At 67.7% G+C, this 50,230-nt stretch carries 46 protein-coding genes and 2 pseudogenes; 26 read left to right on the forward strand and 22 right to left on the reverse strand.

Going from position 1 to position 50,230, the window contains the following annotated elements:
* Positions 1 to 223 (reverse strand): annotated as a pseudogene (locus NN4_RS45860) (hypothetical protein); the annotation flags it as partial.
* A gap of 567 nt (positions 224 to 790) precedes the next feature.
* Between NN4_RS45860 and NN4_RS47025 the strand changes: the two are divergent.
* Positions 791 to 880 (forward strand): hypothetical protein, encoded by a 90-nt coding sequence (locus tag NN4_RS47025; protein WP_371865793.1) that lies wholly within the window; start codon positions 791 to 793, stop codon positions 878 to 880.
* 4 nt (positions 881 to 884) lie between these two features.
* On the opposite strand, the gene NN4_RS34475 is transcribed toward NN4_RS47025, so the two are convergent.
* Entirely contained in the window at positions 885 to 1,805 is a 921-nt protein-coding gene (locus tag NN4_RS34475; RefSeq protein WP_246181236.1) for an aldose 1-epimerase family protein, read from the reverse strand.
* 154 nt (positions 1,806 to 1,959) lie between these two features.
* Here NN4_RS34475 and NN4_RS34480 point away from each other — a divergent pair, with 154 nt between their 5' ends.
* From NN4_RS34480 to NN4_RS34500, 5 genes are all read left to right on the forward strand, one after another.
* On the forward strand, positions 1,960 to 2,268 hold the full coding sequence (locus NN4_RS34480; RefSeq protein ID WP_147140054.1) for a hypothetical protein: 309 nt from the start codon (positions 1,960 to 1,962) through the stop codon (positions 2,266 to 2,268).
* Entirely contained in the window at positions 2,265 to 3,626 is a 1,362-nt protein-coding gene (locus tag NN4_RS34485) for a hypothetical protein (RefSeq protein ID WP_147140056.1), read from the forward strand. The genes NN4_RS34480 and NN4_RS34485 overlap by 4 nt, the downstream gene beginning before the upstream one ends.
* Before the next feature lie 2 nt (positions 3,627 to 3,628).
* Positions 3,629 to 4,117, forward strand: coding sequence for a hypothetical protein (locus NN4_RS34490; protein ID WP_147140058.1), 489 nt, complete (start codon positions 3,629 to 3,631; stop codon positions 4,115 to 4,117).
* 61 nt (positions 4,118 to 4,178) lie between these two features.
* Entirely contained in the window at positions 4,179 to 4,496 is a 318-nt protein-coding gene (locus NN4_RS34495) for a YbaB/EbfC family nucleoid-associated protein (protein ID WP_147140060.1), read from the forward strand.
* A 92-nt stretch (positions 4,497 to 4,588) separates the two neighbouring features.
* Positions 4,589 to 5,320: a TetR/AcrR family transcriptional regulator C-terminal domain-containing protein gene (locus NN4_RS34500; protein ID WP_147140062.1), complete on the forward strand. Its 732-nt coding sequence runs from the start codon at positions 4,589 to 4,591 to the stop codon at positions 5,318 to 5,320.
* A 16-nt stretch (positions 5,321 to 5,336) separates the two neighbouring features.
* Here the strand turns inward: NN4_RS34500 and NN4_RS34505 are convergent, their stop codons facing one another.
* Positions 5,337 to 6,131: a TetR/AcrR family transcriptional regulator C-terminal domain-containing protein gene (locus NN4_RS34505; RefSeq protein ID WP_147140064.1), complete on the reverse strand. Its 795-nt coding sequence runs from the start codon at positions 6,129 to 6,131 to the stop codon at positions 5,337 to 5,339.
* A gap of 91 nt (positions 6,132 to 6,222) precedes the next feature.
* On the opposite strand from NN4_RS34505, the gene NN4_RS34510 reads away from it, so the two are divergent.
* Both NN4_RS34510 and NN4_RS34515 read left to right on the forward strand, forming a co-directional pair.
* On the forward strand, positions 6,223 to 7,515 hold the full coding sequence (locus NN4_RS34510) for a fatty acid desaturase family protein (RefSeq protein ID WP_147140066.1): 1,293 nt from the start codon (positions 6,223 to 6,225) through the stop codon (positions 7,513 to 7,515).
* A gap of 64 nt (positions 7,516 to 7,579) precedes the next feature.
* Entirely contained in the window at positions 7,580 to 8,080 is a 501-nt protein-coding gene (locus NN4_RS34515) for a DUF5994 family protein (protein WP_147140068.1), read from the forward strand.
* On the opposite strand, the gene NN4_RS34520 is transcribed toward NN4_RS34515, so the two are convergent.
* Positions 8,081 to 8,890 (reverse strand): SAM-dependent methyltransferase, encoded by an 810-nt coding sequence (locus NN4_RS34520; RefSeq protein WP_147140070.1) that lies wholly within the window; start codon positions 8,888 to 8,890, stop codon positions 8,081 to 8,083.
* Positions 8,891 to 8,984: 94 nt separating this feature from the next.
* On the opposite strand from NN4_RS34520, the gene NN4_RS34525 reads away from it, so the two are divergent.
* The 4 genes from NN4_RS34525 (at position 8,985) to NN4_RS34540 (ending at position 12,830) form a co-directional block, all read left to right on the forward strand.
* Positions 8,985 to 10,166 carry a cytochrome P450 gene (locus NN4_RS34525; protein ID WP_147140072.1) on the forward strand — a complete coding sequence of 394 codons (1,182 nt, stop codon included), beginning with the start codon at positions 8,985 to 8,987 and terminating at the stop codon, positions 10,164 to 10,166.
* 63 nt (positions 10,167 to 10,229) lie between these two features.
* The gene (locus tag NN4_RS34530) at positions 10,230 to 10,835 is read left to right on the forward strand and encodes a M23 family metallopeptidase (protein WP_246181237.1); all 606 of its coding nucleotides are present in this window, start codon (positions 10,230 to 10,232) and stop codon (positions 10,833 to 10,835) included.
* A 31-nt stretch (positions 10,836 to 10,866) separates the two neighbouring features.
* Entirely contained in the window at positions 10,867 to 11,835 is a 969-nt protein-coding gene (ligD, locus tag NN4_RS34535) for a non-homologous end-joining DNA ligase (protein WP_147140074.1), read from the forward strand.
* A gap of 119 nt (positions 11,836 to 11,954) precedes the next feature.
* Positions 11,955 to 12,830, forward strand: a complete 876-nt coding sequence (locus NN4_RS34540) for an alpha/beta fold hydrolase (protein ID WP_147140076.1) — start codon at positions 11,955 to 11,957, stop codon at positions 12,828 to 12,830.
* 22 nt (positions 12,831 to 12,852) lie between these two features.
* Here the strand turns inward: NN4_RS34540 and NN4_RS34545 are convergent, their stop codons facing one another.
* The 7 genes from NN4_RS34545 to NN4_RS34575 all read right to left on the reverse strand — a co-directional run bounded on the left by NN4_RS34545 (position 12,853) and on the right by NN4_RS34575 (position 20,691).
* Positions 12,853 to 14,364, reverse strand: coding sequence for an alpha/beta hydrolase (locus NN4_RS34545; protein WP_147140079.1), 1,512 nt, complete (start codon positions 14,362 to 14,364; stop codon positions 12,853 to 12,855).
* 17 nt (positions 14,365 to 14,381) lie between these two features.
* The gene (gene murQ, locus NN4_RS34550) at positions 14,382 to 15,284 is read right to left on the reverse strand and encodes an N-acetylmuramic acid 6-phosphate etherase (RefSeq protein WP_147140081.1); all 903 of its coding nucleotides are present in this window, start codon (positions 15,282 to 15,284) and stop codon (positions 14,382 to 14,384) included.
* 111 nt (positions 15,285 to 15,395) lie between these two features.
* Positions 15,396 to 16,271: a MurR/RpiR family transcriptional regulator gene (locus tag NN4_RS34555; RefSeq protein WP_147140083.1), complete on the reverse strand. Its 876-nt coding sequence runs from the start codon at positions 16,269 to 16,271 to the stop codon at positions 15,396 to 15,398.
* A complete protein-coding gene (locus NN4_RS34560; RefSeq protein ID WP_147140085.1) occupies positions 16,258 to 17,430 on the reverse strand; it encodes an anhydro-N-acetylmuramic acid kinase in 1,173 nt (390 codons plus the stop codon). Before NN4_RS34560 ends, NN4_RS34555 begins: the two co-directional genes overlap by 14 nt.
* Positions 17,430 to 18,959, reverse strand: coding sequence for a sodium:solute symporter (locus tag NN4_RS34565; protein ID WP_147140087.1), 1,530 nt, complete (start codon positions 18,957 to 18,959; stop codon positions 17,430 to 17,432). Before NN4_RS34565 ends, NN4_RS34560 begins: the two co-directional genes overlap by 1 nt.
* 73 nt (positions 18,960 to 19,032) lie before the next feature.
* On the reverse strand, positions 19,033 to 19,959 hold the full coding sequence (locus tag NN4_RS34570) for an N-acetylglucosamine kinase (protein WP_147140089.1): 927 nt from the start codon (positions 19,957 to 19,959) through the stop codon (positions 19,033 to 19,035).
* Positions 19,960 to 20,136: 177 nt separating this feature from the next.
* A complete protein-coding gene (locus NN4_RS34575) occupies positions 20,137 to 20,691 on the reverse strand; it encodes a DUF8020 domain-containing protein (RefSeq protein ID WP_246181238.1) in 555 nt (184 codons plus the stop codon).
* 497 nt (positions 20,692 to 21,188) lie between these two features.
* On the opposite strand from NN4_RS34575, the gene NN4_RS34580 reads away from it, so the two are divergent.
* The 6 genes from NN4_RS34580 to NN4_RS34600 all read left to right on the forward strand — a co-directional run bounded on the left by NN4_RS34580 (position 21,189) and on the right by NN4_RS34600 (position 25,923).
* A complete protein-coding gene (locus NN4_RS34580; RefSeq protein WP_246181239.1) occupies positions 21,189 to 22,796 on the forward strand; it encodes a peptide ABC transporter substrate-binding protein in 1,608 nt (535 codons plus the stop codon).
* Positions 22,797 to 22,924: 128 nt separating this feature from the next.
* Positions 22,925 to 23,356 (forward strand): ATP-binding protein, encoded by a 432-nt coding sequence (locus NN4_RS34585; RefSeq protein ID WP_135232694.1) that lies wholly within the window; start codon positions 22,925 to 22,927, stop codon positions 23,354 to 23,356.
* Complete coding sequence (locus NN4_RS34590) at positions 23,346 to 24,161, forward strand: RNA polymerase sigma factor SigF (protein WP_147140094.1); 816 nt, start codon at positions 23,346 to 23,348, stop codon at positions 24,159 to 24,161. The genes NN4_RS34585 and NN4_RS34590 overlap by 11 nt, the downstream gene beginning before the upstream one ends.
* A gap of 142 nt (positions 24,162 to 24,303) precedes the next feature.
* Positions 24,304 to 24,852, forward strand: a complete 549-nt coding sequence (locus tag NN4_RS47030; RefSeq protein WP_246181240.1) for a hypothetical protein — start codon at positions 24,304 to 24,306, stop codon at positions 24,850 to 24,852.
* Positions 24,853 to 24,911: 59 nt separating this feature from the next.
* The gene (locus NN4_RS45365; protein ID WP_186818775.1) at positions 24,912 to 25,067 is read left to right on the forward strand and encodes a DUF6131 family protein; all 156 of its coding nucleotides are present in this window, start codon (positions 24,912 to 24,914) and stop codon (positions 25,065 to 25,067) included.
* Positions 25,068 to 25,167: 100 nt separating this feature from the next.
* Entirely contained in the window at positions 25,168 to 25,923 is a 756-nt protein-coding gene (locus NN4_RS34600; RefSeq protein ID WP_147140096.1) for an NYN domain-containing protein, read from the forward strand.
* A 30-nt stretch (positions 25,924 to 25,953) separates the two neighbouring features.
* Here NN4_RS34600 and NN4_RS34605 read toward each other — a convergent pair whose 3' ends face one another.
* Positions 25,954 to 27,597: a BCCT family transporter gene (locus tag NN4_RS34605; protein WP_147140097.1), complete on the reverse strand. Its 1,644-nt coding sequence runs from the start codon at positions 27,595 to 27,597 to the stop codon at positions 25,954 to 25,956.
* Between the two features lie 138 nt (positions 27,598 to 27,735).
* On the opposite strand from NN4_RS34605, the gene NN4_RS34610 reads away from it, so the two are divergent.
* On the forward strand, positions 27,736 to 29,520 hold the full coding sequence (locus NN4_RS34610) for a gamma-glutamyltransferase family protein (protein ID WP_425574274.1): 1,785 nt from the start codon (positions 27,736 to 27,738) through the stop codon (positions 29,518 to 29,520).
* A gap of 19 nt (positions 29,521 to 29,539) precedes the next feature.
* On the opposite strand, the gene NN4_RS34615 is transcribed toward NN4_RS34610, so the two are convergent.
* Positions 29,540 to 32,233, reverse strand: coding sequence for a discoidin domain-containing protein (locus tag NN4_RS34615; RefSeq protein WP_147140099.1), 2,694 nt, complete (start codon positions 32,231 to 32,233; stop codon positions 29,540 to 29,542).
* A 190-nt stretch (positions 32,234 to 32,423) separates the two neighbouring features.
* Positions 32,424 to 33,371, reverse strand: coding sequence for an SMP-30/gluconolactonase/LRE family protein (locus tag NN4_RS34620; RefSeq protein ID WP_246181241.1), 948 nt, complete (start codon positions 33,369 to 33,371; stop codon positions 32,424 to 32,426).
* Between the two features lie 260 nt (positions 33,372 to 33,631).
* On the opposite strand from NN4_RS34620, the gene NN4_RS34625 reads away from it, so the two are divergent.
* The 3 genes and pseudogenes from NN4_RS34625 to NN4_RS34635 all read left to right on the forward strand — a co-directional run bounded on the left by NN4_RS34625 (position 33,632) and on the right by NN4_RS34635 (position 37,115).
* A complete protein-coding gene (locus NN4_RS34625) occupies positions 33,632 to 34,099 on the forward strand; it encodes a PaaI family thioesterase (protein ID WP_147140101.1) in 468 nt (155 codons plus the stop codon).
* Between the two features lie 425 nt (positions 34,100 to 34,524).
* Positions 34,525 to 34,851: pseudogene (locus NN4_RS34630) on the forward strand (transglycosylase family protein); the annotation flags it as partial.
* 317 nt (positions 34,852 to 35,168) lie between these two features.
* On the forward strand, positions 35,169 to 37,115 hold the full coding sequence (locus NN4_RS34635) for an MFS transporter (RefSeq protein WP_147140103.1): 1,947 nt from the start codon (positions 35,169 to 35,171) through the stop codon (positions 37,113 to 37,115).
* 78 nt (positions 37,116 to 37,193) lie between these two features.
* Here NN4_RS34635 and NN4_RS34640 read toward each other — a convergent pair whose 3' ends face one another.
* The 8 genes from NN4_RS34640 to NN4_RS34675 form a co-directional block, all read right to left on the reverse strand.
* Positions 37,194 to 37,772, reverse strand: a complete 579-nt coding sequence (locus tag NN4_RS34640; RefSeq protein ID WP_147140105.1) for a pyridoxamine 5'-phosphate oxidase family protein — start codon at positions 37,770 to 37,772, stop codon at positions 37,194 to 37,196.
* A gap of 122 nt (positions 37,773 to 37,894) precedes the next feature.
* Positions 37,895 to 38,914: a phosphotransferase family protein gene (locus NN4_RS34645; protein ID WP_147140107.1), complete on the reverse strand. Its 1,020-nt coding sequence runs from the start codon at positions 38,912 to 38,914 to the stop codon at positions 37,895 to 37,897.
* A 37-nt stretch (positions 38,915 to 38,951) separates the two neighbouring features.
* Entirely contained in the window at positions 38,952 to 40,121 is a 1,170-nt protein-coding gene (locus NN4_RS34650; protein WP_147140109.1) for a thiolase family protein, read from the reverse strand.
* A 103-nt stretch (positions 40,122 to 40,224) separates the two neighbouring features.
* Positions 40,225 to 41,091, reverse strand: coding sequence for a hypothetical protein (locus NN4_RS34655; protein WP_147140111.1), 867 nt, complete (start codon positions 41,089 to 41,091; stop codon positions 40,225 to 40,227).
* Positions 41,092 to 41,229: 138 nt separating this feature from the next.
* Positions 41,230 to 42,279 (reverse strand): ABC transporter ATP-binding protein, encoded by a 1,050-nt coding sequence (locus tag NN4_RS34660; RefSeq protein WP_147140114.1) that lies wholly within the window; start codon positions 42,277 to 42,279, stop codon positions 41,230 to 41,232.
* Positions 42,276 to 43,079 (reverse strand): molybdate ABC transporter permease subunit, encoded by an 804-nt coding sequence (gene modB, locus NN4_RS34665; RefSeq protein ID WP_222595221.1) that lies wholly within the window; start codon positions 43,077 to 43,079, stop codon positions 42,276 to 42,278. Before modB ends, NN4_RS34660 begins: the two co-directional genes overlap by 4 nt.
* Positions 43,076 to 43,852, reverse strand: a complete 777-nt coding sequence (gene modA / locus NN4_RS34670; RefSeq protein ID WP_147140117.1) for a molybdate ABC transporter substrate-binding protein — start codon at positions 43,850 to 43,852, stop codon at positions 43,076 to 43,078. Before modA ends, modB begins: the two co-directional genes overlap by 4 nt.
* 11 nt (positions 43,853 to 43,863) lie before the next feature.
* Entirely contained in the window at positions 43,864 to 44,262 is a 399-nt protein-coding gene (locus NN4_RS34675; RefSeq protein ID WP_135232677.1) for a TOBE domain-containing protein, read from the reverse strand.
* A 748-nt stretch (positions 44,263 to 45,010) separates the two neighbouring features.
* Here NN4_RS34675 and NN4_RS34680 point away from each other — a divergent pair.
* From NN4_RS34680 to NN4_RS34695, 4 genes are all read left to right on the forward strand, one after another.
* Positions 45,011 to 46,945, forward strand: a complete 1,935-nt coding sequence (locus tag NN4_RS34680) for a hypothetical protein (RefSeq protein WP_147140119.1) — start codon at positions 45,011 to 45,013, stop codon at positions 46,943 to 46,945.
* 27 nt (positions 46,946 to 46,972) lie between these two features.
* Entirely contained in the window at positions 46,973 to 48,565 is a 1,593-nt protein-coding gene (locus NN4_RS34685; RefSeq protein WP_246181242.1) for a type 1 periplasmic-binding domain-containing protein, read from the forward strand.
* Between the two features lie 74 nt (positions 48,566 to 48,639).
* Positions 48,640 to 50,004, forward strand: coding sequence for a glutamine synthetase family protein (locus NN4_RS34690; RefSeq protein ID WP_147140121.1), 1,365 nt, complete (start codon positions 48,640 to 48,642; stop codon positions 50,002 to 50,004).
* Positions 49,985 to 50,230, forward strand: a 246-nt coding sequence (locus tag NN4_RS34695; protein ID WP_246181243.1) for a gamma-glutamyl-gamma-aminobutyrate hydrolase family protein, incomplete at its 3' end; no start/stop codon positions are given. The genes NN4_RS34690 and NN4_RS34695, both read left to right, overlap by 20 nt.

Raw genomic sequence — 50,230 nt, forward strand, 5'->3', positions numbered from 1 at the left:
CGCTACCGCCGTTGCCACCAGGACAGTTCGGGGTACCGGCGCTGCCGTTGCCGCCGACGCCGCCGGCCGGCTGAGAGGCCGTGCCGGGGGCGCCGCTGGCGCCGTTCATGGCATTGCAGGCCGCGAAAGCCGGCGGGGCGACAGCGATCATTGCGCCCGTGGTCAGAATGATGCCACCGAAAAGGGCGGCGATACGGGTGCGTGTATTGCGTGTAGTCGTCATGATAAATGCTCCTGTATTGCTTATTCGCTGCGGCCGATATTCGTGAAATCAGCCATGGTGGCGCGCGTCCTCGATTTTCCGCATCGGTATGAAGTAAGGCGAATGCGCAGCGCGTCGCGGCGCATTTCACCGGCTCGCCTTTTATCGGCAAGCCAATTACTTCGCCGGTTTCGTCAGCGGTGTGTGAGACTGGATCTCAGTGGTGGACGCAGTTTTCGCCGTGCTCGGGCTGTCATGTCTAATCCGTTGCTACCGAGGCTGTTACGGACGACCACATCGGGTGGTCACCATCTCGTGCGAACGCCTCTGTGCCGGTAATGAAGCACTGACATCGGCGGATATTCATCCACGCTTTGACTCATCTGCCAGCGGCGGCCATCGCATCTGATATCGACCGGGCTGGTGCAGCAAATTCAGCCTACGCCTTTTTGGCGTCGATTACTACGGGGGTCGGCGCAGGCAAAGTGATTAATTGATTTTCACATTGTATTTTCGGAAATAAAGGTACGGTTCGGGTACCGCCGCTGACTCTTTGCGGCGCTGGATCATCCAGGCGCGGGCTGGATAATCGGATATCCGATCGGCGACGCGTACCCCACGCCCGACGGCGGTGTCGCGCAGCACTTCCAGCGCGGAACCCCCACGGCCGCCGCCTGATCGGTCAGGACCGAGTCAGTCGCGCGCCCCACCTGGTCCGCACGGTGGCCCCAGGGGGCAGCCGGATCACGCCGTCGCCGCTGTGAAAAGCATTGGGCGGACAGGTCATCGGCTCGGCGGCGAGGCCGGTGCGCCGGTGTGCCGGGGCGAGGGTGTCGGCGGTGAACAGTTGCAGCACCGGATAGGAGTCGTCCATCCACAGCTCGGCGACCGCCCCGTCGGTGCCGCGCAACCGGACCCAGGCCCGTCCGTCGTCGTCGCGGGCCAGGTCGGTGAACGGATGATCGATGGTCAACGCGCCCAGCTGTTTCGGCGTGCTGAAGTCGAACGGTGTGCCGCGCACGGCTTCGGTACCGATCGGCAGCTGTCGGTCGGGGTCGGTGAGGATCCGGGTCGCAGCCTCGAAATGCAGGACAGCGGCGTCGATTTTGCCCTCGCCCGGCGAGAGATACGGATGGTGGCCACAGCCGTACGGTGCCGCGGTCGCGCCGAGATTGGTGGCCGTCGTGGTGACCGCCAGCCCGTCGTCGGACAGTGCGTAGCAGATGGCGAGGTCGAGATGGAACGGATAACCCTTGCAGGGGTGCAACGTAGTGCGCATGGTGACCTCGTCCTCCTGCGCGTCGCAGGCCCGCCACGGCCGCCAGCGCAGCAGCCCGTGGATCGCGGTGTTCGTCGCCGGTTCGGACAGCGCGAGCTGATGGTCGACGCCGTCGAAGCGATATCTGCCGTCCGCCAACCGGTTCGGCCACGGAATCAACGCGGCGCCACGGCCACCGTCGGCCATCGCCAGCACGTCGTAGGGCTCGAGCACATCGCGCCCGGCCACCCGGAACTCCCGGATGCCGCCGCCGACCTCGACGATCACCGCCCGCTGGTCGCCCCGACCGATGGCGAACTGCTGTCCCGACGGTGGCGGAGTCATAGGTGAGGACGGTACCGCCACCCGCCCTGCCGCCCTCTACCACCTCCGAGCTAACCCGGGCAGCCAATGAAAGTTGGTACTTTTCAAGGGTTTTGGGGGATGTTACCGTCGCTTCTTCCGAGGTGCAGTTCCTCGGTTACCCACAGGGGAGCTCATGGGCGATATCTTGCAGGCCGATCTCGACGCGCTGCGCGGGCTCGGCAAGGCCCTCACCGGACGCGCGACGACCATTGCCGGCATCAAAATCGACGCGCAGACAACGATGCCGGATTCGCCGGTTCAGCAGGCGATGGCGGCCGTCGGTCCCGCCGCGCTCGCGGCCTACGGCGCACTGCGGAGCAATATCGAACAGATGGCGGCGGTCACCAACTCCGGCGTGAAGGCCTACGGCGACGTCGAACGAGCGTTCGTCGAGCAGTTCCGCAGAATCATGCCGCCGAGCCCCGATAAGGCGAAGGAATGACGACGACGATCAGCCATGTGCGCGCGTGCGTGCCGTCGACGATGGTCACCTACGGCACCCAATTGGCGTCGCGCACCGGTGATTTCGTGCGTGAGGTCGACGGCATGGGCCGGGACGTGGACGCGGTGGCGAAGGGCTGGAAAGGCGAGGGTGCGGCGGGGGCGTCGGTGCGCGCGCTCGGTGAGAAACTCTCGGCCAACTACATCGATGAGGTGGCGGGCCGGATCGCCCAGTACTTCGCGACCTTCGGCCTGCAATTGGATCTCACCAAGACCTCTTTGCTGACGATCGTGGACAACGAGGCGGCCGCCGCGGGCATGAAGGTCGCCGACAATGGCACGGTCACCGCACCGAGATATCCGGGCAGCCCGCTGCTCGCACTCATCATGCAGGCGAAACTCGACAGCCAGGCGATCGGTTTCCAGGTCAGGATCCAGACCTTGCTGAAGAGTTTCGCCGAGGACGAGCAGAAGGCGGCCGGATCCATCAACAAGGGGGTGGAAGGGTTGCAGGTGCTGACGAAGTCGCCCGGAGCGCCCATGCCCGAGTTGCCCCCGCTGGCCCTGACCCGCTCGTCCGACGGCCGCTACGAGATCGGCCCGCCGAAGATACCGGGCGTGCACCACGACGACACCTTCCTCTACAACACGAAGGAAGGCGGTTTCGGCGACTGGCTGGCCAAGCAGAAATGGAAGGCGAAGCTGGCGGGCGGCGAGGCCTTCAAAGACTTCGACGACGCCACCGCGTTGTACCGCCACTACTGGGACAACAACGGCAAGCCGATGAAGTTCGACTACGCCGAGGGCTACAACGAGGACAGGTCGATCAAGCAGGCGGTGGACTACGAGATCAGCCGAGCCGCTGCCGCCGCCGACCAGTTCGTCCGCAGTGGAAACAAGAACTTTCAGATGAACGGCAAGCCGATCAGCGTCGGCAAAGACGCGGGGACGAACTACCCGGTGACCGAGAACTGGCAGAAGGCCATCGGCGGCTACCAGCAGTACAGCCACTCGAACGTGCGGGTTGAGGGCAATCGCGTGGTCATGGACGTCACGGTGTCGGCCCAGGACTACTACAACTTCGACAAGGGCAAGCACGACAAGGGCACCGGCGTCAGTGATGCCGAGAACGGGCGCTTCGCCGAGATCGGCTGGGCGAAGCCGTTCGAATCGAGCGGCAGCCTCACCCGGACCGTGTCGTGGGAGGTGGGACAACCGCCGTCGAGCGCGACCGTGGACCGCGGCTCCGATCCGCAACGCAATCCCGGGCGCGAGGATCGCAGCGACAGTCGCTACGACGGTGACGACGGACGGATGCCGGACAACGACCGCGAGACGGGCAGCGCCCGCCCGAAATGACGGTGCCCAGAAGAGTTTCCGCCGCTGCCGCCCTCGCGGCAGCGGTACTGACCGTGCTCGGCTGCACCTCGCCGTTCTCCGACTCCACCCCGCAGGAAAGGTCCAGCCAGGTGTCCGACGACACCGTCCGCTCCGACCCGGAATCTCTGATGAAGTACTTTCCGCTCATCGGGCAGCCGGCGTCGGTCTCGTGGATCGGCTGGGACAATTCCTCCGGCGCCCCGGGTCCCACGATCTATTGGGTGGACGCGGTAGTGGAACTGGAGCCGGCGACCGCGGCGGAGCTGCGGAGCCGGTATGCGCCCGCCGAGCCCACCGCCGCGCCGACGCTCAAAGACGGCCTGCAACAAGCAGTTCCGGCTGGAACCTATCTCACCGGGGCCGAATTCGACGCCGCGCTCGGCGGATCCACCGAATGGGACGGCTCGGCGCGCGGATACCTGCACCCCGACCGGCCCCTGCTGATATTCCAAGCCTCGGCCGGCGGCTGAGCGCGCATACTTTTCGATCGAGTGAGGTTTTTCCGTGCAACCTGCGCACGAAGAGCTGGGCATGAAAGTCCAGCGCGCCCAGTATGAATTGGCCCAGATCCGTGGTGTCGGCAAGGTCGACGGCGTGCGCGTGGAGGTCGATGCCGAAAACCGGCTGCTGTCGGTCAACGTGCCGAATGCCGAGCGCATCCTCGCCGCCTACGAGGCCGCGGTGGCCGATAAGGAACCACAGGTCGAGGCGGCGATGCGCGAGCTCACCGAGGACCCCCAGGTGAGTTCCACCCGTATTTTCGTCGAGGCCAATTCCGCGCGTTTGGAGGCTGAACGGCGCGGGCAGGCGGAACACGCCGGCAATGGTCGCTTCGAATCGGGGTGGTGAGTCGACAGGGTAGGGCAGGACGTATGACGTAGTGTCAACGTCGTAGGTCTACGCCCCTGACCTATCGAAGATAGGGAATGAGGCCTACCCGGATGACCGAGCCCCCCGCCAAACGCGGCAGTTCTCGATCGGGCAGCGCGCGCAACGGAGGCGCGACCCCCGGTCGGGGCGAAAGCCCGGTCACCAGGGCAGCCGTGCTGGACGCCGCGCTGGCGATCATCGACAGCGACGGTGTGGACGGGCTGTCCATGCGGCGACTGGCCGAGGCGGTCGGCCGGGATCCCATGGTGATCTACCGGCATGTTCCCAACAAAGCGGCCGTCCTCGACGGTGTCGCCGAGCTCCTGTTCGCCCAGCTGACGGTCGACGCCACCGATCCGGACTGGCAGCACCAGTTGCGGGCGGTCGCACACGACTTCCGCGAACTTGCCCTCGCACATCCGCGGGTGGTTCCGCTGCTGGTCACCCGGCCGTTGGCGACGCCGCTCGGGTTGCGTCCGCCCTCGGTGGTGCGGCCACTCGAGCACATGCTCGCCTTGTTGACCAAGGCCGGCTTCTCGGGAGCCGACGCGCTGCACATCTATCGCGCGCTGTTCGGATTCCTGTACGGGCATGTGCTCAACGAGTTGCAGGAGATCGTGGAACGGCCGGAAGAGACCGACGAGGTGCTACGACTCGGGCTGCATCGGCTGCCGATCAGCGAATTCCCGCTGCTGCGGGAACTCGCGCCGGTGCTGGCCGGCTACGACGGCGCCGTGGAACTCGAACGCGGGCTCGACATCCTGCTCGCCGGCCTCACCGCGACGTTGCCCGGCCCCGGCTGAGGAACCTCGCCCGGCCTCACTGTGCCCCGCCCTCGGAGTCCCAACGCTGCTGTGCGGCAACTGCTTCGGCGCTGTCGGGAACGACGCCGCCCGGTGTCACGGCGGTGGCGAGGCCACTGATCAGAATATCCAGGCCGAGTTCCAGTTCGGCGACGCCGTCGTAGGCGGCGAGGTCGGCGGCGAGGCTGCGCAGTAGCGGAAATTCGCCGATGGGCAAACGATTGAGGCCCATGCGCAGCAGATCGGTGGTCTCCTCTGGTCGTTCGATGACTTCCTGAAGCTCGGTGAGGATGTGGCCATAGAGGAATCCGAACAGCGCCCGGTAGATGAGCAGCGCGTCGGTGCCGCTGAAATCGGCGTGGGTGAGCAGCACGAGCAGGCGTTCGAGCGGTCGCAGCGTGCCCGTCGGTCGCAGGCCGATCGGCGTCGCCAACGGCCGCGTGACCAGCAGTGGGACCACATTCGGATGGGCGACGGCCAACCTGCGGAAGTCGCGCGCGACCACGCGCAGCTGGTGCTGCCAGTCGGGGTCGGCGGTGTCGATGGTCAGTTGCTCGAGCACGATCTCGGCGACGCCGTCGAGCACCGCGGCTTTGTTCGCGGCATGTCGGTACAGCACCATCGGGTCGCGCCCGAGTGCCGCGCCGAGGCGGCGCATGGACAGGCGGTCGACGCTGTCGCTGTCGATGATCTCCAGCGCGGCCGCGAGCATGGCGGCTCGGGTCAACGGGTGGTTCCTGCGGTTCTTACGAGCGGGCAGACCCGCCTCGGCATCCGAGGGGTCGCCTGGCCCGGCCCTGATTCGATTCATCGAATCCAGCGCCTTTCCGGCTGAAGGGTGCTTTGTCAACGATGTAAGCCTACGCTGTAGACATACGCTGTTCCGCAACTCGAGGAAACCCATGGCAATAACAGAGGTCGCTGCTTACGCGCACCTGAGCACGGCGGATATCGACGCGCTCGGACTCGAGCTCGACGCGATCCGCCGCGACATCCAGGAGCAGCGTGGCGCGCGTGACGCGACGTACATTCGTCGCACGATCGCAGTCCAGCGGGCGCTCGACGCCGCGTCCCGGCTGACGATCGGGCTCAGCCGCGGCCGTGCCGGCTGGCTGGCGGGGACCGCCGGGCTGGCCCTGGCGAAGAGCATCGAGAACATGGAGATCGGCCACAACGTCTGCCACGGCCAGTGGGACTGGATGAACGACCCGGAGATCCACTCCAGCACCTGGGAGTGGGACATGGCGGGCGTGTCGGCGCAGTGGCGCTATTCGCACAACTATCGCCACCACGTCTATACGAACGTGCTCGGCATGGACGAGGACATCGGGTTCGGCGTGATGCGAGTGACCCGCGACGAACGATGGAAGCCGGGGCATCTGCTGCAGCCGCTGCGAAACCTGTTGCTGGCGGCCACCTTCGAATGGGGCATCGCGCTGCACGGCATGTATTCCGAACGCGACCGCTCCGCGGACCCGATGCAGAAGGCCGCGCAGACCAAGTCGTTCCTGGGCAAGATAGCCAGACAGGCCGGCAAGGACTATCTGCTGTTCCCCGCGCTCAGCGGACGCCGCTGGCGGCGCACCCTCGCCGCGAACGCCAGCGCGAACGTGCTGCGGAACCTCTGGGCGTACGTGGTGATCTTCTGCGGGCACTTCCCCGACGGCGCGGAGAAGTTCGAGCCCACCGTGGTGGCCGACGAGACCAAGGGCGAGTGGTACCTGCGCCAGATGCTCGGCACCGCGAACTTCGACGCGGGCCCGATGCTGGCCTTCCTCAGCGGCAACCTCTGCTATCAGATCGAGCACCACCTGTTCCCCGACCTGCCGAGCAATCGATACGCCGAGATCGCGCTGCGGGTGCGGGAACTCTGCGACAAGTACGACCTGCCCTACACCAGCGGGTCACTGCTGCATCAGTACCTGCTGACCCTGCGCACCATCCACAAACTGGCCCTGCCGGACAGCTTGCTGACCGCCACGTCCGACGATGCCCCGGAAACCGCGTCGGAACGAAAGTTCCTCGGGGTCAAAGCTTTCGACGCACCTGATACCGTCCGTCCGCTCGGCCGGAGCGGACTGCGCACCGCGCTGCGGCGCGCCGAGAAGGCACGGGTAGCCATGCGGAGGTCACCGCGCCGTCCGCTCCGGATCAACCCGGCCGACACCCGGCCGCGGCAGGAGGATCGACCATGAGCGATCGAATCACCACTCAGTGCGCTGCGCGCACGACAGAGCAACGCACCGGCGAGGCGCGGTCATGACGACGACCCGCGCCGGGCAACGCGCACTGCGCCTGCGGCTGAAGCCGAAAGCGCCGAAGACCGGATATGTCGACGGAGCGTGGTGGCCGCACAGCGAAGATTTGGCGGCCGAGCTCCCCGCGCTGCTCGCCGCCGTCGCCGATCGGATCGGGCCCATCCATCACGTGGCTTATCCGCTCGACGAATGGGCGCGAACGTCCGGTGAGCTCGTGATCGCCGGTCGAACGGTGCGAATGGAGGGGTTCCGACAAGGGACGCTGCACACGGTCGAGTTGCTGGGTGTGAAGGACCGCAGGGTAGTGCTGTTGGTTGTACCGCCCGCCGCCGTCGAGCTCGACGCCTCGGCGACGATGGTCTGCGCGTCCGCAGTCGACAACGAATCGGCGGTCGACGAGCTGCTGACGATCGGCACCCGCGAGCGCGGTGACCGCGCCGAAGGTGTCGCGGCGGTGCAACGCTGGGATTCCGAAGGCGGCGCCGACCGCGGCCCGCGCTGATCAGCGGATGCGGGCCACCGCGCCGAGCATGGAGACCGCCTCCGGCCTCGGGTGCGGGCGCCACTCGCCCGGCCGCCACGTCATCACCGAGCCGATGCCCGGCGGGACGAGCTCCAAGTCGGTGAAGAAACGGGTGAACTCCTCGGTGCTGCGTAAGCGGAACGGCACCCCGCTGCGCAGGTTGGCGGCGTTCGACTCCGCGAGCTCCTCGGCGGTGAGATGGTCGCTGGTGGCGTGGGTCATCACCAGGTAGCTGCCCGAGGGCAGCGCGTCGCACAGCTTGCGCACCAGCTCGTAGGGTCCGTCGTCGTCGGTGATGAAGTGCATGATGGCCACCAGCATCAGTGCCACCGGCTGGTCCAGGTCGAGGACCCGGGCCAGGTCGGGGTGGGCGAGGATGCGGTCGGGCTCGCGGATGTCCGCGTCGAGGTAGGCGGTCGCGCCCTCGGGCGAGCTGTTGAGCAGCGCGCGGGCGTGCACCAGCACGATCGGGTCGTTGTCGACGTAGACGACGCGGGATTCGGGGGCGATATCCTGCGCGATCTCGTGCACATTGCCCGCGGTGGGCAGGCCGGCTCCGATATCGAGGAACTGCCGGACCCCTGCGTCGGCCAGGTAGGCGACCACCCGCCGCAGGAAGGCGCGATTCTCCAGGGCGGCCAGGCGGACGGTGGGGAAGGCCTCGGCCACCATGTCGGCCGATTCCCGGTCCGCGGGGAAGTTGTCCTTGCCGCCGAGCCAGTAGTCGTAGCGGCGCGCCGGATGCGGCTTGGAGACGTCGATCCGCGAGGCTGGGGGTTCCGAGTTCACAACGCCCTCAATTCATCTCGACTATTGTCATCATGTCAGTTCGAGTTGCGAACCGGTAGCGATGGTGCCGTCGCGCCGTCCGGAAGGCTTCATCATGCCACTGCAGTACAGCCCATACGACTTCGACGTCCACCGCGACCCGTACCCGTACTACGCGAGGCTGCGGACCGAGGCGCCGGTCTACCGCAACGAGACCGACGACTTCTGGGCCCTCTCCCGGTATGCGGATGTCCTTGCCGCACTGCGCGATTCGGACCGGTTCTCGAGCGCGAACGGTGCCATCCGGATGGAACCGGCGTTCTGGGGACCGCAGGCCGAGCAGATGTTCTCCTTCGTCGCGATGGATCCGCCCCGGCACACCCGGCTGCGCGGGCTGGTCGCGCGGGCCTTCACCCAGCACCGGGTGCAGGGGTTGGAGACCCGGTTACGCGAGATCGCCAGCGGGCTGCTGGCGCCCCTGCTCGAGCGCGGCAGCTTCGACATGATGGCCGATTTCGCGGGCCCCTTCCCGACCGAGGTGGTCGCCGAACTGGTCGGCGTGCCCGAGCGGGACCGCGAGATGCTCCGCAAACTCGGCATGGAAATCATGTACAACGACGAGGAGTCCACCGATCTGCGGCCCGAGGCCATCCAGGCGATCGGCGCCCTCATCGGCTACTACACCGAGCTGACCATCGCACGGAGCCAGGACCGCCGCGACGACCTGCTGTCCGGGCTGCTCGACGCGGCCGACGGCGACGATCGGCTCACGCCCGAGGAGATCGTCAGCGTGCTGATCCTGCTCGTCGGCGCGGGCATCGAAACCACCATGCTCACCCTCGGCAACCTCTGGCACACCGCATGGCAGCATCCCGGCCAGCGCCGCAAGGCCTTCGACGGGCGGATCGACGCCTGGATCGCCGAATCCATGCGCTACGAACCCTCGACCCAGACCACGCTGCGCACCGCCACCGAGCCGTTCGAGCTGCACGGGGTGTCGATTCCGGCCGGCGCGCGCATGCTGCTGCTCCTGGGCTCCGCCAATCGCGACCCCGCGGTGTTCACCGACCCCGACACCTTCGACCTGGACCGCGACACCGGTGCGTCGCTGGTGTTCGGCAGCGGACGTCACCACTGCCTCGGCGCCAACCTGGCACAGCTGGAGCTGCGGGTCGCCCTCGAGGAGATCGTCGGCAAGGTCGCCGACTACGACATCGACCCCGAGGGCGTGCGCCGCATCCACGCCTCGAACAACCGCGGCTTCGCCGCCCTGCCCACCACCGTCACGGCCCGCTGAGCGGACCGGACGGGCACGTTCTCCCGCCCGCTGCTCGATATTCGGAGCGAGAGGAGGGCACCCATGACCCGTTACTGGCCCATGACTCGAGCAGCACTCACGATCGGCTCACCGTTCGGACCCCGCGAGGGTGGTTTTCATGCCGGGCAGGATTTTCCCGCGCCCGACGGGACGCCGATCTACGCGTGTGCCGGCGGCACCGTCCTGTTCCTCGGCGCCGCCGGCGGGTACGGCGAGTGGATCGTGATCGACCACCCGAGCGCCGACGGTGGTGGAGTGAGCGAATACGGACACATGTGGGACGCGGGCGCGACCGGACTGTCGGTCGGTGACCGCGTCGAGGCGGGGCAGCTGATCGCCTACGTCGGCAACAACGGCGGATCCACCGGCCCGCACCTGCACTTGAGCGTCATGCCGCACGGGTACGACCCCGGCGCCAAGATCGACCCGCTGGGGTGGCTGCGCGGCGCCGCCTATCCCGCGGATTTCCTCTGGGGGCTCGGCGAGGTCGAACAGCGTGAACTGCTCGACCGGACCCGCGAGGTATGGACGCAACTGTGCGGTCCGGAAGGCCGGGGATGGGCGCAGCTCGGACAGAACGCGCAGGGGGAGAACCGGACTGTCGTCGATGCGCTCGCCGAGGTACGGCACGCGGTGCAGGCGGGTTGACCGCGCTGTCCGCGGCGGGCAAGGTGAGCCGATGGGCAGTGAAGAGGTCCGCGCCGGGGTGACGCTGACCAATCTGGACAAGCCGTTGTTCGACGGCGCCGAGGCGACCAAGCGCGATCTGATCGACTACCTCGAGGCCGTCGGTGATCGACTGGTGCGACAGCTGCGCGACCGTCCGCTGTCGGTGGTGCGGGTGCGGCCGGGCCAGCAGCCGTTCATGCAGAAGAACCTGCCCAAGTACACCCCCGACTGGCTGCATCGGGTGACGGTGTGGGCCGAGAGTTCGCACCGCGAGGTGACTTACGCGCTGTGCGACGACGTCCGCACGCTGCTCTGGTTCGGCAATCAGCGCGCGGTCGAGTACCACACCACGCTGCTGCTCGCCGAGCACAGCAAGGGCCCGACCCATCTCGTGCTCGACCTCGACCCGTCGCCGGACCAGCCGTTCCGGCAGGCGGTGCTGGCCGCGAAGCTGATCCGCGCGGCGCTCGCCGACGACGGGCTGGCCGGTGCGGTGAAAACCAGTGGCGCCAAAGGTGTGCACGTCTTCGTGCCGCTGCAGCCCGGTCTGTCGATCGAGGACGTCGCTGCGGCCACCCGGGCGGTCGCGGCCCGCGCCGAGCGGCTCGATCCGGACCTCGCCACCACCGCCTTCATCCGTGAGGACCGGGGCGGACGGGTGTTCCTCGACTCCACCCGCGCGGGCGGCGGGACCGTCGTCGCCGCGTACAGCCCGCGGATCCGGCCGGGGACCACGGTGTCGTTCCCGGTCGGCTGGGCCGATCTCGACAACGTCACGCCGCAGGATTTCACCGTCCGCACCGCCCTGAGCCAACTCGGCGAGCGCGACCCGTGGTCGGACGAAATGCCCGAACCCCAAACGCTGCCCGCCGATCTCATCGAGGAGGGCCACACCATTCCCATCGCTCGGGTGCAAGCGATGCACGAGGGCAAGCGCCGGGCTCGCGCGCGCCGGGAAAATCCGCAACCGGAGCAGTAATTCGCGGTCGCACGCAACCCGTGCTGCTCGACTGCGGGAATGTTCTGCCCACTCTCGATGGTTCCACCAATCCCGGCGCTCCGGCGCGGGATGTCGAGCTAGCAGAGAAGAGGGCAGCAATGCCGGTCAATGATCTACCTCGGGTCGAGCACAGGTTCGTCGAGGTCGACGGTGTTCGGGTGTTCTACCGGCAGGCCGGGCCCGACGACGCGCCGGTACTGCTGCTCCTGCACGGATTTCCGTCGGCGTCGCACCAGTTCCGCCGGCTGATCGATGCCCTCGGCGGCAGCTATCGGCTCATCGCGCCCGACTACCCCGGCTTCGGGCACACGGCAGCGCCCGACTCGTTCACCTACTCCTTCGACCGGCTGGCCGACATCGTCGAAGGGTTCCTGGAGCGCTTGGAACTCACGCGATTCTTCCTGTACGCCTTCGATTTCGGCGCACCGGTCGGCTTCCGCATCGCCACCAGGCACCCCGAATGGGTCGCCGGACTCGTCATCCAGAACGGAAACGCCTACGAGGAGGGCCTTTCCGACGGCGCCCGCGACTTCGTGGCCCTGCGCCCCGACCAGCCCGACGCCGAACCCGCCATTCGGGACCTGCTCACCCTCCCCGGCACCCGCGGACAGTACGAACACGGCGTCGGCGATCCCGAACTCCTCGCCCCCGACGGCTGGACTCTCGACCAGCACTTCCTCGACCTGCCCGGCCGCAAAGCAGCCCAGGTGGCGTTGGCCTTCGACTACCACAGCAACGTCGAGCAGTACCCGCAGTGGCAAGAATGGCTCCGCACGCACACCCCGCCGGCCCTGATCGTCTGGGGCCGCAACGACCCCTTCTTCCCCGAACCGGGTGCGCACGCCTACCTGCACGACCTCCCCGACGCCGAACTGCACATCTTCGACACCGGTCACTTCGCCCTCGAAGACAAGCTCCCCGACATCGCCCCGCTCATCGCCGACTTCCTGGACCGGCACTGGCCGAAGGACTGACCGCCCTGCGGCCCAACAGTTCTCAGTCGGGCAGCACGAGACCCGCGGCGGGCGGCGTGGCGTCGATCAGGTAGCGGACGATGGCGTCCCTGGTGCGACCGGGACCCATGAAGGACGTGTGCCCGTCGCCGTCGCGGGTCAGCAGGACGGAGCCGCGGATCTGGGTCAGCATCAGCTGTGCCCAGCCGTAGGAGGTCGACGGGTCGTGGGTCGCGTTGACGATCAGTGTCGCGATGGTGGGTTCGGCGACGGTCTCCCGTGCGGGATTGGCTCGGGCAGGCCAGCCCTGGCACCGCGCGAGGTACCGGTAGGACTGGCTGACGCCACGGGTGTGCGGTGCGATGGTGGCGAGCAGGGTCTGCTGGGCTTTCAGCGCGGCGTAGCTGTCGAAGTCGGGCCGGAAGTCCGCGCAGCCGACACCCAGATCGGCGTGGTTGCTGTCGGCCGTGAACGCGGCCGAGGCGAAGCCGCTCGCGTCACCGTTGCGCGCCTGGTCGAGCCGGGCGGACAGGCCGGGCCAACCTTCATCGCCGATATTCGGGATGGGATCTCTGGACAGCAGCCTGCCCTGGAGGTTGGTCAGCAGGTCGTCGGTGGTGACCTCGCCGCGGCACTTGCCCGTGCTCTGGCAGGTCGGTGCCGGCAATGGGTGCTGCTCGGCCTTGGTGACCAGATCGTCCAGCACCTGCGACGGATCCTGTTCGCGCACCGCGCATTCGGCCGCGGATCGGCACCACGCCGCGAAGCGATTCCAGCTGTCCTCGATCGCGACGGATTCGTAGAAGCTCATGGTGCTCGTCGGCTGGGAGTGCACGAGCGCACCGTCCAGCGCCAGGGCGCGGCTCTTGTCGGGGAACAGGCGGGCGTACTCCGCGCCGATCTCGGTGCCGTAGGACAGGCCGAGGTAGGTCAGCGGTGCGCCGCCGAGGCGTTGGCGCAGCACCTCGAGATCGCGGGCGACGCTCACCGTGTCCACATGGTCGAGCAGCTCACCGGTCCGGCGGCGGCAGCTGTCGCCGAACGCGCGGTTCGCCGCGACCATGTCGTCGAATTCCTGCTGCCCGCGCGGGAATTGACGGGGCAGCCGGTTGGCCAGGTCGGCATCGCACTGGATGGACGGCCTGCTGGCACCGACACCGCGCGGATCGAAGCCGATCAGATCGAAACGCTGCCGGAGCCCGCCGGGGAACAGGCCCGGCTCGGCGCCTTCGAGGGCGACGAACTGCGTGCCCGCGCCGCCGGGACCGCCGGGATTGACGACCAGATCCCCGATCTTCTGCGCCGGATCGGTCGCGGGTAGTCGATTGATCCCGACCTGAATCTTCGCCCCGTCCGGGTTGTTCCAGTCCAGCGGTACATCGATGCTCGCACACTGGACGGCGGAGCTGGAACCCGGTGGACAGGCACCCCATCCGATCGGCTGCCGATTCTCGGTCGCGGACTTGTCCGGCGCGTCGTCGGTCCCGCAGCCGACGCAGACTGCGAGGACGGCTGTTACGCAAAGGGTTAGGCGTGCCGCGGTCGAAATACCCATTCGTGGGTACACCCCGCCTACCCGGCGCTGCCGACGGCGGTGCGCACGAACCCGTCGGCGCCGGCGAGCAGCCTGCGGGCCGCCGCCACATCGACGCCGGCCAGCTGCATGACGATCGCGGTTTTCGGGTGTCCGTCGGCGGCGTCCAGCAGGGCGGCGGCGGTGACCGGGTCGACGCCGGTGGCGTCCTCGATGATCCGGCGGGCTCGGTCGACCAGCTTGGCGTTGGTGGGCTTCACGTCGACCATGCGGTTGCCGTAGACCTTGCCCGATTGCACCATGGTGGCGGTCGAGAGCATGTTGCACACCATCTTCTGCGCCGTACCGGCTTTCAAACGGGTGGATCCGGTCAATACCTCTGGGCCCGTCTCGATCTCGATACCGACGTCGGCGTGCTCGCTCAACTCGGCATGCCGATTGCAGGAGACGCCGACGGTGGCGGCGCCGATCGATCGGCCGTGCTGCAGGGCGCCGATCGCATATGGGGTCCGGCCGCTCGCCGCCAGCGCCACGATCACGTCGTCGGCGGTCAGGTCGATATCGGCGAGATCCGCGACGGCGAGTGCGGGATCGTCCTCGGCACCCTCCACCGCATGCGCGAACGCCGCTGCGCCACCGGCGATGATGCCGATGACCTCGTCGGGGGCGGTGCCGAAGGTCGGCGGGCACTCGACCGCGTCCAGCACGCCGAGCCTGCCGCTGGTTCCGGCACCGACATAGATCAACCTGCCGCCGGTCCTGCGGGCCGCGACGATCAGCTCGACCGCCCGGGCGATCTCCGGGATCGCCTGCGCCACCGCGGAAGCCACTACGGCATCCTCGGAATTCATGGTGCGCAACAACTCGTCCACGGTCATGGAGTCGAGTGCGGCGGTCCGCGGATTCGCTTCCTCGGTGCTCAGTGTGCTGATGTCACTCATGACTGCGCCTCCTATGTCCATGCGGGAACTACGGTCGAACGAGTGGTGTGGTCCCGACCGAGTCGTGACTATCTGTGGGGGTGGATCGTCGATCAGCGTGCCGCGAGTCCCTCACGGCGCCTTCCGCACCGTGCGGGAGATCCGGCGATCCGCTACCGCGTCATAGGTCCGGCGCAGCGCCACCGCGGCCGACGGCGTGCGCTGCAGGACGCCGATGTAGAGCGCGTCGACGATGAGGAGCTGGCTCATCCGGCTCGCCATCGCGGCGGAACGGAAACCGTCCTCGCGCCCGGCGACGAGCACCGTGTGCGCGGCCGCCCTCGCCAGCCTGGACTGTGCGCCCGCCGTCACGGCGACCGTCGTCGTCCGCCTGCCACCGGCGCGGTCGACGGCGTCGATGATGGCGGCGGTTTCGCCGGAGTGGGAGAAGGCGATGATCACGTCGTCGGCTTCCAGCAGGCTGGCCTGCACGAGGGCGTCGTCTTCGGAGGTGCAAGCGACACACCACATCCCGATCCGGGTCAGCTTCTGCGCCATGTCCATCGCGACCAGCCCGGAGGCGCCGATGCCGATGAGTTCCACCCGCCGCGCGCGCACCAGGGCGTCGACGACCGCCGCCATGGTCGACGGATCGGCGAGGTCGGCGGTGGCCACCATGCCCTCGGTCTCGAAGGCAGTGAGCTTGTGCAGCACCTTCGCCAGTGGGTCGTCGGCGTCGATGTCGGTGGCGAACACCGGCGAGCCGTCGTCCTTGCTGGTCGCGGCCAGCGCCAGGCGCAGCTGCGGATAGCCTTCGTAGCCAAGGGCTTTGGACAGCCGGACGACCGCGGACGTGCTGGTGGAGGCGCGCTCGGCCAGTTCGCTCACGGTCAATTGCGCTGCGGCGGCAGGGTCGTCGCGAATCACCTGGGCGACCCGCAGCCCCGTCGGGGTCAATCGGGGGATCGCCCCGAGCAGGCGTGTGCGGACGTCGTCACCCTCGTTCATGGTTCTCCAACCTGAGCTGTCGCGGTGCCGCACCGGGTGATTCGGGCAATGCCAGCGGGGCGGCACCTGGCGTGATCGAACCGAGCACCCGCGCCCGCGTCGCGCCGGTGCAGACCGCGTCGGTGCCGGCGAGTCCGTGCACGGTGAGGAACCCGAGCACGGCGAAGGCGGCGGCTTCCTTGGCGGCGGACGGCAGACCGAGCTCGTCGGAGGTGCACAGGGTGGCGTTACCCAGCCGTTCGCCGAGCATGCTCAACAGGGCCGGATTTCGGGTACCGCCGCCCGAAGCGATGACTTCGTCGGGTGCGAAAGGTGCCAGTGCGTCGGCGATGGTCTGTGCGGTCAGCGCGGTCACGGAGGCGACGATATCGTCGGCAGGCAGGGGATGGTCCCGCAACACCCGCTCGAGGTAGGCCCGGTTGAACAGCTCCTTGCCGGTCGTCTTCGGCGGCGTTGCCTGGTAGTAGCTGTCTGCCAGCAGGGTCTTCAGCAGTCGCTCGTCGATGCGGCCGCGGGCCGCGCGTTGGCCGTCCCGGTCGATGTGTTCGCTGCCGTCGGTGGCCAGTTCGACGGCCGCGTCGATCAGCGCGTTGCCCGGGCCGGTGTCGAAGGCGACGGGCGTGTCACCCGTGACGGTCGCGTTGGCGATGCCGCCGATATTGAGCGCGGCCGAACGCCCGGGCCGGCCCGCGAGCCACAGCAGGTCGAACAGAGCGACCAGTGGCGCGCCCTGGCCGCCTGCCGCGATGTCACGCGAGCGGAAGTCGCTGACGACGGGCAGCCCGGTCTGTTCGGCGATCCAGGCCGGTTGGCCGAGTTGCAGTGTGCCGCAGGTCCGTCCGTCGGCCACCCAGTGGTACACCGTCTGCCCGTGCGACGCGACGAGATCCGCTGAGCCATCGCACAACTCGTGTACTGCCTCGGCTGCGGTGGCGGAGAACTCCTGCCCGATCGCGGTATCGAGCCGACACACCGTGGCCATGTCGATCGTGCCGGGCGGGAGCGCGGCGATGAGTTCGGCGCGCAGATCGTCGGGGTAGGGGCGGCTCAGCAGCCCCAGCACCTCGACGTGAATAGTGCTGTCCCGCAGATGGATATCCGCGCCGACCGCGTCGATCGCGTCGTGCGAGGTACCCGACATCAAGCCGATGACGCGCACTAGGCCACCGCCTCGACCGGTTCCGGCGGCTTGGGCGCCTGCGCCGGATGGAAGCGGCTCGCGATGCCGCCGACCACCAGCGTGACCAGCACGCCGATCGGCACCAGCCACTGCGCCGCGATACCCTTCTCGACCACCTTGCCCGCCACCGTGACGTCGATCTTGACCACCCGCACGATGAACGTCATCACGAGCACCGTGACCACGAACGCGAGCACCGCGTCGAATTGGTTGGCGCGCTTGACCAGTCGGCCCAGCAGGAAGGCGCCGAGCAGCGCGCCGTAGGTGTATCCGGCAATGGTCAGCGCGGTGAGGTAGACGTTGCCGGTGGTCGCGCTGAAGCCCATGGCGCACAACGCCATCAGCACCGCCCAGACGAGTGTCATGTAGCGCGCGAGCTTGAGCAGCGACTGATCGGAGATCTCGCGCGAGGAGAAGCTGCGGATGATGTCGGCCACTGTCGAGTTCGCCATCGAGTTCAGCGCCGCGGACAGCGAGCCCATGGCGGCGCCCAGGATGCCGGCGACCAGCAGGCCGGAGATCACCACCGGCAGCCCGTGCAGGATGAAGTTGGGGTACAGGTTGTCGGCGGTGGCGAGGCCGAGCTCCTTGGGCGACTTGCCTTCGTTGTACGACCACAGCAGCGCGCCGACCAGCGAGAACGCGGCGAACTGGATGGCGACGAAGATGCCGGAGCCGATCATCGCCTTCTGGCTGTCGCGCAGCGAGCGGGTGGCCAGGATGCGCTGCACGATCAGCTGATCGGAGCCGTGCGAGGCCATCGCGAAGATGGCGCCGCCGATGATCGCGGTAGGCATGGCGAAGGTGTTGGTCAGGATGTGCGCCAGGCCGAAGTCGGTGTCGAAGATGCGGAACTTGCCGTTGTCCAGCGCGTCCGACCAACCCGATGCGCCGACGTGGCCGGTGAGCACGCAGATCGCGATGATCGCGCCGGACAGGTACAGGCCCATCTGCAGCGCGTCGGTCCAGATGACCGCCTTGATGCCGCCGAGGTAGGTGTAGACGACCGTGACCAGGGTCAGCACGATGATGATGACGTCGTACCCGAGGTCGAGGCCGAACTCGCTGAGCAGCAGCTTGATCGGGATGGCGGAGGCGAACAGGCGCACGCCCTCGGCGAGCAGCCGGGTGAAGACGAAGGTCACCGACGCGACACCCTGCAGGTAGCGGCCGAAGCGCAGCTCGAGATACTGATAGGCGCTGACGAACCCGCCGCGTTTGTACAGCGGGATCAGGGCGGTCGCGACGATCGTGCGGCCGATGATGTAGCCGATGGCCAGCTCGACATTGCCGAACGCTTGGTCGGTGTAGGCGCCGCCGGGAATCGAGATGACGGTGAGCACGCTGGTCTCGGTCGCCACCACGGAGAAGCAGACCGTCCACCACGGCATCTTGCCTTCGCCGACGAAGTAGTCGCTGCTGGACTTCTGCTTACCGGACAGGCGCAGGCCGATCCAGGCGATGACGATGAGGTAGACGACGATGACGGCGACATTGAGTGCGTTCATCGCAGCTCCTCGGTAACGCGGCGAGCGGAATGCAAGTAAGTGTCAGGGCATGTGCATGTTCTGTCAATGAGTGTCACGTGATTCGCACCACCAATGTTTCCAGGGCCGTTGTCGTGTCGAGGGCGAGCAGCGCCGCACCGTCGATCGGGCCGCCGCGGGCGGGTCGGCGATCGATCACCTGCGCTATCGCCGCGTCGAGTGGGTCGAGCAGGGCCGCGCCGAGGTTGGCCAGTCCGCCGGTGATCGCGTAGGGCACCGGCGGCCGCATGCCGGACCGTGCGACGGTGGCCAGGACGGTGCGTGCGAGCGCGTGTCCGGCCGCGGTCATGATGGCGGCCGCAGTGTTGTCCGTGGCGGCGGCAGCGGCGACGACGGGGGCGAAGCGCGCCGCCAGTAGCGCCGGATTTTCGTGCTGCCCAAGGTGTTTCGGCAGCTCTGCGAGGGTGACGCCGTAGTGTTCGGCGGCCTTCGTGGCGAGTTCGGTGGGTGCCGCGCGTCCGTCGTGCGCGCGCAGTGCTGCCCGCAGGCCCTCGGTGCCGATCCACGCGCCACCGCCCTCGTCGCCGAGCAGCGGGCCCCAGCCGTCGGTCCTGGTGAATCGTCCTGCGGCGTCGACCGCGGTGGCCACGGCGCCCGTCCCGGCGGTCAGGACGACGCCCGGCGCGCCACCGAGTGCCCCGGCGTGCGCGGTCACGGCGTCGGAGGTGACGGCGACCGCTTGCGCGCCGGGCAGATCGGCCAGTTGACGCGCGAGCAGTGCGGCGGAGTCCGGGGCGGCGGCGGCACCCGCGGCGCCGATGGACAGGGTGAAGGTGTTCCCGCTGAGCGCTATCCGGTCGATGACGGCGCGGATCGCCTGCTCCGCTGCCGCGACTCCGCCCGCATTGGCCAGCCCGGGAGAGCCGGGCCCCTCGGCGGTGCGCGTCTCGCGTCCGTCGAGCCGCAGGGAGCCCCGGCAGCCCGTTTTGCCGAGGTCGATGGCGAGCACGTGGTCGGTCATGCCGACCATCCTCGCGCGATCACGCGCTTTTGTGGCGCCCAGTTGAGGTCAGGCCGCGTGCGGTCAGGCCGCGCAGCGTGGCTCGGGCCATGGCGAGCCGCACCGGGACCGGAGCCGGTGTTTCGACCGGCGGACGCGCACGACCGTGCGGCGTACGCGTCCGCCGAGGTCAGCGAATTACGGTGTGGAATAACCGATCAGGGCGCCGATGCCCGCGCCGATGGGGATCGTCACCAGGGCGCCGACGCCGCCGAGGAAGAAGCCGATCACCGCGCCGATGCCCGCGCCGATGAGGGCGCCGATGCCCGCGTTGTACTGCTTGCGGGCGATGGTGTCGTCTTGCTGATCGACGAGTTGTGCCAGGTGGGCACTGATTTCCGGGGCGCCGACCGGTGTCATCGTCAAAGTGCGTCCGGTGTCGCTGATCTGCGGCCGCAGCGCGATGGTGCGACCGTCGGCGGTGAAGGACGTCGGTAACGTGACGACGACGTTGCCCGCGGTGTCGGTCAGGGTGACCGCGGCGGCATCCCTGGTCAACGCGAAGGCACCGGCATTGACAGAAGTGATCACCCCCGTGCCGTCGGTGGCCGTCGTATATCCGATGCCCCGATCGACGCTGGACACGCTGACCTGGGCCGATGGTTGCGCTAATGGTTGGGCGTTGACAATTCCCGCAGTGATTCCGGTGGCCCCCACTGCGAGAAGGGCGGTGGCAAATCCTTTGACTTTCATCGTGTTTCCCCACATGTTCTTCTCGGCCACGACAGCCGATACGTCCCGTGAAGCCGGATCAGGCCACCTCTATTCTCGCTTCGCGACCTGCGTGAAGTGATCGATTCCGCGAATTCCGCGCAACGAAATCCGGCGAATTTGCTGGCTGCCGAATCGATTAGGGCGTGTGGTGCGCGCCGCTGGCGCCCTGCACTGCGGTATGGGTGCGATCGGCGCAGGCCGGCGGAGGGAAAGGGAAATCGGGAGCGGTGTTTTCGTGAGTTGCTGCGGGAACGCTGGAAACCGGTGCAGCGGCTGCGTCTCCCGGTACCCGCGGGACCGGTCGGTCGACGAGTCGGGTGGCAGCCCGGCCCGAATCGCCGGGAGATGTCGATCTCCTGACAGCGCTCGCCGGAATCGCTACTGTCCGAGGACATTCACGGCAGCTCATGTCGGCACGCGCTGGTGACCTCACGCGTGTCGCGGGTGCTGCCCCTGCTCGACCTGGGGAGAACGCAGTGAGATTCACCAGAGCCGGTGCGCTGACGGCGGCATTGTTACTGGCCACGAGCCTGGGACTGGCCGGCTGCTCGTCGGACGACAGTACCGACGCAGGCATCGTCACGACCAATATCACCGAGCCGCAGAACCCGCTGTTGCCTGCCAGCAACAACGACAACAGCGGCAGCCGCATCGTCGACCGGCTCTTCGCCGGGCTGAAGTACTACGACGCCAACGGTGTCGCGCACAACGATATGGCGCAGTCCATCGAGACGACGGACCGGAAGAACTACAAGATCACCCTCGAGCCGGACTGGACGTTCACCGACGGCACACCGGTCACGGCGAAATCCTTTGTCGACGCGTGGAACTACGGCGCGCTCAGCACCAACGCACAGCTGCAGGGCTACGTATTCTCCAGCATCGTCGGCTACGACGAGGTCGCTGCGGAAAAACCTGCGGCACAGACGATGTCGGGCCTGAAGGTGGTCGACGATCGCACCTTCACCGTCGCGCTGAAGAGCCCGTCGATCGACTTCGAGCTCGCGCTCGCCTTCACCCCGTTCTATCCGCTGCCCGAGGCGGCGTTCAAGGACATCAAGGCGTTCGGCGAGAACCCGATCGGCAACGGGCCGTACAAGCTCGCGCGCGCGGGCGCGTGGGAGCATAACGTCAAGGTCGACCTGGTGCCGAACCCCGATTACAAGGGTGCGCGCCCGGCCAAGAACAAGGGTCTGCGAATGGTGATGTACCAGTCGTTCGACACGGCCTACGCCGACCTGCTCGCGGGCAACCTGGACACACTCGACACCCTGCCGGACAGCGCGCTCGCAACCTACAAGAAGGACCTCGGCGATCGGGCGATCACCAAATCGACCGCGCAGAACCAGCACATCAGCAGCCAGACCAACATCCCGCACTTCGCCGGCGAGGAAGGGGTGCTGCGGCGCAAGGCGCTCTCGCGGGCGATCAACCGTGAGCAGATCTGCGAGAACATCTTCCACGGCACCAGGATCCCGTCGCGCGACTTCACCGCGATCACGCTGCCCGGCTTCAAGGGGGACCTGCCGGGTTCGGAGGTGTTGCAATACAACCCGGAGGAGGCGAAGAAGCTGTGGGCGCAGGCCGACGCGATCTCGCCGTGGTCGGGTCGCTACGAGATCGCCTACAACTCCGACGGTGACCATCAGGCCTGGATCGAAGCGGTGGCCAACAGCATCAAGAACACCCTCGGCATCGAGGCGGTTGGTGCGCCGTACCCGACGTTCAAAGACGTCCGATCGGCGATCACGTCCCGGACGATCGGTAAGGCCTTCCGTTATGGCTGGCAGGGCGACTACCCGACGATGCTGCAGTTCCTCACCGCGCAGTACTACACGGGCGCGGGCACCAACAACGTCGACTACAGCAACCCTGAGTTCGACAAGCTCATCGATGCCGCGCTGGCCGCCCCGACGTTGGAGGAGTCCTACAAGTTCGTCGCGCAGGCGCAGACCTTGCTGTTCCGGGAGATGCCCGATATCCCGGTGCTCGATTTCATCGCCACCGCGGGTTTCAGCGAGAACGTGAAGAAGGTCGAACTGGCCTGGAACGGCCAGTTCGATTTCGAGAATATCGAGAAGTAAACGCGTGGTCCGCCGCGTCGCCGGGGCCGGCGGCGCGGCACACGGGTGTGCCCCGCTGCCGGTGTGCGCCGGTCCGGGTAGGCTGACCCGTCGATCGGACACGCGCGCGTAAACGAGGTGGTGGCGGAATGAGTGAACGGGTATCCGAATCCGTGACGGGGACAACAACGGTCGCCGTCACGGTGCCCGCATCGCCGGAACAGCTGACGATGCTGCGCGCCCTCGCCGAGACCGTGCTGCTGATCGCCGATTTCGGGCTCGACGAGGTCACCGATATCCGTCTGGCGCTCGACGAGATCGCGACCGTGCTGATGCAGGACGCGGCACCGGGGTCGACCATCGATTGCGCGTTCAGCTATCGCGAAGGCGTGCTCAACGCCACCATCCACGCGGTCGGTACATCCGACGCCGAGGTCGGGTCCGGCAGCTTCGGCTGGCACATCGTGCAGACGCTCACCGACTCGGTCACGGCGACCAGGGCGCCGTTCGACGCCGCCGTCTCCGGGTACCCGACTGTCGTCGACTTCGTCTGGGCCCGGGGCGACCTCGATGAGCAATGACGCGACAGCGTCGGGCGTGGACCATGAGCCGCGCCGACGTGGTGGGGACAGCTACGACAATATCGAGCCCCTGTTCGTCGAGCTCAGCGAGCTCGACGCCGACGATCCGCGCCGCGCCGCCGTGCGCGAGGAGCTGATCAGCCGCTGCCTGCCGCTGGCCGAGCACATCGCCCGCAAGTTCACCGGCCGCGGCGAGAACTTCGACGACCTGCTGCAGATCGCCCGCGTCGGCATGGTGGCCGCGGTGGACCGTTTCGACGCCTCGCACGGCTCGCCGTTCCTGGCCTTCGCGGTGCCGACCATCATGGGCGAGGTGCGCCGCCACTTCCGGGACTACACCTGGTCGGTGCGGGTTCCGCGGCGGCTCAAGGAGATTCAGCAGACCATCGCCCCCGCCATCGAGACGCTCGCGCAGCGGCTCGGCCGGATGCCCAAGGCCCGCGAGATCGCCGACGAACTCGGCGCCGATCTGGTCGAGGTCACCCAGGCGTTGATCGCGCGCAACGCGTACCAGACCTCCTCGATCGATGTGGGTCTGGACAGCGACGACGACAACGCGCCGCGCTCGCCGCTGGACACCCTGGGCGCCGAAGAACCGGAGTACCAGACCGTCGAGGACTACCTCGCGGTGAAACCGCTCATCGCGGCGCTGCCGGAACGCGAGCGTCAGGTGCTGATCATGCGGTTCTTCGAATCCAAGACCCAGGATCAGATCGCCGCGCAGCTCGGTGTGTCGCAGATGCAGGTGTCGCGCATTCTGTCGAAAACGCTGAGTACGCTGCGCGAACAGGCAATGCGTGATTGATACGGCCCGTTTCGGACTCGCGTAGGCGAGCCGGAGCGGGCCGCTGTTTCGGCGCTGTAGTTCATCAATGTAGGTCTACAGCGTTGACACCCGGGTCCGAGGGGCGTGTACTGGGTAGACACCCACAGATCTGAGGATCAATATGCTCGTCATCATCGGGCTCGTCATCCTGCTCGCCGCCGTCATCGTCGGGGTCACCGGCGTGTTCGCCAACGGCGGCAGCACGCACACGCTCACCGACAACTTCGCCGTCTTCGGCTATCACGTCACCGGCTCGACCGGAGTGTTGTTCCTCTATGGGATTGTCGTCGGTGCCATCGGGCTGGCGGGGCTGAGCTTGCTGCTGACCGGTGCTCGACGCACCGCCCGCCGCGGTGCCAGCGCACGCCGGGAGCTGAAGGCAACCCGCCGGACTCCGGTATTCGGCAGCCGGCGCACGCCCGATCAATACCCACCGAACCAGCCCGCTCGTTCCGATCTGCCCGGCACCGAAGCCGGAGCCGGAGCGTCCAGCAATGTCGCCGGGCCGGGAACCGGCGGTCACACCCTGCCCGGCGGGCAGGGACGGCCGCCTGTCGTTTCACCAGTGGTCGGCACTCAGGACGGGCCGCGGGCCGCATCCGGTGGCCTGCGCAGTCTGTTCAAGCCGAAATCGGGCGATCCGCAACCAGCCGACAACACGCGCCGATAGCTGCGGTTCGGCACCAGTCGTCAAGTAACCGAACGTCATTCGAAATCAGGTAGTCGCTCATGATCGTGCTCGGAGTCGTTCTCCTCATCGCCGGATTCCTCCTCGGCATCCCGTTGCTCACAGTCGCCGGATTCCTCGTCCTCATCCTGGGCGCGGTCCTGCTGGTCGCGGGCAGCACCGGCCACCCGATGGGTGGTCGGCGGCACTACTACTGAGTGTCCGTCCCCTGATGCCAATGTTCTGTGGTGTCGGTCGGTCGGCGCGGGGGTGGCGGGCTACCGTTGTCCGGTAGCCGACCGACGAATGGGGAATGCCTTGAGCAGCGACAACGCTACCCGGCTTGCGGTGCTGATCGACGCCGACAACGCCCAGCCCGGCATCGCCGACGGGTTGTTGGCGGAGGTCGCCAAGTACGGGACGGCGCATGTCAAGCGGGCCTACGGCGACTGGACCAGCACCAACCTGAAGGGCTGGAAGGATCAGCTGCTCGCGCAGTCGATCCAGCCGATCCAGCAGTTCGGCTACACCACCGGCAAGAACGCCACCGACTCGGCGATGATCATCGACGCGATGGATCTGCTGTACACCGGCAACCTCGACGGCTTCGTGATCGTCTCCAGCGACAGCGATTTCACCCGCCTGGCCAGCCGCATCCGCGAATCCGGGCGCACCGTCTACGGATTCGGCCAGCACAAGACCCCCAAACCGTTCGTCGCCGCCTGCGACAAGTTCATCTACACCGAAAACCTCACCGGCACAACAGAAGAGTCGCCGACCCCGGCCCGCCGCACCGCCGCCAATCAACTCAAAGGCGACGCCAAACTGATGAACCTGCTCCGCAACGCCGTCGACGCCGCCTCCGACGACTCCGGCTGGGCCACCCTCTCCAGCGTCGGCTCGATCATCAACAAGCAGCGCCCCGACTTCGACCCCCGCACCTACGGCTACAGCAAACTCGGCGAACTCTTCACCGCAACAACCCTTTTCGACCTGGACACCCGCAGCCCCGGCGAAGGCAAACAAGCCGTCACCTACGTCCGCGACCTCCGCAACCGCCCACCCGCGAAGTAACAGTCACTCCCGACTCAGCCGCCGAGCGGTTCAGCGTTCTAGGGGGACGGGGCGGTTGTCGGCGCGGCGGCGGCGGGGTGGGGTGCGGTCGTTGATGGCTTCGCCGACCATGGCGCGGACGGCGTCGCGGAGGCCGTAGAGGGGGTGGTTGGGGGTGGGGCCTGCGCCGGGGTCTTCGCGGAGTTCTTTCATGAGCGACCAGCAGAGGGCGAGCATGACGAGGACGAAGGGGAGGGAGACGAGGATGGTGGCGGTTTGCAAAGAGTTGAGGCCGCCTGCGACGAGGAGGACGGCGGCTACCGAGGCCATCAGGATGCCCCAGGTGATGACGAGCCAGGAGGGCGGATTGAGGGCGCCTCGGCTGGTGAGTGAGCCCATGACGAGGGAGGCGGAGTCGGCGCTGGTGACGAAGTAGGTCATCACCAGGATCATCGACACCCAGGAGGTGATGGTGCCGCCGGGCAGCGCGTCGAGCATGTCGAAGAGTGAGGCCTCGGCGTCGGCGGCGTTCGCGGTGAGGTCGGCGACGCCGGTAGTGGTCAACCGGATGGCGCTGCCGCCCATGATGCAGAACCACACCACGGTCACCCCGCTGGGCACCAGCAGCACCCCGATGAGAAATTCGCGGATGGTGCGGCCGCGCGAGATGCGCGCGATGAAGGTGCCCACGAACGGCGCCCAGGACAACCACCAGGCCCAGTAGAAGATCGTCCACGAACCGAGCCAAGCCGGGTCGGCGTAGGCGCCGGTCCGGGTGGCCATCGGCAGCAGGTTGGTCAGGTAGTTGCCGATGCTGGACGGAATGCTGTCGAGCACATACACCGTCGGCCCGAGCACGAAGACGAACAGCATGAGCAGCCCGGCCAGCAGAATATTGACGGTGGACAGCCATTTGACGCCCTTGTGCAGCCCCGAGAACGCGGACAGCACGAAGGCGGCGCTGAGCGCGCCGATGATGATGAGCTGCACGGTCACCGTGTCCGGCGCACCCGCGGTGAGCTGCAAACCCTTCGCGACCTGCAACGCGCCGAGACCGAGACTGGTGGCCGTGCCGAAGACGGTCGCGAACACCGCCAGCAGATCGATGGCCTGCCCCGCCCACCCTTGCGCACGGCGCTCGCCGAGCAACGGCACGAAGGCGGCGGACAACCGATTGCCGCGTCCTTTCCGAAAACCCGCGTAGGCCAAGGCAAGTCCGACGATGCCGTAGATCGCCCACGGTGTGAGGGTCCAGTGGAACAACGAATACTGCAGTGCCGCACTGGCCGCCGCGGTGGTCTGCGGCTCGATCCCGGTCGACGGCGGCGGCTCGACGAAATGCTGCAGCGGCTCGCCGACGCCGTAGAACATCAACCCGATGCCCATGCCCGCGCTGAACATCATGGCGATCCAGGCGAGGTTGCTGAACTCCGGTTTCGAGTCGTCCTTTCCGAGCCGGATCCGCCCGAAGCGACTAACCGCGATCACCACGCAGAGCACGAGGAAGACGTCGGCGGAGACCACGAACAGCCAGTCGAAGTTGCCGAGCACCCAGTCCAGCGCGGTCTTCGACGCGGAGCCGAAGCTGTCCTTGCCCAGGGCCGCCCAACCGACGCCGGCGATCACCGTGGCGATGCCGATGCCGATGAGGCGGAGGTCGGGTCCGGTCGGGGTCGTGTCTTTGTCGGTAGCCATCGCCCTCAACTATTACGGGTAACGGCCGATTAGCCGAATGGACGCGCCGCTCCCAGACGCAGGTGCGTGCGGCGGTCTGGGCGGTGCGGACGGTATTTTCCACAGGGAATCGCGCCGGTCCGGGCGCGGAGCGGGCGTGTGACCGGAGGGTTCGAGATGTTCACCACCAGGCCGACTTTGCGGGGCACCTTCGGGATGGTGTCGTCCACCCACTGGCTGGCGTCGCAGTCCGCGATGGCCGTGCTCGAACGCGGCGGCAACGCCTACGACGCGGCGGTGGCCGCCGGATTCGTGCTGCACGTGGTGGAGCCGCACCTCAACGGGCCTGCGGGCGAGGCGCCGATGATCCTTGCTCCGGTGGGTGAACCGGTTCGCGTGCTGTGTGGGCAGGGACCCGCTCCCGCCGGCGCGAGCGCCGCGCACTATCGCGGGCTCGGGCTCGAATTCATTCCGGGCACCGGGCCGTTGGCGGCCGCGGTACCCGGCGCGTTCGACGCCTGGATGGTGTTGCTGCGTGATTACGGCACGCGGTCGCTGGCCGAGTTGCTCAGCTTCGCCATCGGTTACGCGGAGGACGGGCACCCACCCGTGCCGCGGGTGCGGCAACAGGTGGAGGAGGTCCGCGAACTCTTCACCACCGAATGGACTTCTTCGGCTGAGGTGTACCTGCGCGACGGCATCGCGCCGAAACCCGGTGAGTTGTTCCGCAATCCGGCGCTGGGCCGGACGTGGCGCCGGTTGATCGACGAAGCCGTCGCCGCGGGCGGTGGCGACCGGGTGGCGGAAATCGAAGCGGCCCGGCGCATTTGGCGCAGCGGATTCGTCGCCGAGGCGATGCTGCGGCAGTCGGCGCGGCCCACCCTCGACACCAGCGGCGAGCGGCATGTCGGCACCCTGACGGCGGCGGACCTGGCCGACTGGTCGGCGACCTACGAGGCGCCCGCGACCTACGACTGGCAGGGCTGGACGTTGTGCAAGATGGGGCCGTGGAGTCAGGGACCCGTCTTCCTGCAGCAACTCGCTCTGCTGCCCGCGGATCTACCGGCTTACGGTTCCGCCGAGTACGTCCACCTGCTCATCGAGGGCGGCAAGCTGGCCATGGCCGACCGCGAGGCCTGGTACGGCGATGTGCCCGATGTGCCGGTGTCGGTGCTGCTTTCGGCGGAGTACAACGCGCAGCGGCGCGCGCTGATCGACGCGAAGGCCTCCTACGAACTGCGTCCCGGCAGCCCGGACGGGCGTACGCCACTGCTCAGCTCGCACATCGGCGGCTCGGGCTCGGTGGCCGACGAGCCGGGCGCGGGCGAGCCGTCACTGGCCAGTGCGGGCGAAACGCGAGGCGACACTTGCCATTTCGACATCGTCGACCGGTGGGGCAATATGATCTCGGCAACGCCGAGCGGCGGTTGGCTGCACTCCAATCCCGTCATCCCGGAGCTGGGTTTTCCGCTCGGCACCCGCCTGCAGATGGCCTGGCTGGACGAGGGCCTGCCGAATACCCTTGTGCCAGGCCATCGTCCGCGCACCACCCTGACCCCGACCTTGGCTTTGCGCGACGGCGTTCCGGTGCTCGCTTTCGGAACACCAGGCGGTGACCAGCAGGACCAGTGGCAGTTGCACTTCTTCCTGTCCGTCGCCTACGGCGGCTTGGATCTGCAAGCCGCGATCGACGCACCGAATTGGCATGGCACGTCGTTTCCGAGCTCGTTCTACCCGCGGGACATGGAACCCGGCGGTGTCGTGGTGGAGTCCAGGATCGGCGAGTCGATCATCGACGACCTGCGCCGACGCGGACACGACGTCACCGTCGGCGAACCCTGGTCGGAAGGTCGGCTGTGCGCCGTGGCTCGGGACCCGGAGTCGGGTGTGCTGTCGGCCGCCGCGAACCCGCGCGGCATGCAGGGCTACGCCGTGGGGCGTTGAATACGTGGCTGCGCGTTGGCTATTTCGAGGCGCTGACCTCTAGTTCGCGAAGCCCGGGATGAACGGCCGGATCGGCGGCCGTGACGCTCAATCGAATGTAGCGGGCAGAGATCGGGTTCGCGGATGCGCCGGTTGCCGGGTTGACGGTGACCGTCGTCCAGGTCTGGTTGTCGGCGGACACCGAGATCGTGGACGTCGCAGGCGCGGGATCCGACCAGCGTGGAAGTATCCGGCCGACAAGCGTTTCGGCGCCCAGGTCGACAGTGAGGCTGCCTTGTTCGGCGTCGGGAGCCCAGCCGGTAGCGTTGCTGCCGTCGACGGCGGCGTCGGCGTAGCGGCCGGGTTCGGCCGAACTCACCGAGACGGGCTTGCAGCGGGCGACGTTGTCGGTGGGCGTCAGGTCCGGTCGGCGGGTCTTGACGCTCAATGGCTGGTCACGGCTGACCAGGTGGGTGCCGGTCGCGGTCTGGACCCGCATCTCCGCACCGTCTTTCAGCGTGACCTTCGTGTCATCGGGTCCGATCTCGGCGTCGAAAGTTCGGCCCTGCCAACGCATGCCACGGATATGCAGCCCAGAACTCAGATCCGGGGGCAGCATCGGATCGATGCGAACCTCGTCGGCCCGCAGTCGCAGCCCGAGCAGGCCGTTGGTGAACGTTTGCAGGAAACCGCCCGCGGCGGTGACGAAGGTGAACGCAGGCGCGCCCGCCAGCGGATCCTTGGCACCCGCCTTGCTGCCGCGGGCCTCCGCGAACTGCCCGAACGGCGCGCGCACGAACGGCCGCACCGCGCGCTCGAGGTAGGTGTCGGTCGCGCAGCCCGGCGTGCCGATGGCCGCGGCGTCGATGGCATGCACCGAGTCGGTCATCGCGGGCCCGTCGGGATCGGTGCGCTCGGCGTAATATTCGAGCGTGTTGGTCGAAACCTCCTGCGACATAGGCCATTCCAGGGGATAGATCAGCAGCACGCTGTCCGCCTGCTTGAGCGAGGTCCCGGGATAGCCGTCGTACTGGGCGAATATCTGCCGGGCCGGGTCGAAGGGCATGCGCAGGTGCTCGGCGCTCGCGGTCCACTCGGGCGGGGCAGGCTCGCCGAGGATCTCGGCGGCCCGAGCCGCATTGCGCAGCGCCAGCGCGGCAACCGCGTTGGTGTAGACCCCGTCTTTGACGCCGTTGCTGTACTCGTCGGGGCCCGCGACATTGTCGATCGAGTAGCTGCCGTCGGGGTTCGGCGTCACCCGCGAAGCCCAGAACTCGGCCAGGTTCCGCATGATCGGCCAACTGCGATCGCGCAGGAAGCCGGTGTCGCCGGTGGCGAGGTAGTACTGCCAGGCCGCGAGGGAGATGTCGCCTTGCAGATGTATCTGGGTCAGGCAGTGCGGCGGATCCCAGCTGTGGCATTCCGCGAGGGCGCCCCGGCTCGCGCTGGTCCACGGGTAGAAGGCCCCGCGGTAGCCCAGCTGCTGGGCATTCGCTTGCGCGGCAGGCAAAGTCTTGTAGCGGTACTCCACCACGGACTTGGCGAGATCGGGCGCCAACTGGAGCAGGCCGGGGAACATCCAGATGTCGGCGTCCCAGAACACGGCGCCCGCGTAGTTGTCGCTGCTGAGACCGACGGGCGAAACGCTGTTGTCCTGTTGGGCATTCGTGCTCGAGTACAGCGAATAGAGCGCACCACGGGTCCACGACTGTAGGTCGGGGTTGCCGGGTATCTCGAGATCGCCCTGCCACAACGAGCGCCAGGCCGCCGCCGTGCCCGCAAGCAGGTCCGGCCAGCCCTTGCGTGCCGCCCGGAGCGCGGCGTCGTGCGCGGCCGCCGCGGGATCGGCGGTGGTGAGCGTGGTGTCGACGCCGACGAATTTGGTTACCTCGTAAGACTTTCCGGCTTGCACGGTGAGTCGCGTCTGCTGGCTGGCGGTGAGATCCCGCGCCGTCGACTGCTGTGCAGCTCCTGTGCTCAGTACCGACGCCACCGCGCCGTCGACGCCGGTGCCGTCGGTGCGGAAGCCGACCCGGATGCCGTCAGCGCCCGCGTCGCCGTAGGTCTGGGTCATCCGTCGGGCGCCCGCGCCGTCGAGCACATCGGTCACGGTGAGCTCCCCGGACCACTGTGGGACGAGGGTGAGATGGACCGCGCCCACATGCTGGTCGACCTGATCCGTGATGACGTCGTACACCAGATCGGTGGCCTTACCGTCCCGGTTGGTCCACGTGAGCGCGGTGCGCACCAGCCCGCAGCGCAGGTAGCGGGTCTGGGTGAAGTTCGTGATTCGCTCGGCCGGTGTGTCGGCCGCGTAGGTATCGGCGCCGACACCGACAGTGAGCGCGGACCAGTTCGGGATGGCGGCGGCGACCTCCCGATCGTCGGCCAGCGCAGGCGTGTGCCCATACAGGCCGGCGACGAAAGCGCCGTCGTAGCGCGGTGTGTACAGCGGCCAGCCGCTGGGCTCACCCGTCGACACATATCCGGCGCCACGGGGTGGCACGCGCAACCCGAGATAGCCGTTGCCGACGAACGGATGCCGTTCGAAACCGGCGTCCACCTCGGCGTTCGACGACATCCAGCCCGGCGCGGCGGCGGCATCGTCATTCGGGCAGGCGGACGCGGACTGCTCCTGCGGGTTGTGCCGGACGGCGAACACCACCCCGACCGCCACCAACGCCACCGCTACGACCAGCGCGATGCCGATCAGGATCGTGGTGCGAGAACGCATGCCGTACCTCCATGTGACGCATGGACGATGGTGTCGTGCTCGGCTACGCGGGTCCGGGTCCAGCGGGATATGACGGGGACAGCCGACCAGTGGTCATCCTATGATCGCTCGTCGGCGGCGATTCGGCCACGTCGATCCGCCCGCAGGTATCGGGAAGTCTTCTCGTCACGTGGTCGCGCGTTCGCGCTCCTTACGGCGTCGCAGTGCGGGCGTTCGGGTCGAAGCCACCGGGAATCTCGTAGATCAGGCCGGTGAATGTCGCTCCGAAGAGGCGGCCCGCCGAAAAGCCGGTACTACCGCGACCGTAGGTGAGCACGCTCGTCATCGGATTGCCGCCGCCGAGGACGCAGTACTGGTTCGGTGCGTCGATCCGGATGACCTGTCCTGCCGTGTTGAGGGGCACCACCGGGCGGTCCAGCGAATCGAGGGTCAGGCCGTCCGGCGCGGCGAGCGCGTCGCCACCACCGAGATCGAGCAGCGACTGCGGCGCACCCGGGTTGGCGGTGGGGATCCGGCTCACCCCGGGGTTGGCGAATGTCCTGCTGACATAAAGGTATTCGTCGTCGTTGCCGAGGACCGCACCGTTCGCGCTCGGGAACGACGCCCAATCGGCCTGGACCGCACCGTTCGAGTAGACCCGGCCGACCAGATTGCCGAAGTCGTTGGTGGCGTAGCCGGTTCCGTCCTGCGCGACGTCCATGCCGTTCGCGGCACTGAGCCCCGCAGCGTAGGGCGCGACGGCACCGGTATCCGGGTCGAGGGTGATGATCCCGGCGTGGCGCAGCGTGTCACCGGCGAAAGAGCGCGCGTCCGCGCCATAGCCGACCAGCAACTTATCGTCCGGCGTCCAAGCGAGGGCACCGCCACCGCCGCTCGGCACGGTGGCAATGGGCACCGGCACCGCGCCGGGCGCGTCGATGCGATACACCCGTCCGGTCGCCAGATCCGTGGTGAAGGCGCGGCCGCGTGCATCGACGGTCAGTCCTTCGAGTGCCCCGGGCAGTGCCGCGGCAGGCACCGTCGGTTGTCCCGCGCCGCCGCACACCGGCGCGGCGTGCGCTGCGGGCGCGACCACCGCCGACAACCCGGCGAACGTCAGTGCGGCCACGATGATCGCGGCTTTGTCCATGGTGCTCATGCATACCTCGGCTGTCTCTGCTGGGTGCGACTCGCCGCCACGGAGCCCGAAGCGCCGGAGGAAGCCTGGGAAATCCAGTGCAGTATGCGCTCCTGGCGGCGGAAGATCATGTACGCCGGTTGCCCCGGCGTGGCACCGGCAAACCCGCGAGACGGTCAGCGCCGCACCGCGTTTGCGATCGGGCGGGCTACGCTTCGGAGAGATCGGCCGAGGTGGCAGAGACGAGGTGCTGGTCGCCTCCGGTGTGAAGGAGTGGTGCGGTGAGTGAAGAGGTGGAGACTCCGCCGTTCGCGGAGATCGTCAACGGGGCACTGGAATTCACCATTCCGATCGCGCACCGGATGAGGGTGACCGCGGTCGACGTGCGGCGCGGGTTCGCGGCGACGACGGTACCGATCGAGGGCAACGGCAACCACTACGGGGTGATGTACGCCGGGGTGCTGTTCACGGTGGCCGAGATCCTCGGTGGCGCGATCGCGATCGCCACCTTCGACAACTCCGAGTTCTACCCGCTGGTCAAGGACCTGCACGTGTTCTTCCGCAAGCCTGCGAAGACGGATGTGCGCGCCGAGGCGCGGTTGTCCGAGGACGAGATCGCGCGGATTGCCGAAGAAGCCGCTGCCACGGGGAAGTCGAACTTCACGTTGACCGCCGTGGTCACCGATGCCGACGGCGTTGTCGTCGCGGAGACCGAGGGGCTTTATCAACTGCGGGCGCACGGCAAGTAAGGGTTCGGCGCCGAACCGTTCGTCGCGAGGATTTACCCCCTTTTCGAGGCGTGCACAGCGAGGTTTTCTTTGTTGTCCCGCTGAGTGGGACACCGCCGTGTCGTCGTGCGACCGGCGCCACAATTTCGTGGTGATCTCAGGCACATAACGTAACAATCTCAGTGCTCGACGGCGATTCTTCTTGCCTGCTCGAGATGCATAAATGACATAACCCTCCAGTTGGGGTTCAGGAAGTTCCGGCGTGATCGGCGCGTGATTAGTAGCGACTTCTTCGCTACCGTCGCCGGAGCCCGATCGATGACGGGCTCGAACTCGAACCGTTGAATGCCGGTGACCCTGTCCCACGGTTCGAGGATCCCCGACCTCCCTGGGGACAGGGGCACGGCGAGCAGATGCCGGGCCGGTAGGCGCAGGCAGGAACTCATATGTCGCATAATCGCAAGTTCAATACCCGCGTCCTCGGCTTCACCGCCGCACTGGGCGCCCTCGTGGCCGTCCCCTTCGGCCTGTCCACCGCCACTGCGTCGGCCCACGACTGGGACGCCGTCGCACAGTGCGAGAGTGGCGGCAACTGGGGGATCGAGACCGGTAACGGCTTCTCCGGTGGCCTGCAGTTCACCCAGAGCACCTGGACCGCCAACGGCGGCGTCGGTAGCCCGAGCAACGCCAGCCGGGCCGAGCAGATCCGCGTCGCGGAGAACGTGCTCGCCACCCAGGGCCCCGGCGCCTGGCCGGTGTGCGGCGCCTACCTCTGATGCGTCTCCGGCGCCTACCGCGCAACGCGGTAGGCGCCGGGCTATTTCGGGGCGATTAGCGGGCGGACATTACTGCCCGAGTTCGAGAGTATTTCTCGCAGGTCGAATGTCTTTCGCATTATCGAATCCGTGGATGTCCGGGCGAGCGCTCAGATATTTCATCCCAGGATTTCCAACTAGAACACGTTTCGGTCTCGCGGGCCGAAATGCCTGCAGCCGGTGACGGGTATCACTAGCCTGTTGCCACCCGGCTCCTTCGTGCTGGCTCGCCGTAGAACTGGACGAGATGCCGTGGCTAGAAAGGCATCTCGACCATGAGTTCGACCACCACCGCAGCCCCGCCGACCATTCTCACCGGGCTGTGGCAGCGCAAACTACCGCACTATCCCGATACCCCCGCCCGATCCTGGTATCTGGCCGTTGTCGTCATCACCTCGATCGCGCTGTACTACCAGTTGTTCGTCACCGGCGCGGTGGGCAATGAGCTGATCGCCTACTTCGATCTCTCGTTCGCCTACTTCGTCTGGATCTTCATCATCGGCGCCGCGTTCGGCGCGGTCGCCTCGGTGCTCGCGGGAGTGCTCGACCGGTGGGGACGGGCCAATATCGTCGCTTACGGCGTGGTGATCTGCTCGCTGCTGACCCTGTTCGCGGTGCCCGCGACCACCACGAAAGAGCAGTACCTCGTCGTCTACTGCCTGGTGAGCATCGTCGAAGGCGCCGTGCTGGTGGCCACGCCCGCGCTCATCCGCGACTTCTCGCCGCAGCTCGGCCGCGCCTCCGCCATGGGCTTCTGGACCCTGGGGCCGGTGATCGGTGCTCTGGTCACCACTCAGATCTCCACCCGGACATTGGACGCGCATCCCGACTGGCAGTACCACTACCGGCTGTGCGGGGTGATCTGCCTGGTCATCGCGGTGATCGCGGTGGTCGGCCTGCGCGAGCTCAGCCCGCAACTGCGCGACCAGATCATGGTGTCGCTGCGCGACCGGGCGTTGATCGAGGCGCGGGCCCGCGGACTGGATGTGCGTGCGCTGGAACAGGGGCAGTGGCGCCAGATGCTGCACCTCGACATCGTCGGGTCGGCGTTGGCCATCAGCCTGTTCCTGGCGTTCTTCTACACGATCGTGTCCTTCCTGCCCGTCTACATGGCCACCAACTTCGGCTTCAGCCCGGCCAAGGCCAATGCGCTCGGCAACTGGTACTGGACCGCCAACGCGCTCGCCCTGGTGCTGGCGGGCATCGCTTCGGACTACCTCAAGGTGCGCAAGCCGTTCATGATCGTCGGCGCGCTGATCAGCATCGTCGGCATGTATCTGTTCATCGGGTACACCGACGAGCCCGGCACCGGCTACTACACGTTCGCCTGGGTTTTCGTGATCATCGCCGTCGGCACCGGCATCGCTTACTCGACCTGGATGGCCAGCTTCACCGAGACCGTGGAGCAGCGCAATCCGGCGGCGACCGCGGTTGGCCTCGCGGTGTGGGGTGGCACGCTGCGCAGCGTCGTCACCGTGGTGCTTCTCGGCCTGCTCGTGGTGGTGAACGCGGCGGGTCCGCTGGTCAACCACGGTCCGCGGCTGCACGAGATCCAGTCGAAGTACGGTCCGCAGTTGGCGACGATCCAACAGGTCGGGCCGGAAACGCTTGCGGCACTGGGTAAGAACCCGAACGACCAGGTCGCCATGGTGACGGCGCTGAACAAGCTGACCGGTGCGTCGCCCGCCGAGATCCAGCAGGCGTTCCTGCTCAGCGGCCGATACGCCGATGAACTCGCGACGCTGCAGGCCATCGAACCGGCCACGCAGGCGGCGCTCGCCGCGAACCCGCAGGATGGGACCGCAGGGCTCGCGGCGGTGGGGCAGGTGGCGAAGAAGTTCGGTATCCCGCCGGATCAGGCGATCGCGCGGCTCACCGCGGTCCAGCAGATCCCGCCCACGGACCTCGCCGTCCTGGGCAACGTGGGTGCGAAGCTCGAGCAGGCGGGGCAGCAACTCCAGGCGGTCGGCACCATTCCCGCCGACGATCAGGCCTATTTGGCTGCGCACGCGAAAGAGGTCCAGCAGGCTCAGGCCGATTCGCCGAATCAGTGGGAACGGTGGTGGTGGATCTGCCTGATCGCCCAGATCGCGTTCCTGCCGTTCGTTTTCCTGATGGCAGGGCACTGGAACCCCAAGAAGGCGGCGGCCGCGGCGGCCGCGCACGATCGGCTGGTGCAGCAGGAATTGGCGGCGCTGACGCCGTTGCCGAGCGGGCGGTAAACACTCGCCGCCGGGGTGACCTCGATCAGCTCCCGGACGCCGTTCGCGAGTCCAGCTCGCCGACGGCGTCCCGGGTGGCTACCGGCGGATAGCGGAAGGTATCGGGTGGTCCGGCTCGAGCGCGGGCAGGCCGTCGAGGCTGGTCGCGTTGTCGCCGACGATGCGGCGGGCGAAGTCGTCGTCGCTGCGGCTGCCGTGCAGTTTGTCCAGCACCGGCCGTTCGTCGACGAGCTCGAGGTAGGGAACCGAGTAGCCGCAGGAGTCCGCGATGCGGTCGACGGTGACGACGATGGCGCCGCGGAGGCCGGGATGCTGGAGACCGAAATGCGGTCGCAGGGCGTCGAATTCGTCGGAGTCCGGGCGCACCAGCCGACCGGTGCCGAAGAGTCGCAAAATCCGCGAGGTGCGGGAGAACGAGCAGAACATCACCGTGATGCGCCCGTTGTCGCGCAGGTGCGCGATGGTTTCCGCGCCGCTGCCGTAGAGATCGAGGTAGGCGAAGGTGTGGTCGTCGAGCACGGCGAAGGTGTCGCGGTAGCCCTTGGGGGACAGGTTGACTCGCCCGCCTTCGGAAGGTGCGGTCGCGACGAAGAACATCGACTGCTCACCGATGAACTTGCGTAGCGCGTCGTCGAGATGCGAGAAGACCTTCGCCATCCGGGCCCCTTCCCTAGCCGTCCCATGACAGGACTCCGGGTTCGAGCGTAACGCCGGGGGTGTGTCCCGATGGGCGGCTGAGGCTCACATCACGTGCCCGCCGGTGACGCGGGTGCTGCGCGTCATCCGAGCGTCTCGAGCCCGGCGTCGAGCAGCAGCGGCACGGCCGCACCGATCGTGGCGAAGCCCTCGCCCACCGTCTTGCCCGCGAGGAAGCGCTGGTGGATACCCTCCGCGATGACCGCCAACTTGAAGTAGCCGAGGGCCTGATAGAACGGCAGGTGCGTCAGCGGGTAACCCGTTGCGGCGGCGTAGCGCTCGGCGATCTCCTCGGTGGACAGGAAGCCGGGGTTGGCGCTCGGCGCGTGCCGAACCCCGAGCACCGGCTCGCACCGATCGTCCCAATAGACCTGGAGCAGGCCGAGATCGGCGAGCGGGTCGCCGAGCGTGGCCATCTCCCAGTCGACCACGGCGGCGATCGTGCCGAAGTCGTCGCGGGCCACGATCGTGTTGTCCAGGCGGTAGTCGCCGTGCACGATGGTCTCGGCCGCCTGCTCCGGCAGCGCGGTGCGCAGCGCGTCGGTGAGGCGGTCGAGGGCGGCGAGCTCGCGGGTGGCGACGCGATCCCACTGGCCGCGCCAGCGTTTCACCTGGCGGCCGAGGTATCCGGCGGGGCGGCCGAATTCGGCGAGGCCGACGGCGGTGTAGTCGACCGCGTGCAGTGCGGCGAGGGTGTCGATGAGCGCTTCCGAGCAGGCCCTGGCCTGCTCGGTGGTGAGGGCGGCGGTCTGGTCGCCGTCTTGCAGGACGTGGCCGTCCACGAACGAGACCACCGCGAACGGGACACCGATTATCTCGGTGTCCTCGCATAATGTGACCGTCTGTGCGACAGGCACATTCGTGTCCTGCAGTGCGGCGACGATGCGGTATTCGCGAGCCATGTCGTGCGCGGTGGGGGTGAGCGGGCCGAGCGGCGGGCGGCGCAGCACCCAGTCGTTGGCCCCGTCGTTCAGGCGGTAGGTGAGGTTGGATTTGCCGCCCTTCAGCAGCGATGCCGTCAGCGGCCCCGCGGTTTGCGGCACGTTGGCCTCGAAATACCGTTGCAGCGCTGGCAGATCGAGGCCGGCGAGTGCCGCGGTCATCGGGTCACCTGCTCGACGGGTCGGTGCTCGGTGCGCGTCATCCGAGGCGCTCGATGATGGTGGCGTTGGCCAAACCGCCTGCCTCGCACATGGTTTGCAGGCCGTAGCGGCCGCCGGTCTGTTCGAGATGATTGACTATGGTGGCCAGGATACGGGTGCCGGAGGCGCCGAGGGGATGGCCGAGGGCGATCGCGCCGCCGCGCGGGTTCAGCTTGGCCGGATCCGCGCCCAGCTCGTGCTGCCACACCAGCGGAACCGGGGCGAACGCCTCGTTCACCTCGTAGGCGTCGATGTCGTCGATGCTCAGGCCTGCCCGCTCCAGCACCTTGCGGGTGGCCGGGATGACGGCGGTCAGCATGAGCAGTGGGTCGTCGCCGACCACCGAGAAGGAATGGAAACGCGCCCTTGGCCGCAGGCCCAGCTTGTTCGCGGCTTCCTCGCTCATGATCAACGCGGCCGACGCGCCATCGGTCAGCGGGGACGAGTTGCCCGGCGTGATCGACCACTCGATCTCCGGGAACCGCTGGGCGAACTGGTCGTCCACGAACGCGGGCTTCAATCCCGCAAGTCCCTCGGCGGTGGTGGTGGGGCGGATGGTCTCGTCCGCGGTCAAGGTACCCGCGCCGACCAGTTCGTTGCCGAAACCGCCTGCTGCCGCCGTTTCCGCGGCGAGCCGGTGCGAGCGCGCCGCGAACTCGTCGAGCGCGACCCGGTCGAACTTCCATCGGGCACTGATCACCTCGGCCGCGATGCCTTGCTGCACAAGACCTTCCGGATACCGATGCGCCAGCGGCCCCTTGTTCGCATCTTTGCCCTGGGCGTTGGAGAACATCGGCGCCCGGCTCATCGACTCCACGCCGCAGGCGATCGCGATGTCATACGCCCCCGCGATCACCCCTTGCGCCGCGAAATGCGCCGCCTGCTGGCTCGACCCGCACTGCCGATCCACCGTCGTCGCGGGCACCGACTCCGGAAACCCCGCGGCCAGCGCCGCCGTCCTGCTGATATTGAACGCCTGCTCGCCACTCTGCGTCACACACCCGCCGACCACATCATCGACCAGCGCCGGATCCAGACCGTTGCGCGCCACCAACTCGGCCAGCACCCCAGCGAGCAAGCTAGCCGGATGCACCCCCGACAACCCACCCCCGACCTTCCCCTTACCCGACGGGGTACGAACGACATCGACGATGACGGCGGACCTCATAGCCCTCTCCGATCAGCTAAGTTAGTTGCGATTCTCGTCTAAGTTAACACGGATTCGCGTGATGAGGGATCGAGAAGGCAGAGGTCTGCTGGACGTTGCTCGATCAGTCGCCGAAGACCACATCGAGAGAATCAGCGACGGCCGCCTTGTCCATCCACGCTTCCAGCTGTTCGGTATCCGAGGTGGAGAGAACGCGCGCGCGAAGGTCGTCGGAAACCGCGAACCCACGGGCGACAAGCGCCCGCAACAACATCTTGGCTTCGCCTCGCGCTTCGCCTTCGGCGCGTCCTTGGTCGAGCAGACCGTCGACCCAATCGTCACGGTAGGTGGGGCTGGCCATGAGTTCCTCCAGGGCTTTTCTGGCCGCGTCCGAGGCGGCGTGCCGGACAAATCGAGTGTATGTCGTGCGGGTCTCGCGATCGAGGGTGGCGAGTTTATCGAGGACCAGGCGGCGGTTGGCGTCTTCGGAGAGGTCGAGGGCGTGGGTGAGGGCGGCGAGGACGGTGAGTTCGGGGGCGACGCGTGCGAAGGCCGGGTCGGTGGGGTCGGGGGTGTTGTGTGGGCCGATGACGATGGGGGCGAGGCTGAATCCGGGGTGGCCGGTGTGGATGGTGCGGCTGCAGGCGTGTGCGGTGGCTGGGCTCGCGGCGATGACGACCAGGACGGCGTCGCAGTCGTGCTGGGATTGGGCGACCGCGACGTAGGCAGGCCAGGCCCGGCGTTTGCCGCGTTTGGGTGGGGCGGATTGCGATTCGGTGATGACGGCGAGCTTGTCGCCGTCGATGCCGCGGAGCAGCGTGACGGCGTCGGCGCGGAACTCGGGCGGGTTGCAGGTGCTGAGGTTGCTGTCGCTGATCGTGGCGGTGGCTCCGGTGGGTAGCCGAATGCCGGTATCCGCCAGCAGCGCGGCCGCCAATTCCGGGTTGTGGCGCAACAATTCGAGGGGCGCTTCGTGGTGGATGCTCGGCATGGCGGGAACAGTGCCACCGCGTACCGACAGACTTTTCCGGCTCCGGCCGCGTCCAGTGCAACACGCCGCTGAGCATTGCACCCCGTTTGATCAGCGGTTTTCCGACAGCCGCAGCTCGCGGCGTCGAGGGTGTGGAAATTATGCTGAATAGGTATGAGTTTCAGTGGCTTTCAGCGCGGCCCAGAGTTTCAGGCCGGGGCGCAGGCGTAGGTCGGCGACAGTGGCGGGGGTGACGTCGGCGAGGACGGGTGGGGTGCCGTCCAGGCGCAGGCGGATGGTGTGGGCGTGCTGTTCGATGCCGGAGATGGTGACCGGCCAGGCGTTGCGCGGGCTGCCGGTGGGTTGGTCGGGGTGCAGGCTGACTGCGGTGGGGGCGAAGGCGACATGCACCGGGCCGGTGCCGGGCTCGGCGACGATGAGCGTGCCGCCGGTGTCGAGCTCGACGGTGGTGCCGTGCGCGGTGCCGCGATAAAGGTTGAGGCCCACCAGGTTCGCGACGTAGTCGGAGCGGGGGCGGCGCGCCACCTCGCTCGGGGAACCTTCCTGGACGACCACGCCGTTTTCGAGGATGACGAGCCGGTCGGCCAGCACCATCGCGTCGAGCGGGTCGTGCGTGACCAGCACGGTGTGGCCGGGATAGTCGGTGAGATGGTGGGCGAGGTCGGAACGCACGCGCAGACGGGTGCTCGCGTCGAGCGCGGCCAGCGGCTCGTCCAGCAGCAGCAGTGCGGGCTCGGTGGCGAGCGCGCGAGCGAGGGCGACGCGTTGGGCTTGGCCGCCGGACAGGGCACGCGGTTTGGCATGCACGTGGTCGGCGAGGCCGACACGGTCCAGCCACTGCATGGCGCGGGTTCGCGCGGCGGCGCGGCGCCGCCCGCGGGCGCGCAGGCCGAACGCGACGTTGTCCAGTGCGCTCAGGTGCCCGAACAGCAGGTAGTCCTGGAAGACCACGCCGACTTCACGATGTTCGGCGGGTACGAACACCTTCGGCGGTGCGTCCCAGGTCTTTTCACCGACCCGAAGCACCCCGTCGGTGAGTGGTGTCAACCCCGCCAGCGTCCGCAACGCGGTGGTCTTGCCCGCACCGTTGGGACCGAGCAGGGCAACGACCTCACCAGGCGCCACCGACAATTCGATATCGAGGTCGAAATCGCCCCGTGTCACCCGTAATTCGGCATCCAACGTCATACGGCGCCTCGAATCCACCGCTCGCGCAAGGCGACAAGCACGGCGACCGACACGGTGAGCAGCACCAGGCTGAGCACGATCGCATCCGCCGGATCGGTTTCCAAGGCCAAATAGACCGCCAGCGGCATCGTGGTCGTCTTCCCGGGAAAGTTGCCCGCGAACGTGATCGTGGCACCGAATTCACCGAGCGCGCGCGCCCAGCACAACACCGCACCCGCCACGACACCCGGCAGCACCGACGGCAGCGTCACCCGCCGGAAGGTCAACCAGCGCGACGCGCCCAATGTCGCCGCCGCCTCCTCGAAGCGCGGATCCGCCGCTCGCAGTGCGCCTTCCACCGAGATCACCAGAAAGGGCATCGCCACGAATGCTTCCGCGAGCACGACGCCCGCCGTCGTGAAAGGTAATGAGACGCCGAACCATTCGTACAGATACTGACCCACCAGCCCGCGTCTGCCGAGCACCAGCAGCAGCGCGACACCCCCGACCACAGGCGGCAGCACCAGCGGCACGGTCACCAGCGCCCGCAGCACTGCGCGACCGCGCAGCTCTCCGCGCGCGAGCAGCCAGGCCAACGGCACGCCGAGGACCAGGCAGATCACCGTCGCGAGACTGGCGGTCAGCAGCGAAAGCTGAAGGGCCTGACCGACTTCGGCATCGAGCAGGCGATCCGGCATACTGCGCCACGGCGCCCGCACCAGCAGCCCGACCAGGGGAACCAGCAGAAACGCCAGGGCGACCAGCGCGGGCAATACAAGCACCAGCGGGCGTCGTCCCCGCACCGCCCGGCGTCGCGTCACGGTGCGTCGAATCCCGCCTCGGCGAACACCGCCCGCGCCTGCTCGGACCGCACGAAGTCGACGAAGGCAACGGCGGCAGCCGAATTGGGCGCGTGCGCGAGCGGCGCGATCGGGTAGTCGTTGATCGCCTCGGCCGCCTCGGCGAAGTCGATGCCCTCGACCTGCGCCCCCGCGGCCAGCACATCGGTCCGGTACACCAGCGCGGCATCCACCTCACCGAGCTTGACCTTGGTCAGCACGGCTTTCACGTCGGCCTCGCGGGTATCGGGCTGCGGCGTGACCCCCGCGGCCGCGAACACCGTCTTCGCGGCGGCCCCGCACGGCACCTGTTCGGCACACAGCGCGAGCTTCGGCTCGGTCTTACCGAAGTCGGCCAGGCCGGTGATGCGGCCGGGATTCCCCCTGGGTACCGCGATCTCCAGCCGGTTGCGCACGAAGGTGCTCGGCGCGACGGTGACCTCGCCCTTGTCTCGGACCTGCTGCATGTTCTTGGGCGCCGCGGCGGCGAAGACGTCGGCGGGTGCACCCTGGTTGATCTGCTCGGCCAGCGCCGAACTGGCGCCGAAGCTGTAGACCACGCGGACGCCGGGGTGTGCGGCCTCGAATTGCTTGCCCAATTCGGTGAAGGTCTCGGTCAGCGAAGCCGCGGCGAACACCGTGACGGTGCCGCCGAGCGCGCCGGTCCCCGCGGGCGCCGGTTGATCGTCCGAGCAGCCCACCAGGGTCAGCGCGGTCACCGCGGCAACAGCAGCGGCGCTCAGCGCACGAATCATCCTCGACCTCATCAACTTTCCGGAATCTCGACCACGACGTGGGTCGACTTGACCGACGCCACCGCGACGCTGCCGACCTCGAGCCCGAGCTCGTCGACCGATTCCCGGCTGAGCAGCGACACCAGCCGGAACGGTCCGGCCTGCATCTCCACCTGCGCCATCACCGTGTCCTTGAGTACCCGCGTCACGATGCCGCGCATCCGGTTGCGCGCGGACGCCGCAACGGTGACGCCCGGCTCGGGGGTTTCCGCGTTGGCCTGCAGGAATTCGGCCAGCTCGCGCCCGCGCACCCCCTTGCGCCCGTTGCCGAGCTGGATCGCGGTCAGCTTGCCCTGCTCGATCCACCGCCGCACGGTGTCGTCGCTGACTCCCGCCAGCACCGCCACCTCACTGATCCGCAAATCCGACACGATTCGTAGTTTATTGCCGCATCTGCGGAAAGCAAGAGGCAGTTACCTGGAGTGCAGGCTTGGACGCACGCGCCCGGTCTCGGGGCGCTCGCTTCGAGCCCTCCTTGGACGCACGCGCCCTGTCTCCGGGCGCTCGCTCCGAGCCCTCTGGCGCATCCTCGTGCCCGCACGGAGCCGGCGTGCTGGTTAGTACCGTCCTGAAGGGCGCACTCGATTACGCCCACATGACCGCTTTTTCCGATATGTACAGAATGTGATCGGTGTGGCGGAATTGTCGGTGAACTGTCTCACAACACACGTCGACCGAACTATTGCCCGACTCGGCTGAAACCCCTGTCCGCCAAATGATTTCGCACCATCTTCGCGCATTCCGGCGGACCGTCCACCGGTGATCAACCGGCGCGAGCTCTCCCGGCGATCATTACATTGAAGAGGATTTCGCAGTCCCATCTGATGGAGGAATTTCGGTGCCGCTTATCGATCTGGGTTCGTCCGCTTTGAATCTCGCGAACGTCGTGACGTCCATTGCCGCCAACATCACCTACCTGTTGCAGGCCTGGCACGTCATCTAATCGATCTTGTGACCCGGCGGCACCTCGGCCGCCGGGCACAGGATTAAGATCCGGGCCGGTTGGTTCGAACCGGCAGCCGGTCCGCTTATAGCCCTAATACGTTGTCTCAGAGCCGAATCCGGCTACTGCACGCCCTGGTTGTTGTTATGGTGACGCCAAGCCCAGGGAGGCGATGCTTGGTGTTTGTGGGGCGCACCGATCTACTCGAATTGATCGACACGTTGATCGAGGTTCCGGCGACCGACGCGGTCCGGCCGCCGAAGCCGGTCCTGGTCGTGGAAGGGTGCGGCGGCTCCGGTCGGACCGCGCTGCTGAACAAGGTGCTCGACAAGTGGAAAGGGCATACGCCCTCGGTGCTGGTCCGGCCGCTGGAACGCCCCTTCGACGTGCACAATCCGCTGCGGACCGTGCTGGCCGCGGCCATGCTCGGGCTGAGCGCCGACATCCCCGGTTACGCCGTCGCGTTCCATCGGGTGGTCATCGCGCAGATCGTCATCGCGGAGGATTTCGACGGCATCCCGCCGGAGGAGCAGCTCGACAAGCTGCACCTGCTGCTCAACCGGTACAAGCGCCGCTCCGCCCTCATCGGATTCGTCCGGAACCTGATCAATCTGGCCGGGTCGCTGGCCGCCAACATCCAGGTGCCCGGCGCCCAGGTGATCGCACCGGGCGTGGCCAACGCGATCTCCGACGCGGTGGTCGACCGGTTGATGGGCGGCCGGCTGATGAGCAGGTTCACCTGGGGTCCGAACGCGGCGTGGTTTGCCCATCAGGATCTGGGCCTGCGCCTGGATGCCGAGCACACGCTGATCCAACTCAGCAACAACGCCAGAAGCACCGATCCGATCATCCGACGCGGCGTCGACGACGTGCTGGTCGGCGCGTTCCTCGCGGACCTGCGGCACAGCGTCGCCAAGGTCAACTGGCGCACCTCGAATATTCTGCTGCTCATCGACGACGGTGACGCGTCGGCGGCCACCTCCTTCACCGGGTCCTTGCTGCGGGTCCGACAGTCGATCGCGGCGACCAACGCCCGACTGTCCGATCCGCTCGCGCTGGTGACCGTCAGCTCCGGTGCGCTGGTCGACGGGTTGGTCGGGCAGGTGCCCGCGCCGACGGTGTTGCCGGAACCGCTCGCGCCGCCGCGGATCGGGGCGGCCGGATCGCCGTGGGCGCGGGTGCGGTTGCCGGAACTCGGCCTGAGCGATGTCCAGTTGATGGCCAAGGATGTCGACCCGTACCTGTCGGAAAACATCGGCGAATCTATCTTCCGGCTCACCCGAGGTCATCCCGCGGGCACGGACTACTTGCTTCGCCGGATCAAACAAGACCGCGATCTCGTCGGCGACCTCGACGGCCTGCTGCGGAGTCCGGGACCCGAAACAGGCACCACCGTCGAGCAATACCTGTTGCGGGTCTTTGTGCGAGGTCTGAGCGTGCACAAACTCTTCCGCCGGGAGTTGTCGACCGCGCTCGTCACGGTCTCGGCCGCCAGGCACAAAACCGAGGCGCAAGGTCTGGTGGCGCTGCTGCCCGCCGGGGTCGAACACGATTCACCGCTGTTCCAGTTGCGGTCGATGTGGTCCGCAGCCACGTCCGGAGGCGAGGATCGGCTGCCGGCGCTGGCGCGGCTGCTCGGCCTGCGCGCGCTGGCCGCCCGCACCGAAGGGCAGGACTGGGCACGGGTTTTCGGCCATTTGCGCGACAGCGTCGCCGCCGGTGACCGGGCGAGCAGACTGCACCACGCTCGCCTGCTGAGCGGCCGCGACGCGGTGGTCGACGAGCTCGCGGAGCTGCTGCCCGAGTTGTCGTCCGCGCAGTGGTTGCGCCTGTTCGACGAGGTCGTCGAGACACCGGACCCGACCGCGCGGGATCGCGATCTGATCGACGGCGACGACCGCGCGCACACCCTGCGCGAGTACCTCGCGGTCCTGGTCGCGCTGGTGCCCGCGTTCGAGTCGGATATCCGGATCACCGCGCCGGAACAGAAGTCGGTGCTCTGTTCGCGGATCGAGCACAGCTACGAGAAGCTGGCCGACCATGCCCTGGACAAGCTGCCGTTCCTGTTGCGCGCCAACAGATATCACGGCCTCGCTGTCCAATTCCAGTGACCCGCTGCGGCGGAAGGAGACCCGATCGTGGCATCGCGATACCGGCTAGGAATCTTCCCGAAGCGCGACCGGCCCTTCCCGCGCCCGTGGACCGACTGGGTGCGGCTGGGGTTGGTGCTGACGCTGCTGCTGTTGGCCGGCGCCGGGTTCGGCTTCCGTGGGCCGCTGCACCATTTGGCCACCTGCAACGAGGGCTGGCTGCCCGACTCCGGCGCCTGGCGGGCCGGTACGCGCTGTGTCGGATTGTCCGAGGGGCCTTACGCTTTCGAGGTCGACGCGTTCGCCCCGGTGATGGGTGTGATCGCTGAGCAGAACCGGACGGCCGCCGAAGAATGCCCCGGGACCCCCGCCACCGTCGGCGTGCTGCTGACCATGACCGATGAGCTGGCGGGCAGCCGGGCCGTGCACGAACTGGAGGGCATGGCGGCCGGTCAACGCCGGGCCAACGGAACCGGCTGCCTGCATCCGATGAAGCTCGTCGTCGGTCAGATCGGTGACTACAACGGCAACGGCGACCCGCTCGGGGTCGCCGGGAAGCTGGCCGACCGGGCCGATGTGGTCGCCGTCGCAGGCGTCGGCCTCAGCGATCAGATCACCGCGGAGGTCGCGGAAGTGCTTGCCGCGGCGAAGATTCCGATGGTCGCCGATGTGGTCACCGCGGAAGGCTTCGACCAGGACGGCTCGCGCGGCGACAACCCGGAGTTCGACGGCTGCGACAAGGACATCTCCTATCCACGCGGCATCGCCAGGGACTACTTCTACCGTGTCGCGTTCCGAGTGGCGGTTCAGGTGCGGGCCATCGGCGCGGTGGTCACCGCGCGGCCGGACTTCATCATGGTGCCGATCGGTGGCTCGGACCCCTACACCTGCACCACGCTGCCGTTCCTGCAGCGCCAGTACGGCGGCAACCTGATCGAGGTCAAGTTCGATACGACGGAGCCGAGCACCGTGCCGCAGACCGCGAAACGCGTGTGCGCCACCGTGAAAGACGTGACGATCGCCTACATCGCCCGCGGTCGCGACCTGGGCAGACTGCTGTACGCGCTCGACGAGGCGTACTCGAACGGCCAGTGCGCGGCCACCTCGGTCACGGTGGTCAGCACCTCCGATGGCAACCGGCTGCGCACCGTCGAGTCGGATCCGGCGCTGGAAGATCTGCGGACCAAGGCGCTCGGCTCGCGCACCTTCGCCGACGGCCGGGTGCGGATGCTGTTCACGCTGGTGGCCGGTGCGGACGGACCGCAGGCGGGCAACCCGAACTGGACCGAATTCGAGCGGACTTTCGATGAGGCGGGCTTCGACCTCGCACACGTCGGCGACGGCTGGGCGGTCAACGCCTACGACGCCGTGACCACCATCGCCACCGCCCTGCGCAGCCTGCCCGCCACCTCGCCGGTGCAGCGCAGTCAGGTGAACGCCACGATCAGCGGCTTCTCCGCGCCGGACGCGGCGGTGCCGGGGGCGGGCGGGCCGATCATCTTCGACAACAGTGGCAACCGCACCGGTCCAGGCCCGCAGGTCGTGCGGTTGTGCCCGGTCACCACCTCGGTGGATCGGCCGCCGTATGTGCCGACGGTCGAGGCCAGGCCCGGTGAATCCGTCCCGCAGTGCGCGCGCTGAACTTTGTGTGTCCGATCACAAATGCCCGTTCTTTGCTCTAGCGTGGGCACGGTTGGTGCCGAGAGGGGCTGTGGATGCGTAGCGGGATGTTGAGTCTGGCGCGGTTGCGCGAGCTGGTTGCGGTCGGTGAGATCGACACGGTGTTGGTCGCGATGACCGACATGCAGGGCAGATTGCAGGGAAAGCGTTGCGCGGCACAGTATTTCCTCGACGAGGTGGTACAGCACGCGACCGAGGCGTGTAACTATCTGCTCGCCGTCGACGTGGACATGACGACGGTCGACGGCTACGCGATGTCGTCCTGGGACACCGGGTACGGGGACTTCGTGCTGCGTCCGGACCTGAACACGCTGCGGCTGGTGCCGTGGTGGCCGGGCACCGCGCTGGTGCTGTGCGACGTGGCGAAAGTGGAGCCGGCCGAGGAGCCCGTCGGGGTGTCGCCGCGGCAGGTGCTGCGCGCCCAGCTGGACCGGCTCGCCGAGCACGGGCTGCGCGCGTACGTCGGGACCGAACTCGAATTCCTGGTGTTCGACGACAGTTACGAGGCGGCGTGGTCGGCGGGCTACCGCGACCTGCGCCCGGCCAACCAGTACAACGTCGACTACTCGCTGCTCGGCACCGCGCGCATCGAGCCGCTGCTGCGTCGCATCCGCACCGAAATGGTGGGCGCGGGAATGTATGTCGAGTCGGCCAAGGGGGAGTGCAACCCCGGCCAGCACGAGATCACCTTCCGCTTCGACGAGGCGCTGGCGACCTGCGACAACCACAGCATCTACAAGACCGGCGCGAAGGAGATCGCCGCCCAGGAGGGGCGCAGCCTCTCCTTCATGGCGAAATACAATGAGCGCGAGGGCAACTCGTGCCATATCCATATCAGCCTGCGCGGTGAGTCCGGCGAGGCCGTGCTCGCAGGTGACGAGGCGCACGGATTCTCCGCACTCATGCGGCATTTCGTCGCCGGTCAGCTGGACTGCTTGCGCGAGTTCACCTACCTGCTCGCGCCGAACATCAACTCCTACAAGCGTTTCGTGCCGGGCAGCTTCGCGCCGACGGCAGTCGCCTGGGGCCGCGACAACCGGACCTGTGCGCTGCGCGTGGTCGGGCACGGGCCGTCGCTGCGGGTGGAGAATCGGGTGCCCGGCGGCGATGTGAACCCCTACCTCGCGGTGGCCGCCGCCATCGCGGCCGGGCTGCACGGTGTCGAGCATCGGCTGCCGCTGGAGCCGGAGTTCACCGGCAATGCCTATCGTTCGCAGCGGCCGCGGGTGCCGCGCACGCTGCGCGAGGCCGCGCAGCTCTTCGGGGACAGCAAGGTGGCACGAGCCGCGTTCGGTGATGATGTAGTGGAGCACTACCGGAATGCGGCGCAGGTCGAGCTGGACGCCTTCGACGCCGCCGTCACCGACTGGGAGCGAATTCGTGGATTCGAACGACTCTGAGGGTCTGCGCACCGGAGTTGTGAAAGACGGCGGGCCGCGGCCCGTGATCGGCTTGCCGACCTATGCGGAGCCCGCGCGGTTCGGTTCGTGGCATGTCGACAGTGCCGTGCTGCCTGCCAGTTACGTCCAGATGGTGGTGGCGGCGGGCGGCATTCCGGTGCTGCTGCCACCGGCCGGGGTGGCCCGCCCGGAACTGGTGGCCCGCCTCGACGGACTGGTGCTGACC

The sequence above is a fragment of the Nocardia ninae NBRC 108245 genome (assembly GCF_007990755.1).
GTDB classification, from domain to species: domain Bacteria; phylum Actinomycetota; class Actinomycetes; order Mycobacteriales; family Mycobacteriaceae; genus Nocardia; species Nocardia ninae.

Coding starts and splice junctions, on each gene's coding strand:
- NN4_RS34475 (WP_246181236.1), bottom strand. CDS start 1,805: ATGACTCCGCCACCGTCGGGACAGCAGTTCGCCATCGGTCGGGGCGAC.
- NN4_RS34480 (WP_147140054.1), top strand. CDS start 1,960: ATGGGCGATATCTTGCAGGCCGATCTCGACGCGCTGCGCGGGCTCGGC.
- NN4_RS34485 (WP_147140056.1), top strand. CDS start 2,265: ATGACGACGACGATCAGCCATGTGCGCGCGTGCGTGCCGTCGACGATG.
- NN4_RS34495 (WP_147140060.1), top strand. CDS start 4,179: ATGAAAGTCCAGCGCGCCCAGTATGAATTGGCCCAGATCCGTGGTGTC.
- NN4_RS34500 (WP_147140062.1), top strand. CDS start 4,589: ATGACCGAGCCCCCCGCCAAACGCGGCAGTTCTCGATCGGGCAGCGCG.
- NN4_RS34505 (WP_147140064.1), bottom strand. CDS start 6,131: ATGAATCGAATCAGGGCCGGGCCAGGCGACCCCTCGGATGCCGAGGCG.
- NN4_RS34510 (WP_147140066.1), top strand. CDS start 6,223: ATGGCAATAACAGAGGTCGCTGCTTACGCGCACCTGAGCACGGCGGAT.
- NN4_RS34515 (WP_147140068.1), top strand. CDS start 7,580: ATGACGACGACCCGCGCCGGGCAACGCGCACTGCGCCTGCGGCTGAAG.
- NN4_RS34525 (WP_147140072.1), top strand. CDS start 8,985: ATGCCACTGCAGTACAGCCCATACGACTTCGACGTCCACCGCGACCCG.
- NN4_RS34530 (WP_246181237.1), top strand. CDS start 10,230: ATGACCCGTTACTGGCCCATGACTCGAGCAGCACTCACGATCGGCTCA.
- ligD (WP_147140074.1), top strand. CDS start 10,867: ATGGGCAGTGAAGAGGTCCGCGCCGGGGTGACGCTGACCAATCTGGAC.
- NN4_RS34540 (WP_147140076.1), top strand. CDS start 11,955: ATGCCGGTCAATGATCTACCTCGGGTCGAGCACAGGTTCGTCGAGGTC.
- NN4_RS34545 (WP_147140079.1), bottom strand. CDS start 14,364: ATGGGTATTTCGACCGCGGCACGCCTAACCCTTTGCGTAACAGCCGTC.
- murQ (WP_147140081.1), bottom strand. CDS start 15,284: ATGAGTGACATCAGCACACTGAGCACCGAGGAAGCGAATCCGCGGACC.
- NN4_RS34555 (WP_147140083.1), bottom strand. CDS start 16,271: ATGAACGAGGGTGACGACGTCCGCACACGCCTGCTCGGGGCGATCCCC.
- NN4_RS34565 (WP_147140087.1), bottom strand. CDS start 18,959: ATGAACGCACTCAATGTCGCCGTCATCGTCGTCTACCTCATCGTCATC.
- NN4_RS34570 (WP_147140089.1), bottom strand. CDS start 19,959: ATGACCGACCACGTGCTCGCCATCGACCTCGGCAAAACGGGCTGCCGG.
- NN4_RS34575 (WP_246181238.1), bottom strand. CDS start 20,691: ATGAAAGTCAAAGGATTTGCCACCGCCCTTCTCGCAGTGGGGGCCACC.
- NN4_RS34585 (WP_135232694.1), top strand. CDS start 22,925: ATGAGTGAACGGGTATCCGAATCCGTGACGGGGACAACAACGGTCGCC.
- NN4_RS34590 (WP_147140094.1), top strand. CDS start 23,346: ATGAGCAATGACGCGACAGCGTCGGGCGTGGACCATGAGCCGCGCCGA.
- NN4_RS47030 (WP_246181240.1), top strand. CDS start 24,304: ATGCTCGTCATCATCGGGCTCGTCATCCTGCTCGCCGCCGTCATCGTC.
- NN4_RS45365 (WP_186818775.1), top strand. CDS start 24,912: ATGATCGTGCTCGGAGTCGTTCTCCTCATCGCCGGATTCCTCCTCGGC.
- NN4_RS34605 (WP_147140097.1), bottom strand. CDS start 27,597: ATGGCTACCGACAAAGACACGACCCCGACCGGACCCGACCTCCGCCTC.
- NN4_RS34615 (WP_147140099.1), bottom strand. CDS start 32,233: ATGCGTTCTCGCACCACGATCCTGATCGGCATCGCGCTGGTCGTAGCG.
- NN4_RS34620 (WP_246181241.1), bottom strand. CDS start 33,371: ATGAGCACCATGGACAAAGCCGCGATCATCGTGGCCGCACTGACGTTC.
- NN4_RS34635 (WP_147140103.1), top strand. CDS start 35,169: ATGAGTTCGACCACCACCGCAGCCCCGCCGACCATTCTCACCGGGCTG.
- NN4_RS34640 (WP_147140105.1), bottom strand. CDS start 37,772: ATGGCGAAGGTCTTCTCGCATCTCGACGACGCGCTACGCAAGTTCATC.
- NN4_RS34645 (WP_147140107.1), bottom strand. CDS start 38,914: ATGACCGCGGCACTCGCCGGCCTCGATCTGCCAGCGCTGCAACGGTAT.
- NN4_RS34650 (WP_147140109.1), bottom strand. CDS start 40,121: ATGAGGTCCGCCGTCATCGTCGATGTCGTTCGTACCCCGTCGGGTAAG.
- NN4_RS34655 (WP_147140111.1), bottom strand. CDS start 41,091: ATGCCGAGCATCCACCACGAAGCGCCCCTCGAATTGTTGCGCCACAAC.
- NN4_RS34660 (WP_147140114.1), bottom strand. CDS start 42,279: ATGACGTTGGATGCCGAATTACGGGTGACACGGGGCGATTTCGACCTC.
- modA (WP_147140117.1), bottom strand. CDS start 43,852: ATGATTCGTGCGCTGAGCGCCGCTGCTGTTGCCGCGGTGACCGCGCTG.
- NN4_RS34690 (WP_147140121.1), top strand. CDS start 48,640: ATGCGTAGCGGGATGTTGAGTCTGGCGCGGTTGCGCGAGCTGGTTGCG.